Source organism: Chromobacterium rhizoryzae (assembly GCF_020544465.1).
Lineage (GTDB): Bacteria > Pseudomonadota > Gammaproteobacteria > Burkholderiales > Chromobacteriaceae > Chromobacterium.
In genome coordinates this window covers 5,266,112-5,322,886 of the sequence record NZ_CP066126.1, presented here as the reverse complement: position 1 = coordinate 5,322,886, position 56,775 = coordinate 5,266,112, and the positions used below count along the sequence as shown (strand labels likewise).

Sequence of the window (56,775 nt, the reverse complement as noted above, 5' to 3'; positions counted from 1 at the left end):
TGCGATACTTTAGTAATTCCGCCCTCATTGTCTTTCCAACCCGTCACAAGGAACCCTCATGAACTCCACGCGATTGAGCCGCTATTGCGCCGCCATGGCCTACATCACCGTCTTGGGCATTGGCGCCATGCTGCTGCTGGACATCCTGTTCTGGCTCTTTCCCAAGTCCATCATCGACGCCGGCTTGACCGTCACGGTTGACACCGTCAGAGGGTTTTACGGCTCAAGCGAATTCGATCTCCCTAGCTTGCCGCTGTGGCAACGCGCCGGCGGCGCGGTCCTGTCTTGCATCCCGCTGCTGATCCTGGCCCAAGGCCTGTATGCCTTGCACCGCTTGTTCAAGCTCTATGCGCGCAGGGAATACTTTACGGAACGCTCCGCGTCCTTATTATCCAAGGTGGGCTCCAGCGTGGCGCTCTGGGTGCTGGCGGACCTCGTCTCCCAACCGATGATCAGCGCCTGGCTGACCATGATGCGGCCGGAGGGACAGCGGCTGATCGCCGTCAGCTTCCACACCGAAAACCTGGAAAGCCTGTTCATTGCCGCCGTGGTCATGATCATTGCGCGCATTCAGCGAGAAGGCATTGCGCTGGCGTGCGAAAATAAGCAATTCATCTGAAAGCGACACATGCCCATCAAAATCCATCTGGACATGCTGCTCGTCCAGCGCAAGGTCAAATCCAAGGACCTGGCCCAGGCCATCGGCATCACCGAGCAAAACCTGTCGCTGCTGAAGCAAGGCAAGGTCAAGGGCTTCCGGCTCTCCACCTTGGAGGCGATCTGTCTGTATCTGGACTGCCAGCCGGGCGACTTGCTGCAGCTGGTGCCGGCCGAGCCGGACGCGGTCGGCAACGGCGAGTAAGCCGGCTTAACCATGCCCCAAGCGATTCACGTCCATGCCGCCCGCCAGGCCGGGCCGCTGCTCTTGCGCCGCTTCGACACCCCGCTCGGCGCCATGATCGCCTGCGCCAGCCAGGATGGCCTGTGCCTGCTGGAGTTCACCGACCGGCCCATCGTGGACGCGGAGCTGGCGGCGCTGCGCCGCCTGCTGTCCGCCGAGATCGCCGACGGCGACAGCCCGCTATTGCGCCAGGCCGAACGCGAGATCGGCGAATACTTCGCCGGCTCGCGCCGCGATTTCGACGTGGCGCTGCACCTGCCCGGCACCGCCTTCCAGCAGGCGGTCTGGCGATTGCTGCTGAGCGTGCCCTACGGCCGCACCCGCAGCTATCAGGAACAGGCCGCAAGGCTGGGCCGCCCGCAATCCGTCCGCGCCGTGGCCGCCGCCAACGGCGCCAACCGCCTCTCCATCATCGTCCCCTGCCACCGCGTGCTGGGCAAAGACGGCGCGCTCACCGGCTACGGCGGGGGGCTGGAGCGCAAGGCCTGGCTCCTGGCGCACGAGCGCGAGCGCGTCCTCTAGCCATCCGCCCACGCCTTTCACACCCTTAGAACCTGTTCAAAGTCTGCCGCGCTTCAGCGATTCGACGTTGAAAACACCTTCGAAATGCTCATGTACCACGCGTACATTCCGCTTCCTCAGCTGTTTTCGCCTTGTCTCGCCCTTGCTCGCGGGACTTTGAACAGGCTCTAGCCTGCTCAAGGTCCGCTGTACTTCCGCGGGATTGTAGACAAGGGCGTTGAAGCCGCACCTTAATTCCCAAGCTCAGGAACTATGCGGCGCGCCCAATGAACTAACTATCGCCAAAGCATGATTGATTGACGGAAGCCATAGAGCTGATTGAAATTGCTCAATGGCTTCCCGCGGCAAGCTTCACTAAGCTGATCCCAGCAAGTCATTGAACACCTTGACCTAAGGAGTCTGTCATGAGCAGCGCGTCCAAGTGCCCGTTCCATCACGCCACCGGCAATCCGGCCGTGGTCAACGCCCAATCCAACCGCGACTGGTGGCCCAACCAGCTCAACCTCAACATCCTGCACCAGCACGCCCCGGCCTCCAATCCGCTGGACCCGGACTTCGACTACCCCGCCGCCTTCCAACAGCTGGACTACCCCACGCTGAAAAACGACCTCAAGGCGCTGATGACCACCTCTCAGGACTGGTGGCCGGCCGACTGGGGCCATTACGGCGGCCTGTTCATCCGCATGGCCTGGCACGACGCCGGCACCTACCGCACCGCCGACGGCCGCGGCGGCGCCGGCACCGGCAATCAGCGCTTCGCTCCGCTCAACAGCTGGCCGGACAACGGCAACCTGGACAAGGCGCGCCGTCTGCTGTGGCCGATCAAGCAAAAATACGGCAAGCAGATTTCCTGGGCCGACCTGATGATCCTGGCCGGCAACGTGGCGCTGGAATCCATGGGCTTCAAAACCTTTGGTTTCGGCGGCGGCCGTCAGGACATCTGGCAGCCGGAGGAAGACGTTTACTGGGGCGCGGAAACCAAATGGCTGGCCACCAGCGCCGAGGCCAACAGCCGCTACTCCGGCGACCGCCAGCTGGACAATCCGCTGGCCGCGGTGCAGATGGGCTTGATCTACGTGAACCCGGAAGGCCCGGACGGCAATCCGGATCCGCTGGCTTCCGGCCGCGATGTGCGCGAAACCTTCGCCCGCATGGCGATGAACGATGAAGAAACCGTGGCCCTGGTGGCCGGCGGCCATACCTTCGGTAAAGCCCACGGCGCCGGCGATCCGGCCTTGGTGGGCCCGGAGCCGGAGGCCGCGCCGCTGGAAGCGCAAGGCCTGGGCTGGATCAACCGCTTGGGCGACGGCAAGGGCGAATACACCACCACCAGCGGCATCGAGGGCGCGTGGAAACCCAATCCGACGCAGTGGGACAACGGCTATTTCGACACCTTGTTCGGCTACGACTGGGAGCTGACCAAGAGCCCGGCCGGCGCCCATCAGTGGGTGGCCAAGAACGTCAAACCGGAACACCTGATCCCGGACGCTCACAACCCGGCGAAGAAACACCCGCCGATGATGACCACCGCCGATCTGTCGCTGCGCTTCGACCCGATCTACGAGCCCATCGCCCGCCGCTTCCATCAAAACCCGGCCGCCTTCGCCGACGCCTTCGCCCGCGCCTGGTTCAAGCTGACCCACCGCGATATGGGGCCCAAGGCCCGCTACCTGGGGCCGGAAGTGCCGGCCGAAGACCTGATCTGGCAAGACCCGCTGCCGGCGGCCTGTCAACCGCTGATCAACGACGCGGACATCGCCGCGCTCAAGGCCAAGGTGTTGGCCTCCGGCCTGTCGGTCAGCGAACTGGTGGCCACCGCCTGGGCCTCCGCCTCCAGCTTCCGCGGATCGGACAAGCGCGGCGGCGCCAACGGCGCCCGCATCCGCCTGGCCCCGCAAAAAGACTGGGCGGTGAACCAGCCGGCGCAATTGGCCCGCGTGCTGAAAGCGCTGGAGGCCATCCGCCAGGACTTCAACGCCGCGCAGAGCGGCGGCAAGCAAGTGTCGCTGGCCGACCTGATCGTACTGGCCGGCGGCGCGGCGGTGGAAGCGGCCGCCCAGGCCGGCGGCCACAAGGTCAGCGTGCCGTTTGCGCCGGGCCGGACCGACGCCAGCCAGGAACAGACCGATGTGGAATCCTTCAGCGTGCTGGAGCCGCAGGCGGACGGTTTCCGCAATTATCAGAAACAGGCTTATTCCTTGCCCGCGGAGGCGCTGCTGGTGGACAAAGCCCAGCTGCTGACGCTGAGCGCGCCGGAAATGACCGTGCTGGTGGGCGGCCTGCGCGTGCTGGGCGCCAATGCGGATCAGGCGCCGCACGGCGTGTTCACCGCTCGTCCGGGCGTATTGAGCAACGACTTCTTCGTCAACCTGCTCGATATGAACGTGGCCTGGCAGCCGGCTTCCAGCGCCAATGAGCTGTACGAAGGCCGCGACCGCAAAACCGGCGCGCTCAAGTGGACCGGCAGCCGGGTGGACCTGGTGTTCGGCTCCAACTCGCAGCTGCGGGCGCTGGCCGAGGTCTACGCTCAAAACGATGCGCAGCAGAAGTTTGTCCGCGACTTCGTCGCCGCCTGGAACAAGGTGATGAATCTGGACCGCTTCGATCTGAAATAAGCGCGGTTCGTCCCTGCAAACAACGCGCGGCCTCTGGGCCGCGCGTTTTTTTGTGCCGCGCTCAGCAAGGACTGTGCGCAAAAAAAACGAAACGCCGGTCAAGGCGCTTCGTTTCGTGGTTCCGGCGTCGGATCAGACTTTAGGATGCGATCTTGGCGCAGGCTTCCTGCCGCCAGATCACCGAAGCCAGCTTCATCCGCTTGTCGAACAGCAGCTTGTACTGACAAGCCCGGGCTTGCCCGCCGTCCTTGGGGCTCAGATTCAGCACATAATCCCACTCCCGCACATCGATCATCCCTTCGGCGAAATGCGGGCGGCCGATCAGGCCGTAAACCTGTTCCTTGCTCAGGCCCGGCTGCACCTTGGCCAGATTGTCCGGATTGGGCACGCTGCCTTCCGGCTGCCAGCGGTTGGCTTCAATGCCGGGCCAGACCGGGCTGGCCTGTTCGGCCAGACGGCCGTCGTCGGTGATCTTGCTCAGGCGGCTGCTGCCGCAACCCATCAAAGCCGCGCCGGCGGCCGCCAGCAGCAGGCAGCGGAAAGCGCCGCCGAATATCGCTTGTTTCATCATCTATCTCATTCACTATCAGCTGATTGATCTTGCCTGCCGCTTACCACTGAAAACCCGCGCCCAGGCTGGCGCCGCCCTGACCGCGGGTATTGGTGGAGCCGGAGAACTTCACCACCCAGCGGCCGTTGTCGGACAGCGAGGACAAGCCCACCGCGATGGCGGACTCGCCGCCGGTGGTGGCCGTGGCCACGGCCAACATGCTCTTGCCGGGCAGGAATGCCTGCGGCAGGCCGGCCATCGCCATCGCGCCGGCCGCCGCGCCCAGCGCGTCGCGGCGCGTATCGGACAGATCGGACCTGAGCTGCTTGAATTGCTGCTGATTGTTGAAGTTGGCCGCATTCAGCTGGTCCACGTTCACCGCGTCCGTGCCCTGCGCGCCCGCCGCCACATTGTGGATGGTCACCGGCCTGCCGCCGTCCCCGCCCACCAGGGTGACGTCGTTGCCGGCGCTTGTCGTCGTCGTCCGGCCGCTGGGATCGGAATACTGCACCGGCCCGCTTTTCTGCAGCCGGTCGATCGCATCGCCGACATTGTTCACGGTATTGCCGTAAACGGTGTAGTTCGGACCGTTCACCGCGCCGGTCTGAGCGTTGTAGGACGCGCCGCCGCCCAAGGCCGCCGCGGTTCCGGCGCCGGCGTTGTCCACCTTGGAGCTCACCCGCTGCACCGCCTGGTTGGTCGCGTTCAGCTGGCTGCCGTTCACCGCGTCGGTGCTGGTCCCGCTCACCCGGCCGGCGGCGACATTGCTGATTTGACGCTCATTGCCCGCGCTGCCCACGCTCACCACGCTGGAAGGGGCCGCGCCGGCGTAGCTGTAGGTTACGCCGTCCACCACGCCGCTGGCGGTGGGATTGGCCGCCGCGGTCCGGCTGTTGGCGCCCAAGGCGACGTCGTTGACGTTGCTGGCCTGGGCGTTGCTGCCCAGCGCCAGCGCATTGTTGGCGTTGGCGGCGGCATTGTCGCCCACCGCCACCGCATTGCTGGCATTGGTGTTGGAGCCGGCATGATTGCCGATGGCCACATTATTGCTGCCGGACACATTCTGGCCGGCCTGGTTGCCGGCGGCGAAATTGCCGCTGCCGGTCACGCCGCGCCCTGCATAGCTGCCCACCGCGGTATTGTTGTCCCCCGTGACATTGCTGCCGGCATTCGCGCCGTTGGCGGTATTGTTGCTGCCCTTGATGTTCCAGCCGGAGAAGGTGCCGCTGCTGGTGTTGTAGCTGCCGGTGACGTTGCGGTTGGAGTTGTTGCCCAGGCCGGCGTTGAAATCGCCCTGGATGTCTTGGGCCGCATTGGCCCCGCTGCCGGTGTTGCCGGTGCCGGTGACGTTGCGGATGGTGTTGATGCCGGTGCCCACGTTGGCGTCGCCGGTCACGTTGTAGCCGGAGTCGTTGCCCATGAAAGCGTTATTGTTGCCCTGCACATTGGTGCCCGCGTTCTGACCGATCGAGGTGTTGTAACTCCCCGTCACATTCACGCCGGCGGCGGCGCCAAAGGCCGAGTTGTTGGTGCCGTTCATATTGCTGCCGGCGCCCACGCCATAGATGGAGTTATTGCTGTTGCTCGCCACCGCCGGGTCCACCGAACCCGCGCCGTAGACATTATTGCTGCCGACGCTGGAGATCGTGTCGGCGCTCGCCAAGGCGGACCAGGAACAGGCCACGGCCAGGCTCAATGCGCTCAAGGCCAGAGAGGGCGAGGACAAACGCTTTACTTCAGATGCTTTATTACTCATTTCACAGACCACATTCTTCAGATTGATGGAATTCACGTAAGGCAAGTCTTTGCAGGCAAGCCCGCCGCCGGCTCCAGGCTTAAGGCGGGATAAACGCGAAGACGCGCATTCCCGCCGAAAACCCATGGCCGGCCGCGGTTCGGTCCAGGGGCGCGACGCGGCTCCGCCGGCGGCGCTGGCTTGTCACTGCATTCAGGCACTCCGCTCGCGACAAGCCGCGCTCGAACAGGGCAAGCTCTTGCAAACCCTTATTCGGCGCGGCGGGGCTACGCTATGCCTTTGATTTTTATGAATCCTAACATTCTGTTAATATCTGTGAAAATTGAAATAATTGAATCGATTAATTCGTTTTATCTATCAATACGCATGATTGATAGATAAAATTCAAATAGAATATCAGTGGCTTACACGCCGCGTTTCCGGAGCCGGCGCCAAAACCATCCGGCCCCAGCGCGCTCGCCGCGCCGCATCTCACAAAGCGCAGCGGACTTTGAACAGCTTCTGAGATAATTCCGTTCTTGCCACCCTCATCCGCGCCATGTCCATCCGCCCGTCTGCACCGCCCATCCGCCGGCTGAGCCCGCGCGACATCCCCGCCAACTGGCTGGACGCCTTCCAGCGCCGTCAGGATGTTGATCTGGTCTATCGCGCCGGAGCCGATGGCCGGCAATGCGTGGCCGAGCCCTTCATCGACGACTGGTCCCCAGCGGAACGACGCGAGCTGACGCGGGAACTGGCGCGCATCGCCGCCGACGGCGCGGTGTTGGCGCTGGACATGGACGGCGGCCTGGCCGGCTTCGCCGCCATCGACCCGCAAGCGCTGGGCCCGGACGGCGGCTACCGGCAATTGAAAGAACTGCAAGTGGACCGCCGCTGGCGCGGCCGAGGGCTGGGGCGGGCGTTGCTGGCGGCGGCGGCCGCCGCCGGCCGGGCGCTGGGCGCGGACGCGCTCTACATCTCCTCGCACTCCGCCGTTGAAACCGTCGACTTCTACGAAGCCTGCGGCTGCGCGCCCGCTCGCTGGCTGCACGCGCCGCAACTGGCGCTGGAGCCTTTCGATTGTCAGCTGGAATTGGCGCTGAGCGCGCAGACTGTTGATTTTACTTAGCTATCCGCTTAGAATTTTGACCTGCTCATCTTGATGAGCGCCCTTCTTTTCCTCGCAAAGGCTTTGCATGTTGGAGATTGCAGCAATCCGATAACGCCGCCCGGTTTCCCGGCTGGCCGTTATCAAAATGCCCCTGAGCTGGTAGCGCCCGCATCGCGGCGGCTGCCCGTTTTCGCATTTGATTGCCGAATGATCATCCAATATGAATATCTCCAAGCCGGAGCAAAGGACGTTGCACGTCCTAGCCAAAGGCGGCCGCATCGCGCACCTGCGCGACGACGCGGGCCGTATCTTCACCGTGGAATGCTATACCCGTGAAGGGTATCTGCTGTCCGACTGCACCCTGCTCGTGTTCCAGAAGCTCAGGACCAAACGCCTGATCAGCTCCAAGAACGGCCAGCCTTACCAAATCAATAAGGCCGGCCTGCGCGCCGTGCGCGGCCAACTCGACAACCAATGACCACCGCCGCCGCGCAGCCGCGCAAAAGCGGCGGCCGCGCTGGCGCGCCAGGAGAACGCTATGACTCTCATGCTGAGAAACGAACAAGACCGCGACATCGACGCCATTTTCGAACTGACCCGGGCCGCCTTCCTCGCCGAAGAACACTCCAGCCACACCGAGCACTTCATCGTCAACGCGCTGCGCCGCAGCAGCCAGCTCACGCTTTCCATCGTGGCGCTGGACGGCGAACGTCTGCTGGGCCACATCGCCGCCTCGCCGGTGCTCGTCTCCTCCGGCGCCGCCGGCTGGCACGGCATCGGCCCGCTGTCCGTGCATCCGGAACGACAGGGCCAGGGCATAGGCAGCCTGCTGATGAAACAGGCGCTGGCCGCGCTGCGCGAGCTGGGCGCGTCGGGCTGCGTGGTGTTGGGCAATCCCGGCTACTACGCGCGCTTCGGCTTCCAAGCGCGGCCAGGCCTGATTTTGCCGGGCGTGCCGGCCGAATACTTCATGGCGCAAAGCTTGGGCGCGCCGCTGCCTTCCGGCAGCGTCAGCTACCCTCCGGCGTTTGAAGCCACGGCCTAAACGGTTTGGCGAGCCGGTCCACGCCGCTGCGGCGGCCGGGCTGGCTGGGACCGCGCCCGCCGCAGGGTTCTGAAACCAAGCCCGACACTGCGGCTTGATGGCTTATTATCAATTTAATTGTTTCAAAAATGATTTAATGTCAATTAAATAATTGTCATAAATGACAGTATCGCCCACTCTCATGGCTAGACAAGAATCTACCCGCTTACTTAATAAGCAAATTGTTTAGCCGAAATGGCTGCTTAGAGCCCGGTCAAAACCTAGCGAGCAAGGGCGAGACAAGATGAAAACGGCGGAGCGAGAAGCGCGACTCGCCGTGCAACGCCTCACGACGCACAGCGGGCTTTGAATAGGCTCTTCCACAAGAAAGGGCGATTCCATGGCTTACCTCCCGGACAATGAACACTCCTCCCCGCTCGCCGCGCAGCTGAACCGACGCCAGCTCTTGCTGGGCGCGAGCGCGGGCGCCGCCGGCCTGATGCTGCCGGCACCCGCCTCCGCCTTCCTCGGCTCAAGCGCTTTCCAGCTGGCCAAATACCAGCGGCTGATTCCCGAACTGTTCCAGCCCGTGCCGCGTCCGCCCGCCTACACCCCCAATCTGGTGATAGGCTCCGGCTTTGGCGGCGCCATCTCAGCGCTGCGTCTGGCCCAGGCCGGTCAGCAGGTCACGGTGCTGGAACGCGGTCACCGCTGGCCCAAGGGCCCGAAACGCGACATCTTCTCCAACGACACCTTCCCGGACGGACGCGCGTTCTGGCATCGCCGCCAGGCCAAGATGCTGATAGGCGTGAACAAGTATTTCGACTCCTTCGGCGGAGTGCTGGATTCAACCGATTACCCGAATATGAACGTCTGGCGCGGCGCCTGCGTCGGCGGCGGATCGGTGGTGTTCACCGGGGTGATGATTCAGCCGGAACAGCGTTATTTCGAAGCCCTGTTCGGCCATTGGGTCAGCTATGCGGAAATGAACCAGACCTACTACCCCAGAGTCCGGAAAATGCTGCGCTTGGACGCCATGCCGACGGACATCTACAACAGCATTCCCTTCCACCATTCCCGCGTCTGGGACGCCCAGGTGCGAAAAGCCGGCTACACCACCACGGCCAACGACTCCATCTTCAACTGGGACGTGATCCGCCAAGAACTGCGCACGCAATCCTGGCCCTCCGCCACCATGGGCTTGTCCAACCACGGCAACTCCAACGGCGCCAAATTCGACCTCAACCAGAACTACCTGGCCCAGGCGCAGGCCACCGGCCGCGCCGCGATCTATCCCGGCCACGAGGTGCTCAGCATCGCCTGGGACGGCAGCCGCTACGAGGTCGACGTGGTCAAACGCGCGCCCGACGGCCGGCAACTGGACCGCTACCGGCTCAACTGCGACCGGCTCTTTCTCGCCGCCGGCTCCATCGGCAGCTCGGAACTGCTGGTCAAGGCGCGGGCGCAGGGCACTTTGCGCAACCTCAACGAACACATAGGCCAAGGCTGGGGCAGCAACGGCGACACCATCGTCACGCGCAGCTTCAGCACGATATCGCTGGCCACCCAAGGCACGCCCAGCGCCTCCCGCATCCACGACTCGAACAGCGGGCTGCCGCTCACCCTGGAAAACTGGTACGTGCCGGGCTTGCCGCTGGACCTGACCACGGTGATCGGTTCGCTGGGCATGGCCTTCGATCAAAGCAATCGCGGGCATTTCAGCTATAACCCGACCACCGACCGCGTGGAGCTGAACTGGCCGAAGAACGGCAACCGCGACAGCGTGGCCGCGGCCAAGACGGTGAACGATAAAATCGCCGCGGCCACCCGCACCGTCCCGGGCTTTCCAGGAATCATAGCCGGCGTCACCGGCATGAACTGGACCGCGCATCCGCTGGGCGGCGCGGTGATAGGCAAGGCCACCGACGCCTGGGGCCGCGTCATCGGCCATCCCGGCCTGTACGTGATGGACGGCGCGCTGCTCCCCGGCAGCGCCGGCGCGGTCAACCCCTCCTTGACCATCTCCGCGTTGGCCGAGCGCAATATCGAGCACATCATCAAAAACGGCAAGTAAGGCCCGCCGCCGCCAAGCCATGGCGGCGGCCGCGTCTCACAAGGCCGTTCTTTGCAGCAAGCGCGCGCTGCCCTCGCGCGAGGCCCGCAGCGCGCGCTCGGCTCGACGCCGCATGTCCCGCTCCCAAACGCGCAGCGCCGCCGCCGCCTCGGCCGCCGTGCCCGTCGGCGCCAAAGCCCGCGCCAGTTCCGCGCCGTCGCAGAGCGCGGTATTGGCGCCCAGCCCGCCGGCCGGGCTCATCGCGTGCGCCGCGTCGCCCAGCAAGGCCACCCGCTCGCACCGCCAGGCCGGCACCTCGGCCGCCATGCGGATGGCGCGCGCGCCCAGGCACTGCGGATCGCCATGGGCGAAAACGGCCTGCAAACGCGGGTGCCAGCCGCGCGTCGCCCGCAACACCCGCGCCCGCAGCGCATCGCCGCTCAAACGCTCCGCCGGCAAAGCCCCGCCCAAATCCTCGGCCCGCGCCACGCAGGCCCAATACCAGTAATCCGGCATCGGGCTCAGCGCCGCCTCCGGCGCCAGTCGCCGCGCCAACTCCGGCAAGGGCGCGCGAAAACGCATCGCCTCGATGACCGCCGTCAGGCCATCGCCGAACACCACGCACACGCCCTGACCCAACTCCGGCGTCAACGCCTCGGACGGCAGCGCGTCCCGCGGCGTAAGGCCGTAAAGCACCACCGCGCCCTCGTCCGCCGGATCTCCGTCCGGCGCCAACTGCCGGCGCACCGTCGACGCCACCCCGTCCGCGGCGATCAGCACATCCACCTCGAACTCAGGCCGGTCCTGGAAATCCAGCAAGAAGCCGCCGGACGTCTCCCTGAAACCGCGCAGCGCGTGCCCCCAGCGGATCCGGTCCCCCAGGCCGCTGCTCAGGATTTCCCGCAGTGTCTGGCGGTTGGCGCTGAGATCGCGCTCCGCCGCGTCCTCGTCCTGCGCCGACGGCCGCCAGTGCGCCGGCTTGCGTTCCGACCAGGCGCGCAGTTGCGGGTCGACGAAACAATCGTCGCCGCCCAGCGAGCAGCTTTGCCGGAACAACTCGAACAGCCGCGGCGTCAAGACCTGCCGCAAGGCCTGCTGACCATCGCCGTCGATGCGCAGCCGATAACCCTGCCAGCGGCTGTCGGCGGCCTGGTCGCGTTCAAACAGCGTGGCGGCGACGCCGGCGCGCGCCAGGCCCTGGGCCAGGCTCAGCCCGCCCAGGCCGGCGCCGACGATGCCAATGCGTAGAGATTGCATAGCTTGTCCTTTGCTCATCAGGAGGAAACCCGGTCAGGACCGCCGCCGCGCCGGCGGCCATCCCGACCCTTGCCGACGATTGTGCGCGCCTCCGCCAAAGCTGCTATAACGCTGTTTTGCCAACAAATGGTGAAAAATGGCCAAGATCGACGTTACGCCGCCGGAAGACGCGCCGGACCTCAGCGAATGGACCGGCGGCCCGCCGCTGATCGCCGTCCCCGGCAACGACCGGGAAGACAGCGATTACCGGCTGGGCAGCCGCGAATACGACTGGCACAGCCATGCGCGCGGACAGCTGCTATGCGTGGAAACCGGCCTGATCCAGATCCGCACCCCGCGCGGCGCCTGGGTGCTGCCGCCGCACCGCGCCGGCTGGATTCCGCCCGGCGTCCCGCACCGGGTGCGCGTCAGCGGCGCGCTGACCGGCTGGAGCCTGCTGCTGAGCCCGGACTGGAGCCGGACGCTGAATCCGCGGCCGCAGGTGCTGGCGATCACCGAACTGATGCGCGCCGCGGTGCGCCGCGCGGTGACCTGGACGGATTACGCGCAATGGCGGCCGGAGCAGGAACGCATCGCCGCGGTGCTGCTGGACGAACTGCGGCAAGCGCCGCAGCAGGCGCTCTGCCTGCCGATACCGGAGCATCCGCGCCTCGCGGAACTGGCCCATCGCCTGCTGACCGAGCCCGCCTGCAAACACGCGCTGGCCGACTGCGCGGACGCGGCGGCGATGTCGCCGCGCACCTTGCGCCGCCACATTCAGGCGCAGACCGGCATGAGTTTTGGACAATGGCGGCAACAGGCGCTGCTGATACGCGGCATGGAAATGCTGGCGCGCGGCGTTGCCGTGGCCGTGGTGGCCGACGACTTGGGCTATGCCTCGCCCAGCAACTTCATCGCGATGTTCCGACGCGCCTTCGGCGATTCGCCGGCGCGGTTTTTCGCGCGGCAGGGGCCGGCATAAGGAGAATACGGGGGAAAAGAAGGAGGAGATGGTGGACCGAAGGAGGATCGAACTCCCGACCTCTGCATTGCGAACGCAGCGCTCTCCCAGCTGAGCTATCGGCCCAAATCGACAGCCATGATATGACAAGGGCCTTGCGATTGCCAAGCCCGATCCCGCGGCTTCCGGCCAAGCTGGCGCATCCTCGCCACAATTCGCCATTTCAATGGCATGCCCGCGCCAGGCGGGGCTACACTGATCCGGCTTATTCCCACCTCATCGCCGGAGATTTCCATGCTGCGCATCCTGGGCCGCACCAGTTCCATCAACGTCCGCAAAGTGCTGTGGACCTGTCATGAAATCGGCATCGACTACCAACGCGAAGACTGGGGCCGCGGCTTCCAGTCCGCCAGCAGCCCGGAATTCCTGGCGCTCAACCCCAATGCGCTGATTCCGACAGTGGTGGACGACGGCCTGGTGCTGTGGGAATCCAACACCATTTGCCGCTACCTGGCCGACTCGCGCCGGGCCAGCCACTTGCTGCCCGCCGATCCGCGCAGCCGCGCCCAGGTGGAAAAATGGATGGACTGGCAGGCCACCGAGCTGAACGGCTCCTGGGGCTACGCCTTCCACGGCCTCAGCCGCCACAGCCCGGAACACCAGGACCCGGCGCGGATCCAGGCCAGCATCCAGCAATGGGGCCACTATATGGCCATTCTGGATCGCCAGCTGGCTGCGCAGGATACGCCCTACATCTGCGGCGACGATTTCACCCTGGCCGACATCGTGCTCGGCCTGTCCATCCACCGCTGGCAGCTGACGCCTTTCGACAAGCCGGAACTGCCGCATGCGCACGCCTATTATCAGCGGCTGATTCAACGGCCGGGGTTTGTGACGCATGGAAGCATCGGCGTGGCTTAACCAACGCCTCATTGAAAAAGCCCGGCAACGCCGGGCTTTTTACTTCTCAGACTGACTTAAACCTTCCTCACCTTGCTTTTCGCTTCCAGCGCCCGGAGGCAGTCGTACTGGCCATCGATATGGGCGAGCACGTCCAGGCTGCAAAGGCCCAGCGTCAGCACCCGGTCCAGCAGGTTGAAGAAGACCAGCCACACGCCGCACTGCTGCGCGTTGGCGATGTTGCGGGCGATGCGGCCGAGCAGGCTTGAAACCACGGGAAGTAGCCCAGGTGTAGGCGTCCTCAATCAGCAACGCAAGCCGGTGGGCGCATCGAAGCTTTCCATCTCTCCCAACGAGGCGATCAGTTGTTCCAAGCGAGCGGCGAATCGGTCCACGGCTTCGATGAAGTCATGGGACGATAGCGTATCGCTGGACAAGTGTTTGACCAGCATGACGGCTCCGGTGCTGTCGTCAAACGCCAAGCTGCCCTCGCCGGCCTCGGCCAGCGTCAGATTAAGGGCCAGCGCTTGTTGCCAGAACCCGGCACTGCCGTTGGCGCTGAATTCACCCAGCATGCCGTACAGGATGAGACTGTCGGGCAGGCTGCGAATAGAGAGCATCAACCGCTGGTCCAGCAACAGGAAACATTGCCCGTGCGAGTCCAGCGTAAGTTCCATGCCGATGGCGCGGCCCAGGCTGTCTAGAAGTTCTGCGTTTTTGTCCATGAAGATACCTTGTGAGCGGACCGACAACGGTTCGCGGCGCTCATTGAATGGCGAGGCCTATCAGCTCTTCGCTGCGTTTGATCATGGCGTGGGCGGCAAGGCTCAGTTGCTCCGCGCCTTGGGGATGACTCTCCAGATAGTGGTGCAACGCCTCCACCAGACCGGCGGTTTTACGGGTGAGGGCGGCCGCGTCGTCGTCGATATTGGGGGCGCCTTCACGCATGGCCTTGACCAGCGCCAGGGCGTCAGCTCTGCCGACGGCCAATTGTTCGAAGTGGGCGCCGATGCGAAAGACTTGCTGAGCATTGCGCTCCTTCAACGCTTGGCGTTGCACGGCTTGGGCTTCCGGTCTTCTTTCCTTGTTGATTTGCTGCTTGAGCTGGCTGATTTCTCTCTTGAGTTCGCCCATGCGGCCCTGATTGAGGAAAACGTCCCATTCCGCTTTGACGCCGGGCTGTTGCAGCATGCCGCTGCAACGCTCGCCGATGTCGGCGACCTGGCGGTTGAGGCTGTCCATCCTGGCTTGCAGGCGCTCGGCATAGGCATGGGCCTTGTTGGGGTCTTCGGTGACCCAGCTGGCGCTGAACGGCACGAAGTTTTCCGCGCCGCCGGCGCGTAGCATGCGCAGCGCCATGGAGGCGCAGTTTTCCTCAGTGCTGGCCAGGGTATAGCCAATCCGGCCTTCGGCGGCTTCTTGCTTGACGTGGCGAGCCTCGTGGAGGATGGCTTTTTCATTGAGGCCGAACAATACGAATTTTGCGGTTTTGCCGCTGGCGGCCACTTCTTTATTGCGTCCCATCATCGGCAGATAGACTTTGCGGGCGCTGACGCCCCAGCCGCCGTCCCGCGTGCGTTTTTGTTCAGCGCGGGGGTAGTACTGGGCTTTGGCCATCAGGTCCTGGCTGGCGGCTTTATAACCCGCGGTACCCAGTTGCTGACGCGCGTCTTCGCCGTCGCTGAGTTTCTGCGCGGTTCGGCTGGAAACCTCTTCTTGCTTGTCCTCCCGATAGCTGCCCAGGGAACCTCCCTGCCGCTGGCCAAACAGACGGCCGATTTGCCCGCCCTGGGCGTCGCTAAACGGCCACCAGCTGATGTGCTCCTGCACATGCTTATTGGCGTTCACATCGATTTTGTTCTTGATGGTGACGGAGGCGTGGCCGGGATGATCCATGCCCTTGCATTCCCAAGAGCGGAATACGACTTGCCGCGCCAAGGGCTTGGCGTCGCCCTGGCCATGAAAGCGTTCGGCCACGGCAATCAGTTGCTCCACCACCCGCTGCTTGAGCGGCGCGCCCTGGAGCCGGCCCATGCTGTCCAGCGCCGCTTGGGCGCTTTCCTGGCCATAACGCCGGGACAGCGTGTTGATGAAGACGCCCAGAGCGGTTTGGTTTTCAGCCTGTACGCGCTGGCTATAGCTTTTGACGGCTTCCAGGTTTTTCAGCAGCGGTAGTTGGGACAGGCAGGCATAGAGCCGACCCTTGAAGCCTTGGCTGGCGACGGTCACCGTGGGTTCAGGCGTCTTTTCATTGACGACGACTCTGCCGCCAAGCCTGGCCGCCTGGACGAAAGTATTGAGATTGAGTGTGGTCATGGGCTGAAACGAGCGGGATGATGAAGCGAATGGTTTCGATAGTGAGTAAACCCCTGTTTCCCTGCTATCAAATTTCGCTCACCCGCCCGCGCGCCGCGGCCTTACGCGGCGCTCGGCTCAGGCCCGCATATGCAGCCCGTAGTAAACCGTCTCGTTCCAGTAGCCGGTAGTCAGCCCGGCCAGGTATTGCGCCGCGCGGAACAAGTCCGCCGCGCTGCAGCAGCCGGCGCTGACATTGCCGCGGTAGAGCCCGCTATTGGGATCGAACACCCAGATGTAGTCGCTGCCCTTATAGACGCCGACGGCGTGGCCGGAAGCGCCGCCGTTATGCATCAGGTTGAGGAACAGCGCGTCGCCGCGCACCATCCGATTTTCGATGATGTCTTGCCAGGCTTGGGCGCTGGCGCCGTGGGCGTTGTTGCAGTAGTGGCAGAAGGTGAGGCCGAAGGTTTCAGCGTGATTGGCGTCTCCCACCCGATTGTGGGCGGCCACCGAGGGATAGACCTGCCGCTCCAGGTAGGAGGCGAAGCGGAACAGATAGGCGCCGTTGTCGAACTGCTGGTAAAGCGCGTCCGCCTGTTGGGTGGTGGGCAGGTAGTCGCCGGCGCTGCTGCCCCAGTTGCGTTTGCCCACGCGGTCCTGGATGTGCTTGAGCCACAGGCAGACCGCGGCCTCGCACACCCCGGCGGCGTTGGCGCCGTTCCCGGCGTTATTGAAAGCTCTTTGCAAAGACCACGCCATCGCATCTCCCCTTGTTGTTCACGGTTTCCGCTTGTAAAACACGCGCATGTCATGGCGCGATATTTTGAAATAAACCGTAAACGGCGTTTGCGCCAGTGGATTCCAACGCGAACGCGGCCCGGCGGCGAGGCCGGGCCATGGAGATTCAATGCCATGCTGACGACGCGTCAGCAGATCGTAAACAGGTTCTCAGCGCCGGAACAGCTCGGCTTCGCTCGCCGGCTGCAGCCGCAGCGGGCCGGACAACGCTTGCAGGAAGGCGTGCAGCGCCTGCTTTTCCGCGGCGCTGAGGCCCAGCGGCTTGAGCAGCGGCGAGGGCTTGGGCAGGGTGTATTTTTCCACGCCCACCGCTTCCACCAGATTGCCGCCGCTGTTGTAGAACTCGATCACGCCGGCGCCGTCTTCATCCAGCGGCATGTCGCCGGTGTGCATGTAGTCGCCGGTGTAGAGCAGATCGCGCAGGGTGGGGGTGCGGAATTTGCCCAGATCGGCGCGCAAGCCGGTGACGCCGCCGCGGCCCAGGTCTTCCTTATTGCGGCCGATGTAGTTGAGACCGGTGTTGTGGAACTGGTTGTCGGACAGCAGCGGGCTGTTGTGGCAGTTGATGCAGCGCGCCTTGGTGCGGAACAGATGCAGGCCCCACAGCGCCTGGTCGTTCAACGCGGCGCGCTCGCCCTTGAGGAAGCGGTCGAAAGCGCTGTCCTGGCTGATCAGGGTTCGCTCGAAGGTGGCGATGGCCTTGGCCATGCGGTCCAGATCCACCCGGCTGTCGCCGTAGGCGGCGGCGAATAGTGGCGCGTATTCCGGCGCGGCGGCGATCTTGGCCACAGCCTGGCCCAGCGGCTGATGCATTTCCAGCGGGTTGACCACCGGGCCCTTGGCTTGCTCTTCCAGGCTGGCGGCGCGGCCGTCCCAGAACAGCGCGCCGACGTAGGCGGTGTTGAGAAGGGTCATGGCGTTGCGGCCGCCCAATTGGCCGATGTGGCCTTGGGACACCGGACGCGGATCGCTCCAGCCGTGTTCCGGCGCGTGGCAGCTGATACAGGCGATGCGGTTGTTGCGGGACAGCCGGGGATCGCGGAATAGTTTGTCGCCCAGCACCACTTTTGCGGCGCTATAGGGGTTGTCGGCCGGAAACGGCGCCGCGGGCAGCAGGCCCAGATCGCGGAAGCCGGCTTGCGCCGACGCGTCCAGCGTGGGCGCGGGCCAAGCCACCTGGCGCTCCGCGCCGGGCTGGTATTGGCTGTAACGGGTCCGCCATTGCGCCAGCTGGGCGGCGTCCGGCGCCTCGCCGTCGCTGTCCGGCAGCGGCGGTTTGGCCGGACGGATGGAGAGGGCGACCAGTAGCGGCTGCTCGGCCTCAGCAGCGAGCCGGGCGGCGCTCTGTTTCCCGCCGTCGCGGTCCAGGCCGTAGAGTTCGCCGCCGGCGTCGCGCGCCCATACCCGCGCGGCGGCATTGGCGGCGGGATAGTCCGGGTCCTGTTGCAGTTGCAGCCAGCGGATGGCCTCGGCCACCGTGGGCAGCCGCCAGTTGTCCTGCTGGCACAGCCGCTGCTGTTGCAGCGCGGCCAGCGCCGGGTTGAGGCTGGCCGCGCCGGCCGGCCGCGGCCGGGCCTGCCACAGGATGATGTCACGCCAACCGTCCGGATGCTGGTTGTCGTCGACGCAGGCGGCCTGGGCCGGCGCGGCCAGTTGGCCGTCGGCGCTGACCGGGATGTAGGCCGGCGGCTTCGTCTGATTTTGTTCCGGATTGGGATCGTCGGCCAGCTTGGGGCCGCGCACTAGACGCAGCCGCGCCGGCTGGCCCAGGCTGAGGCTGACGCTGGGCAGGGTGCGGTGGGTGTCGTCGAAGGCCACCGCCAGCGAACCTTCGCCGCGGCGGCTGGTGGCGGTCCAGTAGAAGGCGGCTTCGGCGTCCGGGAAGACGTGGCGGTCCATGGCCGGCAGGCCGCGCGAGCGGTCGTACTGGCTCCAGTCCAGCAGGGTTTTCAGTTCGCGCTCGGTGGGCAGCCGCCAGCCGCGTTCCGCGGCGATGTCTTCTTCGCTGTCTTCGAAGCCGCATAGTTTTTGCTTGCTCACGGCCTCGGTGTAGGTGACGGCCAGGCAGTCTTCCTGACCGGGTTCGCATTGGGCCGGGCGTTCCGGATTGCGGCTGGCGCTGGCGTAATAGCTGTGGAATTGGCTACGCAGGCCTTGCACGGATTTCACTTCCCAGATCAGGCCGGTCTGCTTGTCTTTCACGCAGCCGGCGCGTTCGCCGGCGTCGGTCAGCGGTGCGCCGTCCGCTTCGGCCAGTGCGGTGAAGCGCGGGCCGGGCGGCTGTTCGCGCAGCGCGGCCAGGCTCAGGCGGAAGTGGCTGGCCGCGTAGTCCGCGGCCACCACGCTGCGTGCGATGCCGGCGCTGTCCAGCAGGGTTTGCAGATCGCCGGCCTGTTCCAAGCGCATGCTGCGCCGGAAGCGGGCGGCGGTGTCGGCGCTGATCTGGATGCCGTTGTTGGGGTTGTCGTCTTCGTCCAGCGTCAGCAGCAGCTGCACTTGGCGCAGCACTTTGGGATCCGCCGGGTTCTGGCTGCCGGCCAGTTGCAGCGGAGTCAGCTGGGGCGCGCCCAGGCTGCGCCCCAGTTCCAGCTGGCCGATGCGGAAGACGACGGTTTCGCCGTCCAGATAGCGGAATTCGCCGTTGGCGGTGGTCTTGCCGGCATGGCTGCCGCTGTCGTAGTCCAGGCCCGCTACCAGGCTATCGACAAAGACGCCGGTGCGGACCGGCTGGGCGGCGGGGCCGCCGGAGCAGGCGGCCACGGCCAGGCTGCCCGCCAGAACGAGGGAGAGTGCAAGGCGCGAGTGCATTTTTGTAATTGAGAATTATTTTCAAAACGGCAGATTATGCGTTTGTAGAGTTGTTCGTACAAGAAGCATGTCGAGGATAGGCAAGCCGGGGTCGCGCCTTGCTCACTCGCGGTCACAAGGGTGGGCTTGCGGTTCTAGATCAGGAGAGACTGAATGCCGCGTCTTTCGCGACGCGGCATTAAAGGGATTGCGAACAGCCAGTAATCAGAGCGGACGGCCCAAGCCGCGGAGGGGGGAGGGATTCTCGGAACGAACCGAGGCATAACCCAGCGTGGACTTGGCCATGCCATGCGGCGGCGGCTCGTCGGCCAGCTTGGGACCTCGCACCAGACGCACCCTTGCCGCTTGATCCTTGCCCAGACTGATACTGGCTAGGCTGCGGTGAGTATCATCGAAGGCAACCACCACCGTCCTCTCCTCTGAATAGCTAGTGTCGGTCCAATAGAAGGTGGCCGCCGCATCCGGAAATGCGTAGCGATCCAAGGCCGGCAAACCAAGGGCTTTGTCCCGCTGGCTCCAATCCAACAGCGTCTTCAGCTCCCGTTCTGTTGGCAGCCTCCAGCCACGATCACCACCCGCCGTCTCATCGTTGAAACCACAAAGCTTCTGCTGCCTGACCACCTGAACATAGGCGGCAGCCAAACAATCTGTCTGATTCGGTCCACATTGGGCTGCTTGTTGCAGATGGGCACTGGCGCTGACGTAGTACCGGTAGGACTGGCTACGTAGACCGTGCTCAGCCTTCACTTCCCAAGTGAGGCCAGTTTGCTTGTCCTGTACACAGCCTGCACGTTGTGCGAAACCGACTAGCGGTGTGCCATCGCTCTCCGCCAAGGGGATGAAGCGCGGGGAGGACGGCTGTTCACGCAGCGCGGCTAGGCTAAGCTGGAAATGCCTGGCGGCGCGATCAACACTGACCAGACGACGGACAATACCGGACTGCCTGAGCAAGGTTTGCAACTCTCCCGCCTGTTCCAGGCTTTGGCTGCGCGTGAAGCGAGCAGCGGTATCGGCGCTGATCTGGATGCCATTGTTGGGGTTGCCGTCTTCGTCCAGCGTCAGCAGCAGTTGCACTTGACGCAGCACTTTGGGATCCATCGGGTTCTGGCTGCCGGCCAGTTGCAGCGGGGTAAGCTGGGGGGCGCCCAGGCTGCGGCCCAGCTCCAACTGACCGATGCGGAAGACGACGGTTTCGCCGTCCAGATAGTGAAATTCACCATCGGCGGTGGTTTTGCCGGCATAGCTGCCGCTGTCGTAGTCCAGGCCCGCTACCGGACTATCGACGAAGACGCCGGTACGGACCGGCAGAGCGGCGGGGCCGCTGGAACAGGCGGCCACTGCCAAGCAGCCCGCCAGGATGAAGAAGAGAACGAGACGCAAGTGCATTTTTATAGTTGAAGGTCATTTTTTGAGTGCTGGATTATGCATATATGGATATGTTCGCACAAGAAGTATGTCGGAGATAGGCAAGCAGGGGTCGCGCCGGGCTGTTCAGCAGCCGTACAGCCGATAAATAAAGGGGGGAGCGCTGCATCGCGCATTCATCGTGACTGCCAGCCCCGCCTTGACTGAATCACAAATCGATTGAACCCTATATTTTAGAAAAATCGGGATATCTTGATTCTATTACATAGAATGTCGGCTTCTGGCCGAGCTCGCCGGGACAGCTTTTTGTGATGAACGAGGAGTCTTATGAAACGCTTGAAACAGGCCTGCCTGCCGGCCATCGAGATGTTCGCGCTCCAGCACGCCGCCTGGGCCGCCAAGCCGGTGGAGATAGGTGAAGACGATGAAACCAGCATTGGGCTCAGCGGTATCGTGGTAGGGCCGGTGCAGTCCGGCAGCAAGGCCGACGGCACGTTTTTCAAGGCCTTTCATTTGAAGCTGGCGCAAGCGCAGCGCTTTGACGACGGCGGCCCCTGCGGCGAGCAGGAACTACGCAGCCTGGCCTTGAACCAGGGCGATATGGCGCGCGATAAGGGCCAACGCATCACCGTGCGCGCCAAGGTGTTCTGCCAGGAAAGCCGCACCGGCCGCTATCATCTGACCGATATCGAGCGGTTCTAAACGGCGAAGAAGCTGTTCAACGACTCCAACACAAAAAAAGCAGCCCAAGGGCTGCTTTCTTAATTTGACGCCTCGTTTCAGCTTATCCACAGATCGGCAAGAACCGCCTTCTTATCCACAATCACGCCTGCGCCGCCGATCCTTGGTCCATCGGCAGCAAACGCAGCGTCCAGGCCAGCAAGGCCGCCCATAACGGCGCCAAGGCCAGCAACGTCAGCCACAGCGGCGCGCCGGCTTGCAGGGCGCGCAGTTGCAAGCCGCACCAGCAGAGCAGCGGCCCCGCCAGCGCGCCGACCAGCGCCAGCAGACGCGGCGACGGCCGCCAGACCGCCAGCAACCGCAACCACCAGCAGCTGAAGCTCAGCCACAAGACGACCCGCCACAAGGGCAGGCCGCCGACGCCGACGAGGCGGTACAGACCCAGCCCGGAGACGGCGAAGTCCAGCAGACAGGCGGCCGCGCTCAACAACAGCGCGCGGGTTTTAAAGCCGACCGGCAACGCTTGCCAGGCCAGCAACGCGCCGGCCAGCAACAGCACCACGTAGCGGTCGCGGAAGCTGAACAGCAACCAGGCGCCGACGCCGAAGATCAGGCTGCCCAACAGCAGCCTGGGCCAGGGCTTGCCCGCCTCAGGCGTCATAGCCCAGATTGGGGGCGAGGTCGCGTTCCGCCTGTTCCACGCTGACGCCGCGGCGTTGGGCGTAGCTGGCCACTTGGTCGCGCTCGATCTTGCCCACGCCGAAATAGCGCGAGGCCGGATGGCTGAGGTAGAAGCCGGACACGGCGGCGGTGGGCAGCATCGCATAGCCTTCGGTCAGCGTCATGCCGATGGCCGGCGCGTCCAAAAGCTCGAACAGCGCGGTCTTGACGGTGTGGTCCGGGCAGGCCGGGTAGCCGGGCGCGGGGCGGATGCCTTGGTACTGTTCGTCGATCAGCGCTTCGTTGTCCAGCTGCTCGGCGGCGGCATAGCCCCAGAACTCGCGGCGCACGCGGGCGTGCATCAGTTCGGCGAAGGCTTCGGCCAGCCGGTCCGCCAGCGCCTTGAGCAGGATGGAGGAGTAGTCGTCGCCGGCGTCCTCGAAGCGTTTGACGTGCGGCTCGATGCCGATGCCGGCGGTGACGGCGAAGGCGCCGATATAGTCCTGCACGCCGCTGTCCCGCGGCGCGATGTAGTCGGCCAGCGCCCAGTTGGCCTTGCCGTCCATCTTGGGCAGTTGCTGGCGCAGGCCCACCCAGCTCATCAGGCTGGCGCGCTTGTCCGGATCGCGGATTTCAATATCGTCGTGGTTGACGCTGGCGGCCGGGAACAGGCCGATCACCGCGTTAGCCCCCAGCCAGTTCTCGGCAATGATCTGCTTGAGCATCACTTGCGCGTCCTCGTACAAGGCGCGCGCGGATTCGCCGACGATCTCGTCGTTCAGGATGCGCGGGAAGCGGCCGGCCAGCTCCCAGCTCTGGAAGAACGGCGTCCAGTCGATGTAGGCGGCGATCTCGGCCAACGGGTAGCGCTCGAAACGGCGCACGCCCAGCCATTGCGGCATGGGCGGCTGGTAGGCGGCCCAGTCTATCGCCTCCTTGTTGGCGCGCGCCTGTTCCAGGCTCACCACCTTGCGGCTCGCCTTATTGGCGTGGCCTTCGCGCGCGCGGTCCTGCTCGGCCTGGTTTTCCGCGACGAAGCCGTCGCGCAGGGTGTCGGACAGCAGGTTGGAGCACACGCCGACGGCGCGGCTGGCGTCCGGCACGTAGATCACCGGGTGCTGGTAGTGCGGGGCGATCTTGACCGCGGTGTGGACCTTGGATGTGGTCGCGCCGCCGATCAGCAGCGGGACGCAGAAGCCCTGGCGCTGCATTTCCTTGGCCACATGGCTCATTTCTTCCAGGCTGGGGGTGATCAGGCCGGACAGGCCGATGATGTCGGCCTTGTGTTCGATGGCGGCGTCCAGGATTTTCTGGCAGGGCACCATCACGCCCAGGTCGATCACCTGGTAGTTATTGCAGCGCAGCACCACGCCGACGATATTCTTGCCGATATCGTGGACGTCGCCCTTGACCGTGGCCATGATGATCACGCCCTTGGCCGGCGCGTCGGCCAGGCCCAGACGGATCTTTTCCTCTTCGATGAAGGGCTCCAGGTGGGCGACGGCGGCCTTCATCACCCGCGCGGATTTGACCACCTGCGGCAGGAACATCTTGCCAGCGCCAAACAGATCGCCCACCACGTTCATGCCGTCCATCAGCGGACCTTCGATCACATGAATGGGGCGCGCGGCTTTCTGCCGCACTTCCTCGGTGTCTTCGACGATGAAGGTGGTGATGCCCTTGACCAGCGCGTGCTCCAGCCGCTTTTCCACCGGCAGCGCGCGCCAGGCCAGGTCTTCGCCCTTTTTCTCGCCGGCGGCTTCGCCCTTGTATTTTTCCGCCAGCGCGATCAGGTGTTCGGTGGCGTCGCCGCCGTCCTTGGGCGCGCGCATCAGCACCACGTCCTCGATCCGTTCGCGCAGTTCCGGGTCCACCTCGTCGTAGACTTCCAGCGCGCCGGCGTTGACGATGCCCATGGTCATGCCGCGCTGGATGGCGTGGTAGAGGAAGACGGCGTGGATGGCCTCGCGCACCTTGTTGTTGCCGCGGAAGGAGAAGGAGACGTTGGACACGCCGCCGGAAATCTTGGCGTGCGGCAGCTGTTGCTTGATCCAGCCGGTGGCTTCGATGAAGTCCAGGCCGTAGCGCGCGTGCTCCTCGATGCCGGTGGCCACGGCGAAGATATTGGGGTCGAAAATGATGTCTTCCGGCGGGAAGCCCACTTCGTCCACCAGAATGCGGTAGCTGTTCTCGCAGATTTCTATCTTGCGGGCGTAGGTGTCGGCCTGGCCGGCTTCGTCGAAGGCCATGACGATCACCGCGGCGCCGTAGCGGCGGATCAAGCGCGCCTGTTCGACAAACTTGTCCCGGCCTTCCTTCATGGAGATCGAGTTGACGATGCCCTTGCCCTGTATGCACTTGAGGCCGGCCTCGATCACGTCCCACTTGGAGGAGTCGATCATGATGGGCACGCGGGCGATGTCCGGCTCCGACGCGATCAGGTTGAGGAAGCGCACCATGGCGGCGTGGGCGTCCAGCATGCCCTCGTCCATATTGATGTCGATGACCTGGGCGCCGTTCTCCACTTGCTGGCGCGCCACGTCCAGCGCGGTGGCGTAGTCGCCGTTGAGGATGAGCTTGGCGAAGGCGCGGCTGCCGGTGACGTTGGTGCGCTCGCCGACGTTGACGAACAGATCCCCGTCGCCGATGTTGAACGGCTCCAGGCCGGACAGCCGGCACTTGGCCTCTATCGCCGGCAGCGGCCGCGGCGCGACGCCGTCCACCGCGCGGGCGATGGCGGCGATGTGTTCCGGCGTGGTGCCGCAACAGCCGCCCACGATGTTGATCAGGCCGGACTCCGCCCATTCTCGGACGTACACGCCCATCGCCTCCGGCTCCAGATCGTAGCCGCCGAAGGCGTTGGGCAGGCCGGCGTTGGCGTGCACCGACACATAGCCGGCGGACACCCGCGCCATCTCCTCGACATAGGGCCGCAGCAGGTCCGGGCCCAGCGCGCAGTTGAGACCGTAGCTGACCGCGTCGGCGTGGGACAGCGAGTTGTAGAAGGCCTCGGTGGTCTGGCCGGTCAGGGTGCGGCCGGATTGGTCGGTGATGGTGCCCGAGATCATGATGGGCAGCCGCGGCGTGTCCGGCCGCTCGTCAAAGTATTTGTGAATGGCGAACACCGCCGCCTTGGCGTTCAGGGTGTCGAAGATGGTTTCCACCAGCAGCAGGTCCGCGCCGCCTTGCACCAGGCCGTCTATCGCCTCGGTGTAGGACGTCACCAGTGCGTCGAAGCTGACGTTGCGGTAGCCCGGGTCGTTGACGTCCGGACTGATGCTACAGGTGCGGTTGGTGGGACCGAGCACGCCGGCGCAATAGCGCGGCTTGGCCGGATTGGCGGCGCTGGCCTTTTCGCACAGTTCCTTGACCAGCCTGGCCGCGGCATGATTGATTTCCCACACCAGGCTTTCCATCGCGTAATCCGCCATGGCGATGGAGGTGGCGTTGAAGGTGTTGGTTTCGATGATGTCCGCGCCGGCGTCCAGATAGGCCTGGTGAATGCCGCCGATCACGTCCGGCCGCGTCAGCGCCAGCAAATCGTTGTTGCCCTTGACGTCGCTGGGCCAGTCGGCAAAGCGCTCGCCCCGATAATCGGCCTCCTCCAACTGATGGCGCTGGATCATGGTGCCCATGCCGCCGTCCAGGATCAGAATGCGTTGGGATAGGTGTTGCCGGAGGGGATGCGAGGATGTTTTTGTCATGGCGGCTGAACTTTTTTTGTCTACAACGATAACAAGCGCAACGGACTCAAAAGCTCATCTTAACACTCGCAATCAACTGTCCGGGCGCTTGCTTAAGAATAAAGAGAGAACATCCATATGGCCATTACGAATAAGCTGTGGCTGCTCGCGGGGCTGGCGGTGGCATGGTGCGGGGAGGCGTGGGCGGCGGGCAGTTTACGGATAGGCGTGGCGGATACCGACGCGGCGCCGGTGGTGATGCTGTCGCCGGACGGCGAGCACCTGCGCGGCGGCCTGTCCAAGGATATCGGCGAGATGCTGGCGGCCGAGCTGAGCCTGCGTCCGGAATTCATTCTGATCGCCCGCAAGCGGGTGGAGGCTTCCATCGAATCGGGCCGGGTGGACATCGTCTGCAACGCCAATCCGGACTGGTTCGGCAACGCCGCGCGGCTGGGCTGGACCCATGAGATCTATCCGCAGCTGGAGCGTCCGCTGACGCTCAAGCAAGCCACCGAGGTGCGCCAGGTGAACGACCTCGCCGGCAAGCGCATCGTCACCATACGCGGCTACAACTACCCGACGCTGGAGCGCTTCTGGCGCGGCAACCCGGCCTCCCACAACGAGGAGGCGCGGATGGAGCTGCTGATCAAATCGGTGCAAAAGCGGCTGAGCGACGCCGCCATCGTCTCGGAATTGGAGTTCGCCGCCTGGGCGCGCAACTGGCCGCAGGACGCGGCGCAGTTCAAGCTGCACCCGCTGGTGGTCACCTTCATGCCCACCATGTGCGCGGTGGCGCCGCATTCCGACATCAAGGTGGCGCAGCTGAACCAGGCGATAGACCGTCTGCAGAAAAGCGGCCGCATCAAGGCGGTGTTGAAAACCTATCAGTGGCAGCCGCAGGAATGAGCGCCGCCGGCCGGCGGCGCCGGCTCTAATCCTGGCCGCGGAAGCGCTGCTCCAGCCGGTGCATCACCTCCAGCGCGGTTTCCATCTGCTCGGCGGGAATATCCGCCAGCGCATGCCGGAAAAACGCCTCGCGCTTGGGCTGCACCTCCTCTATCAGCGCCTGTCCGGCCGGCGCCAGCGTCACCAGGGTCTGGCGGTTGTCGGCCGGATCGGTGATGCGCCGCACCAGTGCCTCCTCCTCCATGCCCTTCAACTGCCGCGTCAGCGCGCCCGGATCCATCATCAGCCGGGTGGCCAGCTGTTTCTGCGTCGCCTGCTCCAGATCGGTCAGCGCGGCGAGAATGCGCCAGCGCGGCAAGGGATAGCCCACCTGCTGTTCAAACGCCGCGTACATGGCGCGGCCGGTGCGGCCGATTTGCTGCAGCAGATTGGGAGCGCGTTCAGTCATGGATTACCGCCGTCTTGGTTTTGACATCGCGCAATTCTACATGCGGGACTCGCCGCACAAGCAATAAGCCAAGCACCGCCAGCGCCGCCACCAGCCACTGGCTGAGGTGAATGGCGTCCACCAGCGCCAGCCGCGAGGCGTCCAGCAAGGCGCCGCCGTTGATCCGGGCCGCCGTCGTCAGTTGTTCGAAACGGGCGGCGGTGTCCGGGCTGAGCAGGATTTGCGGATCGCGCAGCCAGGCCTGCCACTGCGGCGCGGCCGGCAGGGCGTCGACGCCGGCGACGTAGCGGTGGGTGACGAAGACGCCCACCAGCGCGGTGCCCAACATGCCGCCTATCATCCTCGTGGACTGAATCATGGCGGTGGCCACGCCCAGTTGCTCTCGCGGCGCGCTCTGCTGCACGAAGATGGTCAGATTGGGCAGCAACAGGCCCAGGCCCAAGCCGCCCACCGCCATCAGCGCGGCCACCAGCCAGTGCGCGGTGCCGGCGTCCACCCAGGCCAGCGCGCCGGCGGTGAAGGCGAACAGCAGCAAGCCCAGGCCCAGCAGCAAGGTGGGGCGGCGCAGCCGGGTGACAATGCGGCCGTTCAGGATGCTGCCCAGGGTGATGCACACCACCAGCGGCGTCACCAGCAGGCCGGCCTGGTTGGGCGACAGGCCGAAGCCGCCCTGGAACATCAGCGGCGCGTAGTACATCACCGCGAACATGCCGCCGCCCAGCAACAGCGACAGGCCGAACAAGGGCGCCAGGCTGCGGTGGCTCAGCATGTCCAAGGGCAGCAGCGGGTTGGGGCAGCGCCGCTCCCACCACAGCAGGCCGGCCAGCGCGGCCAGGCCGCTCAGGCCCAGACCGGCCATCAGCCACAGCGGCTTGTGCAGCGGCAGCCATTCCACCAGCAATTGCATCGAACCCAGCAGCGCGGCGATCAGCAGTCCGCCCTGCCAGTCCAGCTTGGACGCGGCGCCGGCGCGGCGCATCGCCGGCAGATAGCGCCAGACGAACCACAGGCTGGCCATACCCACCGGCAGATTGACGAAGAAGACCCAGCGCCAGCCCAGATATTCGGTGAGAAAGCCGCCCAGGGTCGGGCCCACCGCGTTGGCCAGGCCGAAGGCCGCGGTCAGCATCACTTGCCAGCGCAGGCGCTGCGCGGTTTCCGGAAACATGTCCGGCACGCAGGCGAAGGTGGTGGCCACCAGCATGCCGCCGCCCACGCCTTGCAGCGCGCGCGCCAGCACCAGTTCCAGCATGTTCTGGGCCAGGCCGCATAGCATGGAGGCGACGGTGAACAGGATGATGGCGGTCAGCACGAAGGGCTTGCGGCCGTGATCGTCGCCCAGCTTGCCGAAGATGGGCACGGTGATGACCGAGGTGAGCAGGTAGGCGGTGCCGACCCAGGCGTACAGGTCGAAACCGTGCAGCTCCGCCACCACGGTGGGCATGGCGGTGCCGACCACGGTCTGGTCCAGCGCCACCATCAGCAGCACGAAGCACAGGCCGAGCATGGCCAGCACTTTCTGGCGGAAATCCAGCGCGCCGGCCGCTCCAGCGGTTGCGGCTAAGGTGTTCATTTTTGTTGATCCATCAATAATTGACTAGTCAACTATTTTGCGCCGAGAAGGGCCAGGAATCCAGTGGCGGACACAAAGATTTACAAAGCAGGAGCTCTTAGAGCCTGTTTAAGGCGCGCGAGCAAGAGCGGGGCAAGGAGAAAACGATTGAAGAAGCGGAATGTACCGCGGGTACCTGTGCATTCTGAAAGCGTTCTTAACGCCCTTGTCTAAACTATCCAGCCAAAGCGCCGCAAACTTAGAACGGGTTCTAAGGCGGCGGCGCGTCCGCGCCGCCGCGCGCTTCAGTAACCGCGCCGGGCCAGCCAGCTGCTGGCCTCGCTCTTGGCCAGAATGGCCACCAGCCAGTCCCGGAACACTTTGACCTTGGGCAGTTCCGCCAGCTCGTGCGGATAAACCAGGTAGTAGCTCCACTCGGTCTCCAGCACGGTGTCGAAAGGCATCACCAGCCGGCCGGAATCCAGGTCCTGGGTCACCATGGACACCTGGGCCAGGGTCACGCCCATGCCGGCGACGGCGGCGTGCAGCGCGTATTCGGAGGCGTCGAAGGTGACGCCGCTTTCCGGATTCACGCCGTTGACGCCGGCCAGTTTCAGCCAGCGCTTCCAGGTGTCCTGATCGCGCCAGGGGTGCAACAGGGTGTGATGGCGCAAATCGTCCGGGGTGTTCAGCGGGTGCTTGCCGTTGAGCAGGGCCGGGGAGCAGACCGGGATCAGTTTTTCGCGGCAGATGCATTCGGTGCGCAGGTCCGGCGCCACTTCGGCGCGCGCCATGCCCACCACCGCCAGATCGTACTCCGCGCGGTTGAACGGCTTGTCGTGAATCAGCTGGGTCACCAGGTGCAGCGTGTATTCCGGATAGCGGGTCTGGAAGTCCGGCAGATTGGGCAACACCCAGCGCATCGCCGGGGTGGGCGGCATGCGCACGCGCAGATCGCTCTGCCGCAGCCGCAGCGCTTCGCTGGCCTCGTTCAGCAATTGGAAGGCCTCGCGCGCCGGCTTGATCAGCGCCTCGCCCTCGGCGGTCAGCGACAGGCCGCGCGCCTGCCGGGTGAACAGAGTGGCGCCGTAGTATTCCTCCAGCGTTTGCACGTGGCGGCTGACCGCCCCTTGGGTCAGGCTGAGCGCGGCGGCGGCGCGGGTGAAGGACAAATGCTCGGCGGCGACGACAAATACGCGTAATGCATTCAGCGGTGGCAGCTTCATCTTACATGCCTTTTTATCATGGTTATCATGAAATTAACTGCTTTGTCATGCCAGGCGCAACATCGTATGCTAGGCATGCCGAGCACGGCCGGGCACGGCTGGGCTTGGAACGGCGGACCGCGGCATGCAAGCCGCCGCCATGCATCAATGGCATGAAGACCGCCGCTCCGCGTTGATCGAACCGTCCCTGCCGCGCTCCCCGATTTCCAGCGCGGCGCCCGCAGCCAAAACCAAGCCCGGCCTTGGCTTTCCCGGAAACGGAACCGTCATTCCCGAGCCTAAGGCTTTATCCGTACTGAAATAGTAACGGATTATAAATATTACAGGATGACATCCGCTTGCAACGGAGAATTTTCCACCGCTTATCGCGTGTCGCCGAAACTGCGGCGGCATCGCCAGATTAACTGCCAATCCACGTTGGGCATTGCCGGGTTCAGACAGGGCCCGGCTTTTTTTTGCCCGCGCTCCGGCGAGCGGACAAGAAAAAAGGCCACGCGAGTGGCCCAAAGTTCGGAGAATAAGCCCAGGCGGCGCGAACGTCGCTTGGGCGCGGGCGGCGAACCGCCCGTTCTTGAGTTTGCGAGTGTAGCGCGTTGCGCCGACAGCGGCAACGCAATAATCCTGGCTAGTACCGCCCGGCTTTCACTCGCCCAATTCCGCCAGCAGTTCCGCCTGCTGCTCGGCGATCAAGGCGCCGGTCAGTTCGCTCAGATCGCCGTCCATCACGTAATCCAGCTTGTACAGCGTCAGATTGATCCTGTGGTCGGTGATGCGGCCTTGCGGGAAGTTATAGGTGCGGATGCGCTCGGAACGGTCGCCGGAGCCGATCAGGCTCTTGCGCTCGGCCGCTTCCTTCTGCTGCTGTTCGCGGCGCTGGATGTCCATGATGCGCGCCGCCAGCACTTGCATGGCGCTGGCCTTGTTGGCGTGCTGGGAACGGCCGTCCTGACACTCCGCCACAATCCCCGTCGGAATATGGGTGATGCGCACCGCGGAATCCGTCTTGTTGATGTGCTGGCCGCCGGCGCCGCTGGCCCTGAAAGTGTCGATGCGCAGATCAGACGGGTTCAGCACCACGTCGGCCAGTTCGTCGGCCTCGGCCATCACCGCCACGGTGCAGGCCGAGGTGTGGATGCGGCCCTGGGTCTCGGTCACCGGCACCCGCTGCACGCGGTGGCCGCCGGATTCGAACTTGAGCCGGGAATAGGCGCCAAAGCCGATCAGACGCACGATGACTTCTTTATAACCGCCCAGGTCGGACTCGCTGGCGGAGACGATCTCCGCCTGCCAGCGATTGCGTTCGGCGTAGCGGGTATACATGCGCAGGAGGTCGCCGGCGAACAGCGCGGCCTCGTCGCCGCCGGTGCCGGCGCGGATTTCCAAGAAGATGTTTTTCTCGTCGTTGGGGTCCTTGGGCAGCAGCAGCTTCTGCAACTCCAGCTCCAAAACCGCCAGCTTATCCTTGCCCTCGGCGATTTCCGCCTGGGCGAACTCCTTCATTTCCGGGTCCGACAACATGTCTTCCGCCGCGGCGATGTCGCTTTCGCACTGGCGATAGCCTTGGTAGGTTTCCACCACCGGGCTGAGTTCGGCGTGCTCGCGGGTGAGCTTGCGGAACGCTTCCATATTTTGAGTGGCCGCCTCGCTGGCCAGGAGGTGGGTCACCTCTTCCAGACGATCGGCCAGTTGCGCCAGTTTGGCCGCAATTGACGCTTTCATTACGACTCCGGGTGTAAACGATAAAGACGCGCCACGGCTTCCACCTGCGCGTCGTGCTCCGCGCCGCGCCCGGACGACAAGGCCCGGGTGGGGGGATGCATCAATTTATTGGTCAGTTGCACCGACAGGGTTTCCAGCACCCGCTCCGGCGCTTCGCCGCGCGCCAGCTGCTTGAGCGCGGCGTCCAGCGCGGCGCGGCGCAGCCGGTCCGCGTCGTCGCGCAGCGCGCGGATCAAGGGCACGGTTTCGCGCTTCTTCAGCCAGTCGCTGAACTCGCAAACCCGGGCCTGGATGATGGTTTCGGCTTCCGCGGCCGCGCTCTGACGCGCTTCCTTGCCCACTTCCACCACGCTGGCGATGTCGTCCACGCTGTACAGGAACACATCGGCCAGCTTGCCCACTTCCACCTCGATGTCGCGCGGCACCGCCAGGTCCAGCATGAAGATGGGCCGGTGACGGCGCGCCTTGATCGCGCGCTCCACCATGCCCTTGCCTATGATGGGCAGCTGGCTGGCGGTGGAGGTGACCAGCACGTCGTAGCGCGGCAGGATGTCCGGCAGCTCGGCGAGGGTGACGGCGTTGCCGCCGAACTGCTCCGCCAGCCGCTGGCCGCGCTCCAGCGTGCGGTTGGCCACGGTGATACAGGAGGGATTGCGCGCGGCGAAGTGAGTGGCCACCAGCTCTATCATTTCCCCGGCGCCGACAAACAGAATGTTCAGTTCGCCAATGGTGGGGAAGATCTGCTCGGCCAGCTTGACCGCCGCCGCCGACATCGACACCGAACTGGCGCCCACCGCGGTATTGGAACGCACTTCCTTGGCCACGGCGAAGGTGCGCTGGAACAGGCCGTTGAGCAGGGTGCCCATGGTGCCGGCGTGTTCGGCGCTGCGCACCGCGTCCTTCAGCTGGCCCAGGATCTGGGTTTCGCCCAGCACCATGGAGTCCAGGCCGGAGGCGACGCGAAAAGCGTGGCGCGCGGCGTTGGCCTCGTCCAGCTGATACAGATAGGGCTGCATTTCCGCCAGCGCCAGGCCGTGATATTGCGCCAGCCAGCTGAGCGCCGCCTGCGGATCGCCGCCGGTGCAATAGATTTCGGTGCGATTACAGGTGGAGACGATGGCCGCCTCGCGCGCCGCATGCGAGCTGACCAGGCTGTCCAGCGCCTTGGGCAACACCTCCGCAGGAAAAGCCAGCTTTTCCCGGATGGAGAGCGGTGCGGTATGGTGGTTCAAACCAAGGGCGAACAGATGCATGGGCGGATAAGCCGCGGAAAGAAATGGGGTATTTTAGCCTAACTTGAACCGCAAGTCCTGCGCCGCGGCGGCAAGCCGCGCCGGCCCGTCGCCGGCTCCTTATACGACATAGCAGAATCCGGCGCCGCGCGCGTCCCAAATAACGCGTTCTTCTTGCGCAAACCCCTATATGGGCCAAGCGAAGCTGGCATAAGATAAGCCCCATCAAGGAGGACGAAATGTCGCTGAACCTCGCAGACATCCGTAAGGATTTTTCCAAGAAAGAATTGTCGCCGGAGGAGTGCCTGCCGGACCCGCTGGCCCAGCTGGAGAGCTGGCTGGACCAGGCCATCGCCGCGCAGATGCCGGAACCCACGGCGATGAACCTGGCCACGGCCGGCGCGGACGGACGCCCCACATCGCGCATCGTGTTGCTCAAGGGCGTGGAAGACGGCCAGCTGCTGTTCTACACCAATTATCTGAGCCGCAAGGGCCGCCAGCTGAGCGACAACCCCTATGTGGCGCTGACCTTCTTCTGGCCGGAGCTGGAACGGCAGATCCGCATCGAGGGCCGCGCCGCCCAGGTGGCGCCGGAAATATCCGACGCCTATTTCGCCAGCCGGCCCTACACCAGCCGCGTAGGCGCCTGGGCCAGCGAGCAGAGCAGCGAGATCGGCTCCAAGGGCGTGCTGGTGTCGCGCGCGGCGATGTTCGGGGTCAAACACCCGCTGAACGTGCCGCGGCCGCCGCATTGGGGCGGCTACGCGGTGACGCCGGACCGGCTGGAATTCTGGCAGGGCCGACCCAGCCGGCTGCATGACCGGGTGCAGTACGCCTTGCGGGAAGACGGCGGCTGGAAGATCGCGCGGCTGGCGCCGTGAACCGGTCTCCAGTGAGGACAACTCATTGAAATAATGAGTTTTACGCATATTCAAAAAACTGCAACCATCTCAAATTAGACAGTTTGTCCGCTTTTATAGCGATTTGGATGTTGCCGCATCACAACAAGCCGCATCGGGATGATGCGGCTTTTCATTTTCTTGATGTTTCCCTCTCTTCTCCTTGTCTACCAAGGATTCGACGCCCCGCTTTGATTTCGGTCATGCCCGCCGCCGGCCATGCCCAGGCAACTGGCACTTAGAACAGATGCATATCAAGTCGGAAAAACCAATACATAATTTATGCATTTGGCAAGTGGTCGTCAGAACAAACCAAGCCAACGTCCTCTGGTTTCAGCAATTCCTTTCCCATGCTCAGAGCGACGTCCCATGTCGGGAATGCATAAGGGACGCGGCGAAAACCTCCCCGCCCGATGGCGGCAGCCATCTTGAGGGAACGGTTTCCAAGCGTCCGAAAGGGCAGGCGCAAGCCTGTCTGGCGCCGGCGGCCTTTATGCAAGACCCGCCGGCTTGACGCGGGGCATTACCGTGTCCTGCTGATCTACATTGGAGAAAAAGTCGTGATGAAAACCCAAACTGCGATGGTTCGCGTACTGGTGCTGTCCGCTCTCGCCCTGGCTTACGGTTCCGCCCACGCCGCCGAGCGCGTCAACCTGGAAGCGCTGGCCAAATCCAGCAAACTCGTCGACGGCGCCAGCGTGTTCAGCGCCGCCGGCATCAACCAGGGCGAACTGAAAGCGCAGCGCAGCGCCCAGTTCCCCAACGGCAAAGTCGTCACCCGCTACCAGCAGTTCTATCAGGGCGTGCCGGTGTGGGGCGAGGCCGTGGTGGAGGAAAAACAGTTCGCCAAAGGCTCGTCCACCGCCGCGGCCAGCAAGCTGTCCGGCTACTATGTGCGCGGCATCGGCTCCGACCTGGCTTCGGTCAAGCCGGCGCTCAGCGCCTCCCAGGTGCTGGCCAGCGCCAAGGCGCTGAAGGCCAACGGCTACGAAACCCGCAATGAGAAGACGGAACTGGTGGTCCGTCTGGACAACAACACCGCCCAGCTGGTTTACCTGGTGTCCTTCCTGGTGGAAGGCGGCAAGGAGCCCAGCCGCCCGCACCTCATCATCGACGCCAACAGCGGCCAGGTGCTGAAGCAGTGGGAAGGCCTGAACCACGCCGAAGCCAACGGCCCCGGCGGCAACGCCAAGACCGGCAAGTATCTGTACGGCACCAACTACGGCCCGCTGATCGTCACCAGCGATTGCAAGATGGACAGCGGCAACGTGGCCACCATCAACCTGAACGGCGGCACCAGCGGCACCACCCCGTACAAGTTCGCTTGCCCCACCAACACCTACAAGCAGATCAACGGCGCCTACTCGCCGCTGAACGACGCCCACTACTTCGGCAACGTGGTGTTCAATCTGTACAAGGACTGGTTCAACCTGCGTCCGATCAACCAGAAACTGCTGATGAAGGTGCATTACAGCCGCAACTATGAAAACGCGTTCTGGGACGGCAGCGCGATGACCTTCGGCGACGGCGCCACCCGCTTCTATCCGCTGGTGTCGCTGGACGTGTCCGCTCACGAAGTCAGCCACGGCTTCACCGAGCAGAACTCCGGCCTGGTCTACAGCGGCCAGTCCGGCGGCATCAACGAAGCGTTCTCCGACATGGCCGGCGAAGCCGCCGAGTACTACATGAAGGGCAAGAACGACTTCCTGGTGGGCGCGGAAATCTTCAAGCAGACCGGCGCGCTGCGCTACTTCGCCGATCCGACCAAGGACGGCCGCTCCATCGGCCACGCCAAGGACTACACCAGCGGCCTGGACGTGCACTACTCCAGCGGCGTGTACAACAAGGCCTTCTACCTGATCGCCACCAGCGCCGGCTGGAACACCCGCAAGGCCTTTGAAGTGTTCGTGGACGCCAACCGCCTGTACTGGACCTCCAACGCCACTTACAACAGCGCCGCTTGCGGCGTTGAAAAAGCGGCCGAAGCGCGCGGCTACAGCAAGGCCGACGTGACCAAGGCCTTCACCGCCGTGGGCGTGGCTTGCGGCAGCTGATGACCGCCTGACGGCGCGGCCATGACGGCCCGCGCCGTTTCTCCCATCCGCCGGCCATGGCCCGTCCATGGCCGGCATCGCTCAGGAATTCCGGAATGCTCACTCTCAAACCGAGTCTCGTCGCGCTCTTGGCCGCCACCAGCCTGGCCGGCGCAGCCCAGGCCGCCCCGGTGTGGATTTCCATCGGCGACGACGCCTACCAGCTATTGCAACAGGTCAGCCCGAAAAGCCGCAGTCAGGAAAGCCGCCAGCTGGCGGTGAGCGCGCTGCCGGCCGGCGTGTCCGCCAAGGGCGTGGCCACCGAGAAAGTCCACCTGGTGCAAGTGGACGACAGCGTGCTGCCGCAATTGTCGGACGCCATCCACCACAGCCTGCGCCATTGCGGCGGCTTCATCGTGCACAAGGATCTGCAGGACGCGCGCACCGCGCTGAAAGCCCCGGTGGCCAGCGCGCTGCTGCCCAGCTACCAGATCAACGACCAGGCCGCCGTCAACAAGCTGTTGCCGCAGCTGCAGGACAGCAACATCCTCGGCACCATCCAGTCCCTGTCCAACTACCAGAACCGCTTCTACACCACCAGCCACGGCGTCAACGCCTCCAACTGGATCGCCAGCCAATGGCGGCAGCTGGCCGCCGGCCGCGGCGACGTGAGCGTGGAGCAGTTCGCCCACAGCGCCTGGCCGCAGAAATCGGTGATCCTCACCATCAAGGGCAAGGACAACGCCGCCGAAACCCTGGTGCTGGGCGGGCATCTGGACTCCACCGTGGGCAACGGCACCGGCGAAACCAGCCGCGCGCCGGGCGCCGACGACGACGCCTCCGGCATCGCCAGCCTGACCGAGGTGATCCGCGTGCTGATGGCCAACAACTACCAGCCGCGCCGCACCATCAAGTTCATGGCCTACGCGGCGGAAGAAGTGGGCCTGCGCGGCTCCTCCGACATCGCCAGCCGCTACAAGCAGCAGAAGGTCAACGTGGTGGGCGCCTTGCAGCTGGACATGACCAACTACCAGGGCAGCGCGGAGGACATCTTCCTGTTCACCGACTACACCAACGCGTCGCAGAACACCTTCCTCGCCAACCTGGCCAAGGTCTATCTGCCCAATCTGAAAGTGGGCTACAGCTCGTGCGGCTACGCGTGCTCGGACCACGCCTCCTGGCACAAGAACGGCTACCCGGCGTCCTTCCCGTTCGAGTCCGCCTTCAACCAGTCCAACCCCAATATCCACACCGTGCGCGACACCCTCGCCAGCGCCGGCAACCAGGCTCGCCACGCGCTGAAGTTCTCGCAACTGGCGCTGGCCTACGCGGTGGAATTGGGCAGCGACGGCCCGGCGGTCAAGCGCTGACCCCAAGCGCAGTCCAATGCGCCCACCCCCTTGCGGGGTGGGTTTTTCATTGTGGGCCATGCCGCGAGCGCTCAGAACGTGTTTACGATCTCGCGAGCTAAGGCGAGACAAGGCGAAAACGGTTGAAGAAGCGGAATGTACAGGTGGTACATGAGCATTCTGAAAGCGTTTTCAACGCCCTTGTCTAACTATTCCGCCAACGCGCAGCAGATCGTAAACAGGTTCTCAGACGCCGGCCTCTCGCCGCATGTCCACATGCGGAATGCCGCCGTCGTCGTAAATCTCGGACACCGCGCAGAAGCCGAAACTTTCGTACAAAGCCTGCGCGTCGGTCTGCGCCGACAACATGACGGCCGCCCGTGGGAAATGCGCGCGGCACTGCGCCACCGCCTGCGCCAGCAAAGCCTTGCCCAGGCCCTGGCCGCGCGCCTCCGGCGCCACCACCACCCGGCCTATCGCCGCCGCGTCCGGGTATTTCTCCCCCGGCGCGATCAGGCGCGCGTAAGCCAGCAGCCGGCCGCCGTCGTCGTGGCCGGACAAGTGCAGACAGTGCAGGTCCATGCCGTCCACGTCGCCGTAAATCGACTGCTGCTCCACCACGAACACCCGGTCGCGCAACTGCAAAGCCCGATACAGCGCCAGCGGCGTAAAACCATCGAAACGGTGGCAGTGCCACGCAACTCGGTTTGCCATAGTAGAATTCCCCTGAACTGATTCATTATCATCGGCCGGCTTAGCGGCGCGCCCGGGCCAAGCTTACGACAAGGCGTGTTTGCCAGCTATAACCGTGAGGACAGGCTTTGCCGTGGCGCAAACGCCGGCCGATGAACGCTAACCGATTCAACTCCTGCCTTGCCCATATGAACGATAACGATCTGTTTGCCGAGATTACGCCGGACGGCGCCGCCGCCCTGACCCCGCCGCCGCCCACTCCGCCCGCGGCAGACGCCGACGACGGCGAGTGGATTCCGCTGGACCTTTACGCCGAGCGCGCCTACCTGGAATACGCGATGAGCGTGGTCAAGGGCCGCGCGCTGCCGGAAGTGGCCGACGGCCAGAAACCCGTGCAGCGCCGCATCCTGTACGCGATGCGCGACATGGGCCTGGCCCACGGAGCCAAGCCGGTGAAATCCGCGCGCGTGGTCGGCGAGATCCTGGGTAAATACCATCCTCACGGCGACAGCTCCGCCTACGAGGCGCTGGTGCGCATGGCGCAGGACTTCACGCTGCGCTACCCCTTGATCGACGGCCAGGGCAACTTCGGCAGCCGCGACGGCGACGGCGCGGCGGCGATGCGTTACACCGAGGCGCGGCTGACGCCGATCGCCGATCTGCTGCTGTCGGAAATCGACATGGGCACCGTGGACTTCGTGCCCAATTACGACGGCGCCTTCGAAGAGCCGCGTTTGCTGCCGGCGCGCCTGCCCATGGTGCTGCTCAACGGCGCCTCCGGCATCGCCGTGGGTCTCGCCACCGAAATCCCGCCGCACAATCTGACCGAAGTGGCCCAAGCCTGCGTCGCGCTGCTGGACGATCCGGAACTGGACACCGCGGCGCTGATGCAATACGTGCCCGGCCCGGACTTCCCCGGCGGCGGCCAGATCATCACCCCGGCCGAAGACATCCTCGCCGCCTATGAAAGCGGCCGCGGCAGCGTGCGCGTGCGCGCCAAATGGGAAGTGGAAAAACTGGCGCGCGGCCAGTGGCGCGTGATCGTGTCCGAACTGCCGCCCGGCTCCAGCGCGCAGAAAGTGCTGGCGGAGATCGAAGAAGCCACCAATCCCAAGGTCAAGACCGGCAAGAAGGCGCTGACCCAGGACCAGCAAAACCTGAAGAGCCTGATGTTGTCGCTGCTGGACCGCGTGCGCGACGAATCCGACAGCGAGTGCCCGGTGCGCCTGGTGTTCGAACCCAAATCCAGCCGCCAGGACCCGGACGAATTCATCAACACCTTGCTGGCGCAGACCAGCCTGGAAGGCAACGCCTCGATGAACCTGGTGATGATAGGCCTGGACGGCCGGCCGGGTCAGAAAGGCCTCAAGCCCATCCTCAGCGAATGGCTGGACTTCCGCCGCACCACCGTCACCCGCCGCCTGCAGCACCGGCTGGCCCAGGTGGAAAAGCGCATCCACATCCTGGAAGGGCGGATGATCGCCTTCATCCACATCGATGAAGTGATACGCGTGATCCGCGAATCCGACGAGCCCAAGCCGGACCTGATCAAGGCCTTCGGCCTGACCGAGATCCAGGCCGAGGACATCTTGGAAATCCGCCTGCGCCAACTGGCGAGGCTGGAAGGCTTCAAGCTGGAGAAAGAGCTGTCCGACCTGCGCGAGGAGCGCGAAGGCCTGCGCCACGTGCTGGACACCCCGGACGCGCTGCGCACCATGATGCGCGAGGAAATCCAGGCCGACGCCGCCAAATACGGCGACAAGCGCCGCAGCGAGATCAAGACCGCCGAGCGCGCGGTGCTGACCCAGACCATAGCCGACGAGCCGGTCACCATCATCCTGTCGCAAAAGGGCTGGATCCGCGCCCGCGTCGGCCACAACGTCGACCTCGCCGCGCTGGCCTTCAAGGACGGCGACGCGCTGCACACCGTGGTGGAAACCCGCACCGTGTGGTCGGTGATCGTGCTGGACTCCAAGGGCCGCGCCTACACCGTGGATCCGGCCGACGTGCCCACCGGCCGCGGCGACGGCGTGCCGGTGGCCTCGCTGGTGGACCTGCAGGACGGCGCCAAGCCGGCGCAGATGCTATCCGGAAAAGACGAGACCCGCTTCGTTGTCGCCGGTTCCGGCGGTTACGGCTTCATCGCCAAGCTGGGCGACATGGCCGGCCGGGTCAAGGCCGGCAAGGCCTTCCTGACGCTGAACCCGGAAGAAAGCGTGCTGACCCCGGCGCCGCTGCCGGCGGCCGGCATAGTCGAAGCCACCCAGTTGGTGGCCGCCGCCGACAACGGCCGGCTGCTGGCCTTCCCGGCCGCCGAACTCAAGGAGCTGGCCAAGGGCCGCGGCCTGATGCTGATGGCGCTGGACAACGGCGAAGCCCTCACCGCCGTCGGCCTCGTCAACGGCGACAAGGCGCTGCTGTCCACGCTGTCGGTGCGCGGCAAGGCCTCCGATGAAAAACTGGCGCTGGCGGAGTTCGCCGGTAAGCGCGGCAAGAAGGGCAAGCTGATGCCCAAGAAATGGAGCGTCGGCGCCATCAGCGAGCTGCCGACGACATGAACCGGGACCGCCCGCCCACGCCGTTGACCCCGCGCAGCGGGCTGGTCTTCATCAACAGCTTCCGGGCGGCGCTGCTGCTGGTGCTGCTGGCGATGTCGCTGTTCGCCAACCGCGAAGGCGAATCGCTGGTGGCCGGCGGCAAGGCCTTCTATCTGTGGAGCGGCGTCTACGCCGCGCTGATCGGCGCCTGGTTCCTGCTGCGCAACGGCCGGCTGGCCCACACCCTGCAGCTGACCCTGGCCATCGCCGCCGACATCGCGATGATCGTGCTGCTGATGGGCATCAACGACGGCGTGCGCAGCGGCTACGGCATTCTGCTCTTGCCCTATCTGGCGGTGGCCGGCCTGCTGTCCTCCGGCCGCTACGCGCTGTTCTACGCCTCCATCGCCACCCTGATCCTGCTGTCCTTCGTCGGCGTCGAGCAATACCTGGGCATAGGCCGCGGTTCCGACTTCTACTACTCCGCGCTGCTGGCCACCGCCGGCTTCATCACCTCCATCGTCACCTGGAAGCTGGGCCGGGTGGCGCGCGACTCCGAGGCCTTGGCCGCCCGCCGCGGCGGCGAAATCGCCAACCTCAACCGCCTGAACGAACTGGTGCTGCAAAGCCAGCGCGACGCGGTGGTGGTGCTGGACCCGTCCGGCCTGCTGCGCCAGTTCAACAACCAGGCGGCGCGCTACTTCGGCGCCATGCGCCGCGGCCACGTCGTCCCGGAACTGCTGCCGCTGGTGGAGCGCTGGCGGCACAACGGCTGCCCGCCCAATCCCAGCTTCATAGACCGCAATATCCGCGGCCGCCAATTGGTGGGCCGCATGGTGCCGGTGCTGATGGGCGACGACCACGCGCTCTTGCTGTTCATGCGCGATATGGCCGACATGGCGGAAGAGGGCAAACGCGTGAAGCTGGCGGCGCTGGGACGGCTCACCGCCAATATCGCCCATGAAATCCGCAACCCGCTGTCGGCGATCAACCACGCGGCGGATCTGCTGGCCGAAGACGAAACCGATCCCGCGCGCCAGCGGCTGATCCGCATCGTGCAAGGCAATAGCAAGCGCATCAACCACATGGTGCAGGAAGTGCTGGCCTTGAACCGCCGCGACCGGATCAAGCCCGAGCCCATCCGGCTGCAGCCTTTTCTGGACGAACTGCTGGACCACTTCGGCGTGGTGGAGGCCGCCGCCGCCGGCGCGATCTGCTGTGTCTACCAGGCGCAGGCCGCCGCGGTCCAGTTCGACCGCGGCCATTTCGGCCAGATTCTCAATAATCTGCTGGCCAATGCCTGGCGCTACTCCAGCAAACAGCCGGGCGCGGTGCGCATCGAAGTGGGCGAAGTGGAAAACCACCTGACCATCAAGGTCATGGACGATGGGCCGGGCATGAGCGAAGATGCCCAGGCCCGCTTGTTCGAACCCTTTTTCACCACGGAAAGCGCCGGCACCGGACTGGGCCTGTACATTGCGCGCGAGCTGGCGGAAGCCAACGACGCGCGGCTGGACTACTGCCCGCCCGGCGGCGTGTTCCGTCTGATCTGTCACAAGGCTTATGGCTAAATCCTCCCTGCGCGTGCTGGTGATCGACGACGAACCGGACATCCGCGAACTGCTGGAACTGACCCTGATCAAGATGGGGCTGGACGTGGCCACCGCCGCCAGCGTCGGCGCCGCCAAACTCAGCCTGAACAGCCAGCCCTTCGACCTGGCGCTGACCGATATGCGCCTGCCGGACGGCGAGGGCATCGAGGTGGTGCGCCATATCGCCGAGCAGGGGCTGGACGTGCCCATCGCGGTGATCACCGCCTACGGCAACACCGACAACGCGGTGCTGGCGATGAAGGCGGGCGCCTTCGACTACCTGCAAAAACCGGTCAGCCTGGCGCAATTGCGCAGCCTGGTGAAATCCGTGCTGCGCGTGGACAACGGCAAGCCCGGCGCCGCGGTGCGGCTGGACGGCGAATCCCCGGCGATCCAGGAAGCCTTGCGCCTGGTCGGCAAGCTGGCGCGCAGCCAGGCCGCGGTCTACCTCAGCGGCGAGTCCGGCACCGGCAAGGAACAGGCGGCGCGGATGATACACGAGCACAGCGCGCGCGCCGAACGGCCGTTCATTCCGGTCAACTGCGGCGCCATTCCGGAAACGCTGATGGAAAGCGAATTCTTCGGCTACCGCAAAGGCGCGTTCACCGGCGCCGACAACGACCGCGACGGCTTCTTTCAGCAAGCCAACGGCGGCACGCTGTTTCTGGACGAAGTGGCCGATCTGCCGCTGGCGATGCAGGTCAAGCTGCTGCGCGCGATTCAGGAAAAGAAAGTGCGCCGCCTCGGCAACGCCCAGGAAGAAGCGGTGGACGTGCGCATCATCTGCGCCACCCACAAAGACCTGGCGGCGCGGGTGGACGCCGGCAGCTTCCGCCAAGACCTGTATTACCGGCTGAACGTGCTGCCGCTGCGCATGCCGCCGCTGCGCGAACTGCGCGAGGATCTGCCGCGCTACATCGCCGGCCTGCTGGAACGCTTTTCCCCCGATGAAAAACCGCGGCTGGCGCCGGCGGCGCTCAAGGCCTTGCTGGAATACAATTACCCGGGCAATTTCCGCGAACTGGAAAACATCCTGGAGCGCGCGGTGGCGCTGGCCAACGACGCCCGCATCGAATTGCCGGACCTGCAACTGCTGCCTGGCGATCACGGCGGCCACGGCGACGGCGAAGCGCCGACATGCGCCGACGGCGAGGCGCTGCAGGACTTTCTGGACCGGGTGGAGCGCGAAGCGATACTCAAGGCGCTGGAAAGCACCCGCTTCAACCGCACCCAGGCCGCCAAGCAGCTGGGCGTGACCTTCCGCTCCATGCGTTATCGGATGGAAAGGCTGGGCATCAAATAAGAAGAGTTTTCAACACGGCATCGCCGAAGCGCAGCAGGCTCTGCGCTAAGCACGCTGTGGATAAGCACGGCATTGCGCCAAATCCTGTGGATAAGCCATATTCTCGCTTTTTGCCGGCCCCTTGCCGGAAAGCCGGGAAGCCCGGCCGCGCAATCGCTACAATGCGGCAGCCGCGGCCCGCGTCCGCGCATCAGACAAGACCGGACCCGGTCCAGCGGCTATAAATAATCTATTCGGCGGCCCCGCCCAAGCGCGCGCGCCATTGCAAGACATCGATATCCGCTACCGCCCCATGGCTTTCTCGCCGCTCCACCTCGCCCGCCGCGCCTTGCCGGCCCTGCTGTTCGGCGCGCTCAGCGCCCCGATAGCCGCGCTGCCGTCGATCCGGGTGGCGCTGGGCGAAACCAAGCAGCCCTATATCGACGCAGAGCGCGCCAAAGGCGTGGAATACGATATCGTCCGCCAGGCCCTGATCCAGGCCGGCTATCAGCCCCAGATCCGCTTCGGCCCCAATCTGCGCGCGCACAACTGGCTGGCCAACGGCCAGGTGGACGCCGCCATCGCCAATAGCGGCGGCCATGTTTCCGAGCCCTACATCGTCTACCAGAACATGGCGATCACGCTGTGCAAACGCCGCATCCGACTGCGCCGGCTGGACGACCTGGCCCGTTTCCGGGTGGCCGCCTTCCAGGGCGCCCACCTCTACCTGGGCCCCGACTTCGCCGCGCTGGCGCCGCAGATTACGTCCTACCGGGAAGAATCGCCGCAGGTCACCCTCAACCGCCTGCTGTACAGCGAACGCGCCGACGTGGCGATTTCCGACGTCAACATCTTCCAGCAGTTGAGCCACGAGCTGCGCCGGGAAATCGACGTCGGCGCCAAGCTCTGCCCGTACGCGCTGTTCACCCCCACCCATTACCGGCTGACCTTCCGCGACGTCCGCGACCGCGACCGCTTCAACCAGGGCCTGCGCCGCTTCGCCGCCGCCGGCGGCTACGAGAAACTGGCCGAACGCTACCAGCTGCCCACCCAGCGCGGACGCCCCTGGTTCAAGCCCTGAGAACCTGCCGCGCTTCGGCGATACGGCGTTGAACAGACTCTGAGCGCGCCTTGCCGCGCCCGGCTGGCCTAAGGGTGGGTGTCTGCTCTGGATCAATAACCTTCGTCGCCGCGCGGTGTTAGCATGGTTTGGCAGTATCTGATCGCTGACGGCCGCTGTCTTTGCCCTTAGGCTTCGCCCGGGTCCGCGTCGTCAGCCGCTCCATGTATCCACCCGCCCAAGGAGTCGCCCATGTTTCCCGAATACCGCGAACTGATCAGCAAGCTGAAAACCGAAGACGAGCACTTCACCCGCCTGTTCAACAAACACAACGACCTGGACCAGAAGATCAAGAATATGGAAGCGCGCATCGAGCCTTCCGTCGACTTCGAAATCGAAACCCTGAAAAAGGAAAAACTGCGGCTGAAGGATGAGCTGTACATCATCCTGAGAAAGGCCGCCGGCTAGATCCGGCGGCTGCGCGCAAGAACAAAGCCCGCCGACAGGCGGGCTTTTGCATGATGCGCGCCGAGCTTCAGACCGTGGGCGCGTCCTTCTCCAGCTCCGCCAGAATCGCGCCAGGCTCCTGGGTCACTTCCAGAACCTTGCGGATGCGGTTGAACGCCACGCAGGCGTCGGCCGGATACTTGCCGAACGGCGTCAGCCCGCCATGGCTCCAGCCCGCCGCGGCCAGCACGTCCTTGCGGAACTGCGAGCCATCGGCGCTGCCGCCGGCGATCTGCTGCAATGCCCGGTCGATCAGAATATGCGGAAACGGGTTGCGGGACAGCGTGGTGAAATGCTCTGGGCGAACTTCGTCGAACTGCATGGCGCACTCCTGATGCGTGAACATGATTCATCTAAGTCCAAACCAGGGAAATTCGCCAGCAGACTGTGAAGACTCACACGCCGCCGCCGCGAACGGCGGCGGCGCGGCCAGGCTCAGCGCCTATTCAAAACGCGCGCGGCCTTGAACCGGCGCTAGCGGTTCACCAGCAATTTGGGGTTGGAATTGCCCCACACCGTGTACAGGTCGGCCAGCAAGGCGCCGTTGATGTCCTCCAGCTCGGCGGCGCCGATTTCGCCCTTGCCCTGCTTGCCGAACAACACCACCTCGTCGCCGATCTTGGCGCCCGGAATCTCGGTCACGTCCACCATCAGCGTATTCATCGACACCTTGCCCACCACCGGCGCGCGCTGGCCGTTGATCAGCACATGCGCCTTATTGGTGAAGGCGCGGCGATAGCCGTCGGAATAGCCGACCGGGATATTGGCCAGCAAGGACTCGCGCTTCAGGGTGTAAGTGCGGTCGTAGCCGACGGTGTTGCCGGCCGGATAGCGGTTCACCGCCGCCACGCGCGATTTGAAGGCCATCACGCGCAGATATTCGGTATGGCTGGGCACGGTGTCGCCGAAGATGGCGCCGCCCGGACGCACCATGTCCAGCCGCGCTTCCGGCACTTCCAGCGTGGCGAAGCTGTTGGCGCAGTGCAGGGTGATCTTGCTGCGGTCCAGGCCGCCCGCCTTGATCAGCCAGGCGCTTTCCTGCTTGAAGGCCGCCAGGCCTTTTTCCACGTCGGCCTTATCCTCCACCGGGAAGTGAGTCATGATGCCCACCACTTGCAGATTGGGCAGCTTGAGCATGGCCAGCGCGTCGCGGCGGCCTTGCTTGCTGGCCAACTCCACGCCGTTGCGGCTGATGCCGGCGGAGTTGATGGCCAGATGGATTTGCAGCATCTTGCCCTGGCGCTTGGCCAGCGCGGACGCCTGGCGCGCCAGTTCCAAATTGCCCACCAGCTCTTGCATATCGTATTGCAGGCCGTCCGCTATCTCTTCCTGCGTGGCGCTGCGCACGCGCGCCACCACGCCCTTATAGCCGCTGGCGCGGGCCACGCGGGCCTCTTCATTGCTGGCGATGCCCACGCAGGGAATGCCCTGGGCGATGATGGACGGCATCACGTTGGCGATGCCGTGGCCGTAGGCGTCCGCCTTCAAAATGGCGCACACCTTGGTGTCGGCGCCCACCAGGCGCTTGAGTTCGGCCAGATTGTGATCCAGCGCCGCCTTGTCGATTTCCAGCCAGGCGTTGCCGCGCGCCGCTTCCGCGGTGGAGCCGCTGTTGGCCGCGGTCAACGGCGGCGCCGCCATGGTCAGCGCGGGCGCCAGGGCCAGGCCCAGCGACAAGGCCAGCAGTGTTTTCTTGAATTGCATAAATCGTCCCCCGAGTGTGAATGCCGCTTGCCGACAAGGCCGTTCCGGCATCCGGGAGATGATAGGAGGCAGATATATTCATGTCGATATGAATATTCACTGCTAGTCCTGGTTTTGCATAAGCGCTTGACTGCGCGCAAACCCGGCAACGGCGAGCGGCCCTTGCGCGGCGCGGCGCGGCTATCCATCATGAAGGGGCGGCGCGCAGCTTCCGCGCGCCATCTCGAGGTTATTCCGATGCGGCAATCCCTATTCCTTCGCCGGCTGGCCGGCTGCTGGCTGGCCGTCCTCATCGCCTTGGCCGGCGGCATGTCCCCGTCCGTTCAGGCGGCCGGAATGATCTACGTCGGCCACGCGCCGGAAACCCCCGCCGACGAGCGCTACGACTATCACTGGGCGATTCTGCGCGCGGCGCTGGACGCCACCCGCCCGCGTTGGGGAGATTACAGCCTGCGCTTCGCGCCGCGGATGAACGAAGCCCGCCAGCTGCAGGAACTGGGCCACCCGCGCGGCCGGCTCAATGTGGTGATCCGCGAAACCAACCGCGACTACGAACGCCGCTATCTGCCGGTGCGGATTCCGATAGACCGCGGCCTGCTCGGCTATCGCGTGCTGCTGATCCGCGACGCGCGGCAAGCGGATTTCGACGCGGTGACGGGTCTGGCCGACTTGCGCCGTTTCAGCGTCATCCAGGGGGATGGCTGGGGCGACAACGCCATCCTCAAGCAAGCCGGCCTGACCGTGGTGACCGACCCCAATTACGAAGGCCTGTTCCGCATGCTGGAACGCGGTCTGGGCGACGCGTTCTCGCGCGGCGTGGCGGAAGTGGAGGAGGAGATCCGCGTTTACCAGCCGCAATACAAGCATATCGCGCTGGAGCGGTCTTTATTGCTGTACTACCCGCTGCCCACCTATTTCTGGTTCGGCCGCGACGCGGAAGGGCAGAAGCTGGCGCAACGCGTGGAACAGGGCATGCGGCTGATGCTGCGCAACGGCGAATACCAGCGGCTGTTCCAGAAATACCACGCCGGGCTGATCCAGCGGCTGGACCTGAAGCACCGGCGGCTGATCCGCATCGACAACCCCTTCCTGCCGCCCAGCACGCCTTTCGCCGACCGCGGCCTGTGGTTCGATCCGACCACGGCTAAATAAACGCGCTCACTCCGCTTGCAAGGCCTGGCGCACGCACAGCCGCTGGGCTATTTCGCGGTCGGCGCATTTGAGTTCGGCCTCGGCGCGGGCGCGGCAGCGCGCGGGGTTGGCCGAACGCGCGCAATCCGGCGGCGGCAGCCGCTCGTTGATGCAGACGCGGCGCGCCTTGCCTTCCAGCCCGTCGCAAGAGCTGTGCGCCGCCCGCAAGGCTTCGCAACGCTTGGCGTCGCGCTCGCGCAGGCAGCTCAAGGCCGGCGTGTAAAATTCCAGGCAGGCGTGCCGCCCGTTGACCGGCAAATCATTGCAGGCCATCGTGCCCTGACGGTGCAGCTCGCAGCGCTGCGGCGCGGTGGCGCGGCTGCAATCCCATTGCGCCGCCGCCGCGTCCGCCAGCCAGCACAAGACCAGCCCCCATCCCCAGGCGCGCCGCAGCGCGCCGTATCCCCTATTGTTTTTCAAGGCATGCCCCTTGCGCATGACCGCTTATCTCCACGCCCGCCTAAGCACAGCTGTTGACGATCCGCTCAATGTCGAAATGCTGATGCGCCGCGTGTACTGTTCGCTTTCTCAGCCGCAACGCCTTGTCGCTCGCGAGAGCGTGAACCGCTTTTATTGGGCGAAAACGACGCTGCGCGCTAACGGCGCGGCGGACGGCCAGCCAGGCTCATGCCGGCGAAATCGTTTTGCTCCGCAAACCGTTCCGGCAATGAGAATTGGAATTGGAATGAAAAGGCTGGCGTACTCTATTCAAAGCTTATCAATAGAAATCCCGCTTCGCCAGCCGGGCTTGACGCGTCGGAGACTCACTCCGAGCCGCGTTTGCGGCGGTCGCGCCAGAAATGAGGCTTGACGCGATCCGGCGGCGGCGGCGCGGCGCCGTCCGGGTTCATCCGCCAATACGGCGGCGGCGCGCGATGCATCAGCTCCGGCGGCAAATCGCCGTCCTGCACCGCTTCGCGCAGGCGCAAATTGCGCAGGCGGCGCAATTCCTTGCAGTCCGGATCCGGCCGCGCCTGGCAGCGGCGGCTAGGCGCCGGCTCCAGGTCCGGCGGCATGGGGCCGCGCTCCTTCCCTCGCGCCAGGGCCGGCGCGCTGGCGAGCGCTTGCAGCAAGGCAAAGATGAGAAGAATCGGCAACCGCGTCATGAAAGCTGTTTTATCCTGTCGAAGGGGCTGGTAAAGGGCTCCGGTCCCAAGATCCGGGCCGGCGAGGGCGGACAGCATACACCATGCGCCGCCGATGCCAAAGGCATCTCCCCGCGGCCAAACCGCCGGAACGCCTCATTAGGCAGCCTAGACTCGCGGCATGAGGCAGACATGAGCGACAATCGCTGATTTGTTAAGGTGTGTGATCGCGGGAACCGGCTTAACATATCTTCATCAGGCGCGCTGCCGCAGCCCGGGGCCAGCCGCTAAGCTGACACACCGCTCCGAGGAAAAATCGCATGGAACACAATAAGATACTGGTCGTCGACGACGACGCCAAGCTGCGCGAGCTGCTCACCCGCTATCTGAGCCAGCAAGGCTACGCGGTGGAGGCCCTGCCGGACTCCAAGGACCTGGACCGCAAGCTGGCGCGCAATCGTCCGGACCTGATGGTGCTGGACGTGATGATGCCGGGCGAGGACGGACTGGCCGTGGTGCGCCGGCTGCGCGCCCAGGGCGAAACCATTCCGGTGATCATGCTCACCGCGCGCGGCGAGGACATCGACCGCATCCTCGGCCTGGAAATGGGCGCCGACGACTACCTGCCCAAACCGTTCAATCCGCGCGAGCTCACCGCCCGCATCCAGTCGGTGCTGCGCCGTCATCACGCCACGCCGGCGCTGGGCGCGCGCCACGACGCCGACGAGGAAGTGAGCTTCGGCGAATTCGTGCTCAATCTGGGCCAGCGGGAACTGCGCAAGGCCGGCCAGCCGGTGACGCTGACCAGCGCGGAATTCGCGGTGCTGTCGGTGCTGGTCAGCCATCCGCGCCGGCCGCTGACCCGCGAGCAATTGATGGAAATGGCGCTGGGCAAGGGCAACGGCGAATCGCTGGACCGCAGCATAGACGTGCATATCTCCCGGTTGCGCAAGGCGCTGGAAAGCGGGGACAGCCAGCTGCGCTTCATCCAGACGGTATGGGGCTACGGCTATGTGTTCGTGCCGGACGGCACGCCGCGGGAGTAAGCGGTGCGCAAGCTGACCGGCTCGCTGTTTTTCCGGCTGGCGGTGCTGGTGGTGCTGGTGGTGCTGACCACCCAGTTCGTCACCCTGTGGATGGCCGCCGGCGAACGCCACAAACTGCTGGACAAGCAGCTGTATTCGCAGACGGTGGACACCCTGGCCTTCCTGGAAGGCACGATGGAGGCGATGACCAACACCGAGCGCGCCGAATTCCTGGCCGGCTACAACCGGCCCGGCCTGCCGCGCCTGCTGCCGATCAACGCCGATCAAGGCGTCAATTTCACCGACTACGTGCCGCGCCTGGGCGAGACCCTGGCGCAGCGGCTGTCGCACGGCCTCAACGAGCCGATAGAAGTGCGCCACGCCCAGATCGACGATCGCAGCGAGCTCTGGGTCAATGTGCACGTGCTGGACCAGGCCTACTGGCTGGTGCTGCCCTTCGGCCGCTACAGCGACCGCCCGATCAACACCATCATGCAGGCGGCGCTGCTGGCCTCCATCGTCGCCAGCCTGCTGGCCTTCGTCGTCGCCTGGCGGGTGACGCGGCCGATCAGCCGCGTGGTGCTGGCCAGCCGGGAACTGGCCGCCGGCACCATGCCGGCCGCGGTGCCGGAGGACGGCCCGCGCGAGGTGAAGGTGCTGGCGCATAATTTCAACCTGATGGCGCAAGCGCTGGACAGCGCCGCGCGCGAGCGCCGGCTGATGCTGGCCGGCCTGTCCCACGATCTGCGCACGCCGCTGACCCGGCTCAAGCTCTCGCTGGAACTGCAGCAGGACAGCCCGGATCAGCACGATATGCTGGCCGACATCGACGAGCTGTCGCAGATCGTCCGCCAGTTCATCGACTTCGCCCGCGCCGAGGAAACCACCCGGCTGGAGCCGGTGGCGCTGGCCGACCTCGCCGCCAGCGTGGTGTCGCGCTTCGCCCGCGAGGGCATGGACGTGCGCCTGAAGCGGCTGGCGGAGCCGGAGCTGCAAGGCGACGGGCTGGCGCTGGAGCGCTTATTGTCCAATCTGCTGGAAAACGCGCGCCGCTACGGCGCGCCGCCGGTGGAGGTCTGCGTCGAACAAGACAACGGCTTCGCTGTGCTCAGCGTGCTGGACCACGGCAAGGGCATTCCGGCCGAGCTGCGCGAAACCGCGCTGGCGCCGTTCGAACGGCTGGCCGAACACCGCGGCACCGACGGCGGCAGCGGCCTCGGCCTCGCCATCGTCAGCCGCGTGGTCAAGCAACACCGCGGCCGGCTGGAGTTCTGCGATCAGGCGGACGGCTTCAAGCTGGCCGTCCATCTGCCGCTGAACGCCGCTTGAGGGCGTGGTCCGAGCGTCGCCCGTCTACCGGGCGGCGCTCAGCGGAAGCGCAGCATCATCCACAGCCCGCCCATGCTCAAGGCCATGCCGCCCAGCTTGCCCAGCGACGGCTGTTCGCGAAACAGCAGATAGCCCAGCGGCAGCAACACCAGCGCGGTCAGCACATTGGAACTGAGCGCCGCGTAGCCGACATGCCAGCCGGCGCGATAGGCCAGCAAAAAGCCCAGTTCGATGCCGACAATGCCCGCCGCCACGCCCAGGCTGCTCCAGTTCAGCGCGGCCAGCCCGCGCTGGCCGCCGCCGGGCAGCCACCACATCCCCAGCACGCACACCAGCATGGCCACGCCGTAACTGACCGCCAATGAAAAGAAAGGATTCGCCGCCTCCGGCACCTGCTTGATCGACAGGTGATAGACGACGGAGCCGGCGACCGCCAGCAATAAAGCCGCGATGAACATGTTTGAACGCCTCATGAGAAATATCCGTCCCTAGGCTAAACTTTCCCGCCGCTTATAGGTAGACTGAAAAATCAGGGCATTGTTATAAGAAAAAATCATGACTGGAGATTTGGACACCGGTTTGCTGCGCGCGCTGATCACGGTGGCGCGCCACGGCAGCATCAACCGCGCGGCGGCGGACTTGGGGCGCACGCAGCCCGCCTTGAGCCTGCAACTGCGCAAACTGGAACAGCACTGCGGCCAGACCCTGTTGCGACGCTCTCCGCGCGGCGTCAGCCTCACCGCGGCGGGGCTGCAATTGCTGCCCTACGCCGAACGCATCGTCAGCCTGACCGAACAGATGCAGCCGACGGCCGCGCCCGCCGCCGCCCGGCGTTGCCGGGTGGGCCTGATCGAGGATGTGATCAGCCGTCATCTGCCGCAGGTGCTGGCCGACTTCGCCGCCACCCAGCCGCAGTGGCAGCTCGAAGTGCGGGTGGCCCTGGAACGGGAACTCAGCCCGGCTTTTCGCCAGGGAGAACTGGATCTGCTGATCGCCAACCCGCGTCAGTGCGGGCTGGAGCGGACGCCGAGCTGGGTGCTGGAATACCCATTGCAATGGTTGGCGCGCGACGGCGTGAAACCGGAAGCGAAGGTCCTGCCCTTGGTGATGTTCTCCGCGCCCTGCAGCTGGCGCGACGCGATGCTGCGCGCCTTGCACCAGCTTGACCAGCCTTATCGCATCGTCTTCGAAAGCACCAGTCAGCTGGCGGTGCAAGCGGCCTTGGAAGCGGGCCTGGGCGTGGGCGCCCTGTTTCCCGACGCCGTCTCCGCGCAGCTGCGGCCCTTGCCGGAACACAGCCTGCCGCCGCTGCCGGCGGTGCCGCTGGCGCTCTACCGCCAGCGCGACGACGACGGGCTGGAATTGCTGTCCCGGCTGTTCTTCCGCGCGCTGGGCCAGTTCGCGGTCTAGGCCGGCTGCAAGCCCGCCATCACCGCGCCTTCCCAGCCTATCAACTCCACCTTGCGTTCCGCGCCCCAGCGGTATTCGCCCAAAGCGCCCTCGGCGCGTATCACCCGGTGGCAGGGAATCAGCCAGGCCACCGGATTGGCGCCCACCGCGCTGCCTACCGCCCGCGCGGCGCGCGGCCGCCCCACCGCGGCGGCGATCTGGCCGTAACTGGCGAAGCCGCCGTAGGGAATGGACAGCAGCGCGCGCCAGACCTGGATCTGGAAATTGCTGCCCTGCACCCGCAGCGCCAACGGCGCCTGGCCTTCGGCGCGCAGCGGCTCGAACATGGCCGCGGCCACCTCGGCGCCGCCGCCGGGAACATGGCTCAACGCAGCCTTGGGCCAGCGCCGGCTCAGCCAGGCCACGGCCTCTTTCTCGTCCGCGACGAATTGCGCCGCGCACACCCCACGCGCGGTCCGCGCCACCAGCACCGGGCCGAAACGGCTGGCTTCCACGCTCCATTCGATCGCCAATCCGGCGCCGCCGTTGCGGTATTCGCCCGGGGTCATCGCCTCCAGCGTCACGAACAGATCGTGCAAGCGCCCGCCGCCGGACAAGCCCAATTCATGCGATAGCGGCAACAAGGCCTGTCCGCCCAGCCTGGCCTTGGCGGCCTCGCAGGTCAGATGCTGCAAAAAGCGCTTGGGGCTGACGCCGGCCCAGCGGGTGAACAAGCGCTGCAAGCGCGATTCCGACAGGTGCAACGCGCCGGCCAGCTCGGCCAGCTCCGGCTGGCGCTCGGCGTTGGCCACCAGATAGCGGATGGCGTCGCGAATGCGGCCGTAGTCGCGGTCTTCCTCGAGAATTTCGCCGTGCATGGTCTGCTCTCCATTCGATCACAGCCCCAGCATAAGCAGATCGGGCCGCCGCGGCGACCCGATTCTTGCCCACTTGCGCGCCGCGCCCCTCATATCGCGTGCAGCAAGGAATATTGAATTTCCGACAGGGCCTGCGGCACGCGGATGAAGGAAAGCGGCATGCCCAGCAACCTGGCCATGTGGGAGGTGGAGAACAGGCCGCACAATTCATGATGGCCGCTGCCGGGGTTGAACTCCGCCACCAGCGCGTGCTGGCGTCCCATCTGCTTCATCGTCGCCACCATATGGCCCACGCTGGCGTGCTCGATATCGCCCAGGTTCAAGGCTTCCAGCTGCTTGCGCGGCGTCATCACATCGCCCACGCCGATGTCCGCATAGTGCTTGCCGTGTTCCTTCATGCACTGGATGGGCCGCTCGCCCAGCAGATCGGTGGCGGTGATCAGGCCGGCGAACTGTCCGTCGCCATCGTGGACGAACAGCAGCCGGATGCCGTGGCTGATCATTCGGTCGTGCGCTTCGCGCAAGCTGGCGTTCTGATCAATGCCCACCGGATTGATCAGCCGCAAATCGGTCATCACGTCCAGAGCCGGGCTGTTCAAGGTGATAGGCGGGTGCGGGCGCTGATCCAGGCGCACCAGGTCGGTGGTGGACGGCAGGCTCATCGTGGGCAACACGCTGTAGTTGGCTAACATGGTAGCTCCTTGTCTTCTTAGACAGCGGAGTCGATGCGGCGGCACTTTGCGCCCGTCATATTCGATCTGTCCGCTCGGAAGTTCTCCGACGGCGTGGACCGGCCTGGGGCATGACTGGATTTTGCACGTCCTTCCCGGGCCGGCGGCCTCGGGAGAACCGCGTCGGCGACGCGGCTCTTGTTTGAAGAGTAGAAGAAGGCGCGGCGCAGATCAGCCGGCGAATGATTAATTTTTTCGCAAACGCGGCCGCGGGTCCGTCATTCGTCCCGTTCGGCCCTCAGCTTGCGGCGAAACAGGGCGCTCATGCGCTGGCTGGCGCCGCGATGGGCGCCGCTGAAGGCCAGCGCCGACTCGCGCATCGCCTGACGGCGGCGCTCATCGCCCAGCAGTTCCACGACGGCGCCGATCAAGTCCGCCGCATTGGCCACCTGGCGCGCCGCGCCGGCGGCCAGCGCCAGCGCCGCCGCCTGCTTGAAATTGAAGATGGACGGACCGAACAGCACCGGCACGCCCACGCTGGCCGGTTCGATCAGATTATGACAGCCCAAGGGCAGCAGGCTGCCCCCGACGAAGGCCAGGTCGCCGCAGGCGAAATAGGCGAAGGCCTCGCCCATGCTGTCGCCCAGCCAAACCTGGGTGGCGGCGTCCACCGGCGCGCCGTCGCTGCGGCGCTGCACTTTCATGCCGCGGCTCTCGGCCAGCGCGGCCGCTTCGCCGAACCGTTCCGGATGACGCGGCACCAACACCAGCAGCGCGTCGCCCAGCACTTGGGCCGCAGCCCGCCAGGCGTCCAGAATCAAAGCCTCTTCGCCGTCGCGGGTGCTGGCGCAGACCAGGACCCGGCGTCGGCCTATCCTGGACTTGAATGCTTCCGCCAGCGCCAGCTGCGCCGGCGGCGGCTGAATATCGTACTTGGTGTTGCCGCAGATTTCGACGGCTTTCGCGCCCAATTGACGCAAACGTTCGCCATCTTCCGGCGTTTGCGCAGCAACGGCCCTCAAAGCCGCCACCGCGGGCGAAATCAGACCGCTGATTTTCAGATAGCCGTTCAGCGATTTTTCAGACAAGCGCGCATTGGCCAGGAACAAGGGCACCTGCTGCTCGGCCGCGGCGTGAATCAGATTGGGCCACAGCTCGGTTTCCATCAACACGCCCAGGCGCGGCCGGTAGGCGGCAAGAAAAGCTTGCGCGGCTTGCGGATAATCGTAAGGCAGATAACGCACTTCGGCGTCGGGATACAGCTGCAAGGCGGTGGCCCGCCCGGTGGGCGTCATCTGCGTCATCAGCAGCGGCGCGTCCGGCCAGGCTTCGCGCAGCGCCGCCACCAAGGGCTGAGCGGCGCGGGTTTCGCCCACCGACACCGCGTGGATCCAGATCGCGCCCTCTGCGCGCGGCTGCAATTGACTGCCGAAACGCTCGTCCCAGTGTTCCAGATAAGCCGGCGCCTTGCGCGCCCGCTTCTTCAGATAGTGCCGCACCAGCGGCGTGGCCAGCAGCCAGGCCCAGGAATACAGTCTGCGTTGCCAGTTCATGTCCAGTCCTTGCGCGCGAACAAGGCTTGCAGCGCCTCGTCCACCGACGGGCACAGCCCTATGCCGCCCAAATTGGTGGCCCACGGCGTTTCCACTACGCCGGTGGCGGCCGGATCGGTATCGGTGTAAATCGCCGCCAAGGGCACGTTCAAGGCATTGGCCAGATGAGTCAGCCCAGTGTCCACGCCCACCACCGCGTTGGCGTGGCCCAGCAGGCCAGCGGCCTCGATCAGGCCCATCTTGGGCGCCACCACCGCGGCCGGCATCCGCGCGGCCAGCCTTTCGGCGCGCTCGCGTTCGCGTTCATTGCCCCAGGGCAGCACCATCACCAGATCATGCTGCATGGACAGGCGTTTGCCCAGTTCCACCCAATGGCCTTCCGGCCACTCCTTGGACGCCTTGCTGGTGGCGTGCAGCAATACCGCGTAGCGGCCGGACAGCACCCAGGCGGGCCGTTCGCCGGCCGGCACCCCGAAACGGGGCTCGCCCTGCGGCTGATAACCGAACACCCGCGCGAACAAGAGCCGGTTGCGTTCTATCGCCGACAAGCTCCAGTCCACCTTGTGGCGCTTATCGTAAAAACAGCTGGCCAGAGACTCGCGCGCGCTGCCCCAGTCGTAACCGGTCAGCGGCGCCTTGGCCCAGCGGGCCGGCAAGGCGCTTTTCAACAGGCCCTGGCTGTCCACCACCAATTCCCAGGGCGTGTCGCGCAGTTCTTTACGCAAAGCCCGGATCTCGCGCCAGGTGGAGGGCAGCCACCAGCGTTTGCGCCAGCGCCGCCCATTCAAGGCGATCACCCTGTCCACCGCCGGATGCAAACGGGCAATGTCGGCGAAAGCCTCTTCGGCCAGCCAACTGATGCGGAAATTCGGGTAATGCGCTTTCAACTCGGAAATGGCGGGCCAGGTGTGGATAAGGTCGCCCATCGACGAGGTGCGCACAATCAGCACATTCATCATGGCGCGCATTGTACCCGAGCATGGCTGTGGTTAACCAAGTAAAATCCCTGCAGTT

The 56,775-nt window shown here is 65.1% G+C and carries 51 protein-coding genes and 1 tRNA gene; 25 read left to right on the top strand and 27 right to left on the bottom strand.

The features are described from left to right. The first annotated feature begins 58 nt into the window (after positions 1 to 58). The 4 genes from JC616_RS24435 (at position 59) to katG (ending at position 4,038) form a co-directional block, all read left to right on the top strand. Complete coding sequence (locus tag JC616_RS24435) at positions 59 to 619, top strand: DUF2975 domain-containing protein (protein ID WP_048415378.1); 561 nt, start codon at positions 59 to 61, stop codon at positions 617 to 619. A 9-nt stretch (positions 620 to 628) separates the two neighbouring features. Beyond that, the gene (locus tag JC616_RS24430) at positions 629 to 862 is read left to right on the top strand and encodes a helix-turn-helix domain-containing protein (RefSeq protein WP_227105993.1); all 234 of its coding nucleotides are present in this window, start codon (positions 629 to 631) and stop codon (positions 860 to 862) included. Positions 863 to 874: 12 nt separating this feature from the next. Next, positions 875 to 1,423, top strand: coding sequence for a methylated-DNA--[protein]-cysteine S-methyltransferase (locus JC616_RS24425; RefSeq protein ID WP_227105991.1), 549 nt, complete (start codon positions 875 to 877; stop codon positions 1,421 to 1,423). A gap of 404 nt (positions 1,424 to 1,827) precedes the next feature. After that, on the top strand, positions 1,828 to 4,038 hold the full coding sequence (katG, locus tag JC616_RS24420; protein WP_227105989.1) for a catalase/peroxidase HPI: 2,211 nt from the start codon (positions 1,828 to 1,830) through the stop codon (positions 4,036 to 4,038). A 139-nt stretch (positions 4,039 to 4,177) separates the two neighbouring features. Here the strand turns inward: katG and JC616_RS24415 are convergent, their stop codons facing one another. After that, positions 4,178 to 4,606, bottom strand: a complete 429-nt coding sequence (locus JC616_RS24415; protein ID WP_227105987.1) for an outer membrane protein assembly factor BamE — start codon at positions 4,604 to 4,606, stop codon at positions 4,178 to 4,180. Between the two features lie 43 nt (positions 4,607 to 4,649). Continuing rightward, positions 4,650 to 6,314: a YadA family autotransporter adhesin gene (locus JC616_RS24410; protein ID WP_227105985.1), complete on the bottom strand. Its 1,665-nt coding sequence runs from the start codon at positions 6,312 to 6,314 to the stop codon at positions 4,650 to 4,652. 568 nt (positions 6,315 to 6,882) lie between these two features. On the opposite strand from JC616_RS24410, the gene JC616_RS24405 reads away from it, so the two are divergent. The 4 genes from JC616_RS24405 (at position 6,883) to JC616_RS24390 (ending at position 10,532) form a co-directional block, all read left to right on the top strand. Next, positions 6,883 to 7,452, top strand: coding sequence for a GNAT family N-acetyltransferase (locus JC616_RS24405; RefSeq protein ID WP_227105983.1), 570 nt, complete (start codon positions 6,883 to 6,885; stop codon positions 7,450 to 7,452). 202 nt (positions 7,453 to 7,654) lie between these two features. Then, a complete protein-coding gene (locus JC616_RS24400; protein WP_107801397.1) occupies positions 7,655 to 7,912 on the top strand; it encodes a YjhX family toxin in 258 nt (85 codons plus the stop codon). Between the two features lie 60 nt (positions 7,913 to 7,972). Continuing rightward, on the top strand, positions 7,973 to 8,479 hold the full coding sequence (locus tag JC616_RS24395) for a GNAT family N-acetyltransferase (protein ID WP_227105981.1): 507 nt from the start codon (positions 7,973 to 7,975) through the stop codon (positions 8,477 to 8,479). Between the two features lie 379 nt (positions 8,480 to 8,858). Further along, positions 8,859 to 10,532 (top strand): GMC oxidoreductase, encoded by a 1,674-nt coding sequence (locus tag JC616_RS24390; RefSeq protein WP_227105979.1) that lies wholly within the window; start codon positions 8,859 to 8,861, stop codon positions 10,530 to 10,532. A gap of 36 nt (positions 10,533 to 10,568) precedes the next feature. On the opposite strand, the gene JC616_RS24385 is transcribed toward JC616_RS24390, so the two are convergent. Continuing rightward, on the bottom strand, positions 10,569 to 11,768 hold the full coding sequence (locus tag JC616_RS24385) for an FAD-dependent oxidoreductase (protein ID WP_227105977.1): 1,200 nt from the start codon (positions 11,766 to 11,768) through the stop codon (positions 10,569 to 10,571). A gap of 136 nt (positions 11,769 to 11,904) precedes the next feature. Here JC616_RS24385 and JC616_RS24380 point away from each other — a divergent pair, with 136 nt between their 5' ends. Beyond that, positions 11,905 to 12,729, top strand: a complete 825-nt coding sequence (locus tag JC616_RS24380) for an AraC family transcriptional regulator (RefSeq protein ID WP_227105976.1) — start codon at positions 11,905 to 11,907, stop codon at positions 12,727 to 12,729. 29 nt (positions 12,730 to 12,758) lie between these two features. On the opposite strand, the gene JC616_RS24375 is transcribed toward JC616_RS24380, so the two are convergent. Beyond that, a tRNA-Ala gene (locus tag JC616_RS24375) sits at positions 12,759 to 12,834 on the bottom strand. A 168-nt stretch (positions 12,835 to 13,002) separates the two neighbouring features. Between JC616_RS24375 and JC616_RS24370 the strand changes: the two genes are divergently transcribed. Beyond that, entirely contained in the window at positions 13,003 to 13,629 is a 627-nt protein-coding gene (locus tag JC616_RS24370; protein WP_227105974.1) for a glutathione S-transferase family protein, read from the top strand. A 56-nt stretch (positions 13,630 to 13,685) separates the two neighbouring features. Here the strand turns inward: JC616_RS24370 and JC616_RS24365 are convergent, their stop codons facing one another. From JC616_RS24365 to JC616_RS24340, 6 genes are all read right to left on the bottom strand, one after another. Further along, positions 13,686 to 13,883, bottom strand: a complete 198-nt coding sequence (locus JC616_RS24365; RefSeq protein ID WP_227105972.1) for a hypothetical protein — start codon at positions 13,881 to 13,883, stop codon at positions 13,686 to 13,688. A 30-nt stretch (positions 13,884 to 13,913) separates the two neighbouring features. Beyond that, positions 13,914 to 14,333 (bottom strand): chaperone SicP, encoded by a 420-nt coding sequence (sicP, locus tag JC616_RS24360; RefSeq protein WP_227105970.1) that lies wholly within the window; start codon positions 14,331 to 14,333, stop codon positions 13,914 to 13,916. A gap of 40 nt (positions 14,334 to 14,373) precedes the next feature. Next, on the bottom strand, positions 14,374 to 15,924 hold the full coding sequence (locus tag JC616_RS24355; RefSeq protein ID WP_227105968.1) for a type III secretion system effector BopA family protein: 1,551 nt from the start codon (positions 15,922 to 15,924) through the stop codon (positions 14,374 to 14,376). Between the two features lie 117 nt (positions 15,925 to 16,041). Continuing rightward, entirely contained in the window at positions 16,042 to 16,665 is a 624-nt protein-coding gene (locus JC616_RS24350) for a hypothetical protein (RefSeq protein WP_227105966.1), read from the bottom strand. 189 nt (positions 16,666 to 16,854) lie between these two features. Beyond that, positions 16,855 to 19,512, bottom strand: a complete 2,658-nt coding sequence (locus JC616_RS24345) for a cytochrome c peroxidase (protein WP_227105964.1) — start codon at positions 19,510 to 19,512, stop codon at positions 16,855 to 16,857. A 204-nt stretch (positions 19,513 to 19,716) separates the two neighbouring features. After that, positions 19,717 to 20,898 (bottom strand): Lcl C-terminal domain-containing protein, encoded by a 1,182-nt coding sequence (locus JC616_RS24340; RefSeq protein ID WP_227105962.1) that lies wholly within the window; start codon positions 20,896 to 20,898, stop codon positions 19,717 to 19,719. 306 nt (positions 20,899 to 21,204) lie between these two features. On the opposite strand from JC616_RS24340, the gene JC616_RS24335 reads away from it, so the two are divergent. Continuing rightward, a complete protein-coding gene (locus JC616_RS24335) occupies positions 21,205 to 21,579 on the top strand; it encodes a hypothetical protein (RefSeq protein WP_227105960.1) in 375 nt (124 codons plus the stop codon). A 121-nt stretch (positions 21,580 to 21,700) separates the two neighbouring features. On the opposite strand, the gene JC616_RS24330 is transcribed toward JC616_RS24335, so the two are convergent. Next, positions 21,701 to 22,219, bottom strand: a complete 519-nt coding sequence (locus tag JC616_RS24330; RefSeq protein WP_227105958.1) for a DUF2878 family protein — start codon at positions 22,217 to 22,219, stop codon at positions 21,701 to 21,703. Next, on the bottom strand, positions 22,209 to 25,922 hold the full coding sequence (gene metH / locus JC616_RS24325) for a methionine synthase (RefSeq protein ID WP_227105956.1): 3,714 nt from the start codon (positions 25,920 to 25,922) through the stop codon (positions 22,209 to 22,211). The genes JC616_RS24330 and metH overlap by 11 nt, the downstream gene beginning before the upstream one ends. 117 nt (positions 25,923 to 26,039) lie before the next feature. Between metH and JC616_RS24320 the strand changes: the two genes are divergently transcribed. Beyond that, complete coding sequence (locus JC616_RS24320) at positions 26,040 to 26,807, top strand: substrate-binding periplasmic protein (RefSeq protein WP_227105955.1); 768 nt, start codon at positions 26,040 to 26,042, stop codon at positions 26,805 to 26,807. A 25-nt stretch (positions 26,808 to 26,832) separates the two neighbouring features. Here JC616_RS24320 and JC616_RS24315 read toward each other — a convergent pair whose 3' ends face one another. The 3 genes from JC616_RS24315 to gcvA all read right to left on the bottom strand — a co-directional run bounded on the left by JC616_RS24315 (position 26,833) and on the right by gcvA (position 30,033). Continuing rightward, a complete protein-coding gene (locus JC616_RS24315) occupies positions 26,833 to 27,255 on the bottom strand; it encodes a MarR family winged helix-turn-helix transcriptional regulator (RefSeq protein ID WP_107801381.1) in 423 nt (140 codons plus the stop codon). Beyond that, entirely contained in the window at positions 27,248 to 28,828 is a 1,581-nt protein-coding gene (locus JC616_RS24310) for an MDR family MFS transporter (RefSeq protein ID WP_227105953.1), read from the bottom strand. The genes JC616_RS24315 and JC616_RS24310 overlap by 8 nt, the downstream gene beginning before the upstream one ends. Positions 28,829 to 29,112: 284 nt before the next feature. Then, positions 29,113 to 30,033, bottom strand: coding sequence for a transcriptional regulator GcvA (gene gcvA, locus JC616_RS24305; protein ID WP_019102440.1), 921 nt, complete (start codon positions 30,031 to 30,033; stop codon positions 29,113 to 29,115). A gap of 124 nt (positions 30,034 to 30,157) precedes the next feature. Between gcvA and JC616_RS24300 the strand changes: the two genes are divergently transcribed. Continuing rightward, a complete protein-coding gene (locus JC616_RS24300) occupies positions 30,158 to 30,337 on the top strand; it encodes a hypothetical protein (protein WP_227105951.1) in 180 nt (59 codons plus the stop codon). Between the two features lie 338 nt (positions 30,338 to 30,675). On the opposite strand, the gene prfA is transcribed toward JC616_RS24300, so the two are convergent. Both prfA and hemA read right to left on the bottom strand, forming a co-directional pair. Next, complete coding sequence (gene prfA, locus JC616_RS24295) at positions 30,676 to 31,752, bottom strand: peptide chain release factor 1 (RefSeq protein ID WP_227105950.1); 1,077 nt, start codon at positions 31,750 to 31,752, stop codon at positions 30,676 to 30,678. Continuing rightward, a complete protein-coding gene (gene hemA / locus JC616_RS24290; protein WP_107801378.1) occupies positions 31,752 to 33,005 on the bottom strand; it encodes a glutamyl-tRNA reductase in 1,254 nt (417 codons plus the stop codon). The genes prfA and hemA overlap by 1 nt, the downstream gene beginning before the upstream one ends. Positions 33,006 to 33,223: 218 nt before the next feature. On the opposite strand from hemA, the gene pdxH reads away from it, so the two are divergent. From pdxH to JC616_RS24275, 3 genes are all read left to right on the top strand, one after another. Continuing rightward, the gene (gene pdxH / locus JC616_RS24285; protein ID WP_107801377.1) at positions 33,224 to 33,865 is read left to right on the top strand and encodes a pyridoxamine 5'-phosphate oxidase; all 642 of its coding nucleotides are present in this window, start codon (positions 33,224 to 33,226) and stop codon (positions 33,863 to 33,865) included. Between the two features lie 581 nt (positions 33,866 to 34,446). Continuing rightward, a complete protein-coding gene (locus JC616_RS24280) occupies positions 34,447 to 35,937 on the top strand; it encodes a M4 family metallopeptidase (protein WP_107801376.1) in 1,491 nt (496 codons plus the stop codon). A 95-nt stretch (positions 35,938 to 36,032) separates the two neighbouring features. Beyond that, the gene (locus JC616_RS24275) at positions 36,033 to 37,286 is read left to right on the top strand and encodes a M28 family metallopeptidase (protein WP_227105948.1); all 1,254 of its coding nucleotides are present in this window, start codon (positions 36,033 to 36,035) and stop codon (positions 37,284 to 37,286) included. A 225-nt stretch (positions 37,287 to 37,511) separates the two neighbouring features. Here JC616_RS24275 and JC616_RS24270 read toward each other — a convergent pair whose 3' ends face one another. Then, positions 37,512 to 37,979, bottom strand: coding sequence for a GNAT family N-acetyltransferase (locus JC616_RS24270; protein WP_227105946.1), 468 nt, complete (start codon positions 37,977 to 37,979; stop codon positions 37,512 to 37,514). A gap of 167 nt (positions 37,980 to 38,146) precedes the next feature. Here JC616_RS24270 and parC point away from each other — a divergent pair, with 167 nt between their 5' ends. From parC to JC616_RS24245, 5 genes are all read left to right on the top strand, one after another. After that, entirely contained in the window at positions 38,147 to 40,516 is a 2,370-nt protein-coding gene (parC, locus tag JC616_RS24265; protein ID WP_227108624.1) for a DNA topoisomerase IV subunit A, read from the top strand. Further along, positions 40,513 to 42,066, top strand: coding sequence for a sensor histidine kinase (locus JC616_RS24260; protein WP_227105944.1), 1,554 nt, complete (start codon positions 40,513 to 40,515; stop codon positions 42,064 to 42,066). The genes parC and JC616_RS24260 overlap by 4 nt, the downstream gene beginning before the upstream one ends. Further along, the gene (locus JC616_RS24255; RefSeq protein WP_227105942.1) at positions 42,059 to 43,390 is read left to right on the top strand and encodes a sigma-54-dependent transcriptional regulator; all 1,332 of its coding nucleotides are present in this window, start codon (positions 42,059 to 42,061) and stop codon (positions 43,388 to 43,390) included. The genes JC616_RS24260 and JC616_RS24255 overlap by 8 nt, the downstream gene beginning before the upstream one ends. A gap of 262 nt (positions 43,391 to 43,652) precedes the next feature. Further along, on the top strand, positions 43,653 to 44,450 hold the full coding sequence (locus JC616_RS24250) for a type 2 periplasmic-binding domain-containing protein (RefSeq protein WP_227105940.1): 798 nt from the start codon (positions 43,653 to 43,655) through the stop codon (positions 44,448 to 44,450). Between the two features lie 231 nt (positions 44,451 to 44,681). Continuing rightward, entirely contained in the window at positions 44,682 to 44,897 is a 216-nt protein-coding gene (locus JC616_RS24245; protein WP_107801369.1) for a YdcH family protein, read from the top strand. 67 nt (positions 44,898 to 44,964) lie between these two features. On the opposite strand, the gene JC616_RS24240 is transcribed toward JC616_RS24245, so the two are convergent. Then, on the bottom strand, positions 44,965 to 45,258 hold the full coding sequence (locus JC616_RS24240; protein ID WP_107802085.1) for a hypothetical protein: 294 nt from the start codon (positions 45,256 to 45,258) through the stop codon (positions 44,965 to 44,967). 152 nt (positions 45,259 to 45,410) lie between these two features. Then, on the bottom strand, positions 45,411 to 46,640 hold the full coding sequence (alr, locus tag JC616_RS24235; RefSeq protein WP_227105938.1) for an alanine racemase: 1,230 nt from the start codon (positions 46,638 to 46,640) through the stop codon (positions 45,411 to 45,413). Positions 46,641 to 46,766: 126 nt separating this feature from the next. Here alr and JC616_RS24230 point away from each other — a divergent pair, with 126 nt between their 5' ends. After that, positions 46,767 to 47,792 (top strand): transporter substrate-binding domain-containing protein, encoded by a 1,026-nt coding sequence (locus tag JC616_RS24230; protein ID WP_227105937.1) that lies wholly within the window; start codon positions 46,767 to 46,769, stop codon positions 47,790 to 47,792. 6 nt (positions 47,793 to 47,798) lie between these two features. Here the strand turns inward: JC616_RS24230 and JC616_RS24225 are convergent, their stop codons facing one another. Together JC616_RS24225 and JC616_RS24220 are read right to left on the bottom strand one after the other, a co-directional pair. Then, complete coding sequence (locus tag JC616_RS24225) at positions 47,799 to 48,269, bottom strand: hypothetical protein (protein ID WP_146176767.1); 471 nt, start codon at positions 48,267 to 48,269, stop codon at positions 47,799 to 47,801. 326 nt (positions 48,270 to 48,595) lie between these two features. Further along, positions 48,596 to 48,937: a hypothetical protein gene (locus tag JC616_RS24220; RefSeq protein WP_227105936.1), complete on the bottom strand. Its 342-nt coding sequence runs from the start codon at positions 48,935 to 48,937 to the stop codon at positions 48,596 to 48,598. Positions 48,938 to 49,236: 299 nt separating this feature from the next. On the opposite strand from JC616_RS24220, the gene ompR reads away from it, so the two are divergent. Both ompR and JC616_RS24210 read left to right on the top strand, forming a co-directional pair. Next, the gene (gene ompR, locus JC616_RS24215; RefSeq protein ID WP_043636475.1) at positions 49,237 to 49,962 is read left to right on the top strand and encodes an osmolarity response regulator transcription factor OmpR; all 726 of its coding nucleotides are present in this window, start codon (positions 49,237 to 49,239) and stop codon (positions 49,960 to 49,962) included. Between the two features lie 3 nt (positions 49,963 to 49,965). Continuing rightward, positions 49,966 to 51,270, top strand: a complete 1,305-nt coding sequence (locus tag JC616_RS24210; protein WP_107801364.1) for an ATP-binding protein — start codon at positions 49,966 to 49,968, stop codon at positions 51,268 to 51,270. A 38-nt stretch (positions 51,271 to 51,308) separates the two neighbouring features. Here the strand turns inward: JC616_RS24210 and JC616_RS24205 are convergent, their stop codons facing one another. Then, positions 51,309 to 51,743, bottom strand: a complete 435-nt coding sequence (locus JC616_RS24205) for an EamA family transporter (RefSeq protein ID WP_227105935.1) — start codon at positions 51,741 to 51,743, stop codon at positions 51,309 to 51,311. Between the two features lie 82 nt (positions 51,744 to 51,825). Between JC616_RS24205 and JC616_RS24200 the strand changes: the two genes are divergently transcribed. Continuing rightward, entirely contained in the window at positions 51,826 to 52,680 is an 855-nt protein-coding gene (locus JC616_RS24200; protein ID WP_227105934.1) for a LysR family transcriptional regulator, read from the top strand. Here JC616_RS24200 and JC616_RS24590 read toward each other — a convergent pair. From JC616_RS24590 to waaC, 4 genes are all read right to left on the bottom strand, one after another. After that, complete coding sequence (locus JC616_RS24590) at positions 52,677 to 53,537, bottom strand: methylated-DNA--[protein]-cysteine S-methyltransferase (RefSeq protein ID WP_305883556.1); 861 nt, start codon at positions 53,535 to 53,537, stop codon at positions 52,677 to 52,679. The genes JC616_RS24200 and JC616_RS24590 overlap by 4 nt on opposite strands. An 89-nt stretch (positions 53,538 to 53,626) precedes the next feature. Then, positions 53,627 to 54,229, bottom strand: coding sequence for a CBS domain-containing protein (locus JC616_RS24185; protein WP_227105933.1), 603 nt, complete (start codon positions 54,227 to 54,229; stop codon positions 53,627 to 53,629). Positions 54,230 to 54,486: 257 nt separating this feature from the next. Continuing rightward, on the bottom strand, positions 54,487 to 55,761 hold the full coding sequence (gene waaA, locus JC616_RS24180) for a lipid IV(A) 3-deoxy-D-manno-octulosonic acid transferase (protein ID WP_227105931.1): 1,275 nt from the start codon (positions 55,759 to 55,761) through the stop codon (positions 54,487 to 54,489). Next, positions 55,758 to 56,720, bottom strand: coding sequence for a lipopolysaccharide heptosyltransferase I (waaC, locus tag JC616_RS24175; protein WP_319792912.1), 963 nt, complete (start codon positions 56,718 to 56,720; stop codon positions 55,758 to 55,760). The genes waaA and waaC overlap by 4 nt, the downstream gene beginning before the upstream one ends. Positions 56,721 to 56,775: the final 55 nt, after the last annotated feature.

Coding starts and splice junctions, on each gene's coding strand:
- waaA (WP_227105931.1), bottom strand. CDS start 55,761: ATGAACTGGCAACGCAGACTGTATTCCTGGGCCTGGCTGCTGGCCACG.
- sicP (WP_227105970.1), bottom strand. CDS start 14,333: ATGGACAAAAACGCAGAACTTCTAGACAGCCTGGGCCGCGCCATCGGC.
- JC616_RS24395 (WP_227105981.1), top strand. CDS start 7,973: ATGACTCTCATGCTGAGAAACGAACAAGACCGCGACATCGACGCCATT.
- JC616_RS24260 (WP_227105944.1), top strand. CDS start 40,513: ATGAACCGGGACCGCCCGCCCACGCCGTTGACCCCGCGCAGCGGGCTG.
- JC616_RS24390 (WP_227105979.1), top strand. CDS start 8,859: ATGGCTTACCTCCCGGACAATGAACACTCCTCCCCGCTCGCCGCGCAG.
- JC616_RS24400 (WP_107801397.1), top strand. CDS start 7,655: ATGAATATCTCCAAGCCGGAGCAAAGGACGTTGCACGTCCTAGCCAAA.
- JC616_RS24590 (WP_305883556.1), bottom strand. CDS start 53,537: ATGCACGGCGAAATTCTCGAGGAAGACCGCGACTACGGCCGCATTCGC.
- parC (WP_227108624.1), top strand. CDS start 38,147: ATGAACGATAACGATCTGTTTGCCGAGATTACGCCGGACGGCGCCGCC.
- JC616_RS24330 (WP_227105958.1), bottom strand. CDS start 22,219: ATGACGCCTGAGGCGGGCAAGCCCTGGCCCAGGCTGCTGTTGGGCAGC.
- JC616_RS24315 (WP_107801381.1), bottom strand. CDS start 27,255: ATGACTGAACGCGCTCCCAATCTGCTGCAGCAAATCGGCCGCACCGGC.
- metH (WP_227105956.1), bottom strand. CDS start 25,922: ATGACAAAAACATCCTCGCATCCCCTCCGGCAACACCTATCCCAACGC.
- JC616_RS24425 (WP_227105991.1), top strand. CDS start 875: ATGCCCCAAGCGATTCACGTCCATGCCGCCCGCCAGGCCGGGCCGCTG.
- JC616_RS24185 (WP_227105933.1), bottom strand. CDS start 54,229: ATGTTAGCCAACTACAGCGTGTTGCCCACGATGAGCCTGCCGTCCACC.
- JC616_RS24225 (WP_146176767.1), bottom strand. CDS start 48,269: ATGCGCAAGGGGCATGCCTTGAAAAACAATAGGGGATACGGCGCGCTG.
- alr (WP_227105938.1), bottom strand. CDS start 46,640: ATGCAATTCAAGAAAACACTGCTGGCCTTGTCGCTGGGCCTGGCCCTG.
- JC616_RS24335 (WP_227105960.1), top strand. CDS start 21,205: ATGAAACGCTTGAAACAGGCCTGCCTGCCGGCCATCGAGATGTTCGCG.
- JC616_RS24380 (WP_227105976.1), top strand. CDS start 11,905: ATGGCCAAGATCGACGTTACGCCGCCGGAAGACGCGCCGGACCTCAGC.
- JC616_RS24405 (WP_227105983.1), top strand. CDS start 6,883: ATGTCCATCCGCCCGTCTGCACCGCCCATCCGCCGGCTGAGCCCGCGC.
- JC616_RS24270 (WP_227105946.1), bottom strand. CDS start 37,979: ATGGCAAACCGAGTTGCGTGGCACTGCCACCGTTTCGATGGTTTTACG.
- JC616_RS24430 (WP_227105993.1), top strand. CDS start 629: ATGCCCATCAAAATCCATCTGGACATGCTGCTCGTCCAGCGCAAGGTC.
- JC616_RS24350 (WP_227105966.1), bottom strand. CDS start 16,665: ATGGCGTGGTCTTTGCAAAGAGCTTTCAATAACGCCGGGAACGGCGCC.
- waaC (WP_319792912.1), bottom strand. CDS start 56,720: ATGATGAATGTGCTGATTGTGCGCACCTCGTCGATGGGCGACCTTATC.
- katG (WP_227105989.1), top strand. CDS start 1,828: ATGAGCAGCGCGTCCAAGTGCCCGTTCCATCACGCCACCGGCAATCCG.
- JC616_RS24355 (WP_227105968.1), bottom strand. CDS start 15,924: ATGACCACACTCAATCTCAATACTTTCGTCCAGGCGGCCAGGCTTGGC.
- JC616_RS24340 (WP_227105962.1), bottom strand. CDS start 20,898: ATGCACTTGCGTCTCGTTCTCTTCTTCATCCTGGCGGGCTGCTTGGCA.
- JC616_RS24310 (WP_227105953.1), bottom strand. CDS start 28,828: ATGAACACCTTAGCCGCAACCGCTGGAGCGGCCGGCGCGCTGGATTTC.
- pdxH (WP_107801377.1), top strand. CDS start 33,224: ATGTCGCTGAACCTCGCAGACATCCGTAAGGATTTTTCCAAGAAAGAA.
- ompR (WP_043636475.1), top strand. CDS start 49,237: ATGGAACACAATAAGATACTGGTCGTCGACGACGACGCCAAGCTGCGC.
- JC616_RS24205 (WP_227105935.1), bottom strand. CDS start 51,743: ATGAGGCGTTCAAACATGTTCATCGCGGCTTTATTGCTGGCGGTCGCC.
- JC616_RS24320 (WP_227105955.1), top strand. CDS start 26,040: ATGGCCATTACGAATAAGCTGTGGCTGCTCGCGGGGCTGGCGGTGGCA.
- JC616_RS24415 (WP_227105987.1), bottom strand. CDS start 4,606: ATGAAACAAGCGATATTCGGCGGCGCTTTCCGCTGCCTGCTGCTGGCG.
- JC616_RS24300 (WP_227105951.1), top strand. CDS start 30,158: ATGCAAGCCGCCGCCATGCATCAATGGCATGAAGACCGCCGCTCCGCG.
- prfA (WP_227105950.1), bottom strand. CDS start 31,752: ATGAAAGCGTCAATTGCGGCCAAACTGGCGCAACTGGCCGATCGTCTG.
- JC616_RS24255 (WP_227105942.1), top strand. CDS start 42,059: ATGGCTAAATCCTCCCTGCGCGTGCTGGTGATCGACGACGAACCGGAC.
- JC616_RS24240 (WP_107802085.1), bottom strand. CDS start 45,258: ATGCAGTTCGACGAAGTTCGCCCAGAGCATTTCACCACGCTGTCCCGC.
- JC616_RS24435 (WP_048415378.1), top strand. CDS start 59: ATGAACTCCACGCGATTGAGCCGCTATTGCGCCGCCATGGCCTACATC.
- JC616_RS24275 (WP_227105948.1), top strand. CDS start 36,033: ATGCTCACTCTCAAACCGAGTCTCGTCGCGCTCTTGGCCGCCACCAGC.
- gcvA (WP_019102440.1), bottom strand. CDS start 30,033: ATGAAGCTGCCACCGCTGAATGCATTACGCGTATTTGTCGTCGCCGCC.
- JC616_RS24220 (WP_227105936.1), bottom strand. CDS start 48,937: ATGACGCGGTTGCCGATTCTTCTCATCTTTGCCTTGCTGCAAGCGCTC.
- JC616_RS24370 (WP_227105974.1), top strand. CDS start 13,003: ATGCTGCGCATCCTGGGCCGCACCAGTTCCATCAACGTCCGCAAAGTG.
- hemA (WP_107801378.1), bottom strand. CDS start 33,005: ATGCATCTGTTCGCCCTTGGTTTGAACCACCATACCGCACCGCTCTCC.
- JC616_RS24385 (WP_227105977.1), bottom strand. CDS start 11,768: ATGCAATCTCTACGCATTGGCATCGTCGGCGCCGGCCTGGGCGGGCTG.
- JC616_RS24280 (WP_107801376.1), top strand. CDS start 34,447: ATGAAAACCCAAACTGCGATGGTTCGCGTACTGGTGCTGTCCGCTCTC.
- JC616_RS24200 (WP_227105934.1), top strand. CDS start 51,826: ATGACTGGAGATTTGGACACCGGTTTGCTGCGCGCGCTGATCACGGTG.
- JC616_RS24345 (WP_227105964.1), bottom strand. CDS start 19,512: ATGCACTCGCGCCTTGCACTCTCCCTCGTTCTGGCGGGCAGCCTGGCC.
- JC616_RS24245 (WP_107801369.1), top strand. CDS start 44,682: ATGTTTCCCGAATACCGCGAACTGATCAGCAAGCTGAAAACCGAAGAC.